The organism is Pedobacter sp. AK017, assembly GCF_014200825.1.
GTDB lineage: Bacteria > Bacteroidota > Bacteroidia > Sphingobacteriales > Sphingobacteriaceae > Pedobacter > Pedobacter heparinus.
In genome coordinates, this window is sequence record NZ_JACHCW010000001.1 from 419,956 (window position 1) to 477,626 (window position 57,671).

The following is a 57,671-nucleotide window of genomic DNA, read 5'->3' on the forward strand; positions in this document are numbered from 1 at the left end:
TACCCTCTGTTACAGTTCCTTTTAACACCACATACATATTGCTAAAGTCAACAGATCCGATCACTGCTGAGATCAATGGCATGACCAAATCGTTGACAACACTGTCGATTATCTTACCAAATGCACCACCAATGATTACACCGACAGCGAGATCCATTACACTGCCTTTAATGGCAAACTCTTTAAATTCTTTTACAAATCCCATATCATAGTTATTTTTAGTTTACTCTAATTTATAAAAATCATACCAATTTTTAAGCATTTATAAATTATTTTCCAGTTAAGTAATCCGGTGCAACTAATAAGTCCTGCACTCCTCAAAAAAGGGCGTATGTGTTCCTTCCACAGCTGCAGCCGCATATAAATAAAGCGCGGCCGACCAGGTTTGCCAGTCCTGGCCCATTGGCTGCCCATCCTGAGCCTTATACCATTCGTTAAAACCATATTGCAGCTCTTTATTTACTGAAATTTTAATTAGATCAGTAAGTACATAAAGTTTCTCTATCGCCAGTTTATGCCTGCCTGCTGCAACAAGAGCTGCAATATGAAGTGCGGATATGAAGGGCCAGATCCCACCGTTGTGATAATTTCCAGGCATATTAAAATCGGCATAGCGGTCTATCCAGTCCGGATGTCCGGGATAAATAAAAGGGAAAAAATTAGGAGCAAGGTCGACGGCCAGTTCTCCATTCCGCTTCATCTCCTTACACTCCTCTTCTATCCATGAAACCATTTTCTGCGCCCTGGTTAGGGGAGCCAGTCCGGACAAGATGGCAATACTGTTTCCCAGCAGATCAAACCGTTCACTGCTGTATACTTTATAAGACCATAATGCAAAGTACGGTTTATTTTTTACCATTAAACCCTCATGAACATGACGGTGTATTACCTTAGCTGTAATGGTAAAATGTCGCATTTCATTCCTGAGCATATCTGCCCGCCGGTGTTGTCCAAGCATCCGTAAATAAGCATATACTGTTGCATTTACAAATAAACCATAACCCAAAACCCATTGTTCATCGCGCCAGTCACTTGTAGGCTCCTGGGCCACCAGCACATCATCGGATGGACTTTGGTACTCCATCCAGGTCAGGGCTTTCTGTACCGCTTCTTCCAGGAAATAATCCTCGTTAAGCAGCCTCCTGTAAATGCCTACCGCAAGTAAAAATAAAGGAGTGGTATCACTGGCACCCCTGTTTTCAGCATCATGTACAAGAGAAGGGATATGACCTCTTATCGATTGATTTTTAGCAAGTACCATCATCGTTTTACGGATCACTTTTATCAACTCTTCATTTCCACTAACTGCAATACCAATTGCGGCAAGCATCAGATCTCTGGTATAAGGCTCGGGATACCCCCAGCCAGCCGTTCGCGGGAGTCCGTAAAAAGAACCATGAGCATTATGTATCAACACTTCCAGGGCAGCCGTTTTTGCTTTTTCTATCTCCTGCCAGTTTCGCTCTTCCATATCAGTTTTTTTAATAGATATCTAATTTTTCATTAATTAAGCTTACAAATTTTTGTGCAACCAATCTATAATCAAAATTATCCACTACCCTTTTTCTCCCCGCAGCACCCATTTCTTTTCTTAAGGCCGGATGGTTCATTAACGTTAGCAACCCTTGTCTGACATCTTCTATATCTGCTCTGTAATCTACTGTTCTGGGTACATCGAAAATGACTCTCGTATGTGCTGCAAATCCGGATTCAGGCCCCAGATTGACCTCATTCAGGACTATCTTTTCTGCTATACCCGCTAAAAAAGCAGTTTCACCATGAACCAGCGTATCGAGCATTCCCATTGCATTGATACCAATTACAGGCTTACCACAGGCACCGGCTTCAACCTGCAGCATTCCAAACCCTTCCAGCCTGGAAGGTGCGGCATAAATATCAGATGCCCCTAAAAGATAAGGGACAAATGTTCTTGAAATGATACTGGTAGCAAATAGGACACGATCAGCAATACCCAGCTGCTCTGCCAGCAAACGGTCTTCCTTATTTTGCCAGTCGGTACGGGGCTGAGGCCATACTTTACAGATGTATTTCCATTTAGGGTTATCCTGTTTTATTTCTGCAAGCGCCTCCATCACTTCCCGTCCGCCTTTAGAAGCGGCGTCACCACCAACTGTAAGTATCATCAATTCATCGGAACTGACACCCAGTGCTTCCCTTACTGCGATAACTTTTGGATTGTCTTTTTCGAACGGAACAAAAGTATCTGTGTCGCAGCCAACTGGCAATACATGAATATTGTCTGCTTTAATGCCATCTCTTACATACATTTCCTTTACCCAGTTAGAGGTTACCAGAATTAAAGGAAGCGCATTCAGTTCATACTGATAATTGGCGATATACCCGTCAGCCACCAGCCAGGGTACAGCTTTCATTCCATGTTGCATGGGATGCTGTATCAACATTGGTGTATGCCCCCAGTAACCAATTCCTACCACCACATCGGGCTTAAACCAACGGTAATACCATTCCTTTTCCTGCATAGACATGGGGTTAACCCCATGAACATCTACTCCGATCTCTTTTAGCCCTCTGTAGAGGAGGTCGCCCTGAGTAGCCAGTCCCCCCGGAGAAGGTGGATAATCATACAATACCAGCACCTTCATAAAATATTCTTTCTGTTTAACGCTTCCATTGCAGTAGCTCTGGTAAAAAACTGCCAAAATGCTTCTGCTTTGGGGGTCGTTTCCGCCTCCCAGCTTTGCGGACCAAACCCATATAAATCTTTAATGATATTATACTTGAGCTGCCATATTTCATCAGACAGTTCGATATAAACGTCAGCTGTTTTAACAGGTCTTGGAAAATACATCCCGTCCCCGTCCTCATAAGCAAAATTCCATAGTTCCTCACAACGGATCAACCTTCTGTTCCATAATTTAATTACAGCTTTTCCAATTTCTTCGTGCCGCAGATGCCTGGTATATTCACCATAAGGCGAATGTGTAATCAGCAGATCAAAGGCCAGTGAGGGTAAAAGAGACAACAACTTAAATTCTATATCTGCCTCCAGCAATGGAGTTTGTTCAGGCCCGTCATCCAGATCTCCCATTATTCCTTTTGCATGAAATACATCTAATGCTTTTTTAAATTTCGGCGCTCTGTTTTCATCATCCCTTCTGCACAAACATATTACAAAACACCTCCATTCGGGATGGCTTAACAACAAGCCCCCGGCCCATAATGTCTCATCATCAGGATGCGCTACAATAATGACTACCGTTTTATTTTTAACCTGGCTCATTATCTTGTAAAACAGTAAAATGATTTGCAACACACATCTTCACTTTTCTCATGTTTTGTTTTTTAATAAGTTGAGCACAAACAATGTTAAGACAACAAATTCATAGTCAAAACATTACTCACATCATTTAAACATCAGCAAAGCCTTTATGTTTCATAATCGTGTACTATTGTTTATTTGCAGAAATATGAGCCAGGAGCTGACTCAAAGAAATAAAAAACGGGATAGCTGCTGCTGATCCCGTTATCCTTTGTTTATAAAACTTTTTTAAATTATTTCTGTCCTTCCTTTGCCTTCAGATCATTGTATTCTACAATCAGGGAGCGCACAAAATCGAAACTAAATTTATCTGCTTTCTCGTAGCGTTCGGCCACATGTGGATTGTCTTTTATCATATTTAAAAAGTTATCCTTTCTATTCTTTCTGCTACCCCATATCCCGTTTGATTTTATATCTGCCACAGCACCACCATCTTTCTGTGCATACCATCTTTTCTTGGGGCTACTTCCGCCTACAAAGCCCATACCACCACCTGCCATCGGTGCACTGTACATTGTACTACCTGCCTGGTAATACTCATATAATTTTATCTTGCCATCTTCCAGCACCTGCAAAAATGAAGGGCTGCCCCCTTCTTCCCTGACAATTGATCTGTACACACCATGTCCGGCCTGGTAAACTTCCTTCAGCTGCTCTGCATTAAATTTTTGTACTTTCTTTTCTCCTGCAGGGATAAACTTCACTTTATCTACATTATGGCTCTTTATCTCACCCATAATTTTAGCATTGTCATTGTTAATGATATAATCAGTCTGTGCATATAAATCACTGCCCAAACCTATTGTACTGATATACAAAAAGAGAAATATAAAGTGTTTTTTATAGTTATTCATATTGATATATTTAGATTGTTTGTTTAACGATGTGAAGTATTAAAATTTAAGTCCTATGCCGAATGAAAAACTGAGCATTCTTGTATTTAAATTGTTACCGCTTAAACTGTTATTTTCCGTAAAAACTGGAAACAGGGTATAGCTGGCACGAAGATCGGCATAGGCTCCAACAAACGAGGGTACTCCACCGAATTGAATACCTGCAAGCATGCTGGTATTAAAAGTACGTACACCGTCCAGGTTTCCAGATTTATCGGCCTGTCCTTCCCATGGCCCTGCATTTGGCTTAGGGTAATCCAATTTAACAGCTTTATTTACGGCAATAGCAGGTGCCAGGCCCACATAGCCGGTCAGCCAGTTATCAGATGCAACCGGTAATACATTATACCCCGCTGTTAAAGGCAGTTCTAAATAATCCACTTTATATTTGAAATAATTATAAGCCTGTTCTGCCCCGTTTTGACCAATCATGATCACACTGTTGTTCTTTTGACGGTAAGCCATCCCCCTCGCGTTGTATAAAACTTCTGCACCAACTGAAAAACGTTCACCTACCATATAATCCACTGTAATCCCTGCAAAAGCCGCCGCACGCAAAAACCGCCGAAAAGAAGGATCATTCCCTGAACTCGCAGGATCAAAAAGATCAACGTCTTTTGTAAAAAATGAGGCATTTAGACCTCCTTTTAAGCCAAAAATTACAGGCTTTACAAAGGAACTCTGCGCCAGCAGGGGCAAAACAGGCAACAATAGGGCCAGGCAGGTAAAAAGCGTTTTTCTCATCTAGATATGGGAGGCTATTTGGCCTCTAAAATACATACAAAATAAATTTACTTCCAAATTAATTCCACCGTAAAATCCTGAATAAATTAAAGATCAGGTAATCATCATGGCCTATTAGTTTGCATTAACTATGGCTGTTTATCAGTACAATCGTTGATTTATCTTTTTGTAATTACTTTTATCTGTCTGAAATGTGTATTTTTGGAACGGGTATATTAAATTCCTGCTCATCATTTTATGCTAAAACAACACCTTCAACAAAAATTACTTCAAAAATTATCACCACAGCAAATTCAGTTTATTAAACTGCTGCAAGTACCAACCGTTGCATTAGATACCCGCATAAAAGAAGAACTGGAAGAAAACCCGGCACTGGAAGATCCGAGTTTAATGATTGCCGAGGAGCCTAAAAGTGAATACGACGACCTGAACGATGCACCTGATGATTTTGATGGCGGTAACAAAGAAGAAAGCACAGATGAGTTTAATGTTGATGATTATTTACAGGATGATGATGTAAATGATTACAGCACGTCATATAATAACAATGACGATGATGAGGAAAAAAAGGAAACACCTATAGCGATTGAAAGTACTTTTTTCGAAAGTTTACAGGAGCAGTTAGACCTGGTCCCCCTTTCTGACCAGGACTTCATCATTGGTAAGCAGATCATAGGAAGCCTGGATGACGACGGATATTTAAGAAGACCCGTGACCTCGATGATCGATGACCTTGCTTTTTCTCAAAACGTAATGGTAGAAGAAGAAGATGTACTGGAGATGTTAAAAGTGATCCAGCATTTTGACCCGCCGGGCATTGCTGCAAGGGATTTACAGGAATGCCTGACACTCCAATTAAAACGAAAAGATACCAATAACCCAATAATTCAGAAGGCAATTTTAATTGTTGAAAATTACCTCGACGAGTTTACCAGGAAACACTACGATAAACTCGAAAAATCTTTGAACCTGAACAGTGAGGACTTAAAAGAGATTATTGCCGAGATACTGAGACTAAATCCTAAACCAGGAGATTCCAATCAGGTTACTACCAAACAATTACAGATCATCCCTGATTTTCATGTTTCTAACAATGATGGGGTATTGATCCTTACGCTGAACTCGAAAAATGCACCTGAACTACGGGTGAGCCGTTCTTATATCGATATGTTTGATCATTACGATAAGGCCGCCCAGAAAGATAAAAAATTAAAGGAAGCGGTACAGTTTGTGAAGCAAAAACTGGATTCAGCAAAATGGTTTATTGATGCCATTAAACAAAGACAGCAGACCCTGCTTAAAACCATGAACGCCATTATGCAGTATCAGTATGAGTACCTGCTTACCGGTGATGAACGCAAAATGCGACCCATGATATTGAAGGATATTGCCGATAAGATCGATATGGACATCTCCACAGTTTCGCGCGTAGCCAATTCTAAATATGTACAAACCGAATTTGGTACATTCCTGTTAAAATCTTTTTTCTCGGAAGCCATCCAGACCGAAAGCGGCGAAGAGGTTTCCAATAAAGAAGTAAAGAAGATACTGGAAGATTGCATTGGAAATGAAGATAAACGCAAACCCCTGGCAGATGAAAAACTAACTGAGATTCTGAAAGAAAGAGGTTACAATATTGCCAGACGAACAGTAGCCAAATACAGGGAACAAATGAACATCCCTGTAGCCAGGTTAAGAAAAGAACTGTAAAATTTAACTACCACAGCCTGGTCGTACTAAAAACTTCGTAAACATTGTTTAACTGTAAGCCCAGCACAATTTCGTGACTCCCGTTACTCACCTGGTTTAAGCCTGAAGTTGTAAAATCGTAGGCATAGGTAAGGTTGATAAGCTTACTGATGTTAATGCCAGCCAGTGCAGAGAAGGAATCGTTTTTGCGATAACTCCCCCCTACCCAAAAACGGTCCTTAAACGCCATTTTCAGGTTCACGTCTATAGATGCTGGCGCAGGACTTACCTGTTTAAGCATGACTGATGGTGTTGCCGAAATTTCGTCATCCACATAAAGACGATAACCGGCAGTGACAAAAAAATGAGGTACTTCTTTTCCTCTGGTATAATTGGGATCGCTGGTGAAGGAAAGTTTTTGAAGCAATAACTGCTGAACAGATGCCCCGGCAAAAAAGCGCCCCCCATACAACCACAGGCCAAGCCCCAGATCGGGTTTAAGTTGACTTGTAATGCCATTGGAAACGGCCGGATCTATACGGCTCTGGTCTTCAAATTTCAAAGAATTGATATCCAGCGCTATCCGGCTTACCCCTGCTGCTACACCTACCGAAAGGTTTAAGGCTTGGTTTAACCGCAGATGATATGCATAGGTTAGGTTAGCATCCAGTCGTGATAATGGTCCAACCTCGTCATAAACAGCGGTAACCCCCATTCCATGATGTGCAGGGGATGCTGTATAATTTTGCATATAGTTCCTGCTCATGGGGTCGTCGCCTTTATCGGGGAGTGAAAGTGCGTTTCTCCACAGGTAATCACTGCCCAGATTCCAGTGAGCGGTAACAAATGAGGTTTGGGGTGCATTTTCTATACCGGCCCATTGCTTCCTGTAACCAACTTTTACATCCGCATAGTTCTCTATACCACCAATTGCTGGATTCAACAGATAGTTGTTAAATATGTATTGGGTGTATTGAGGCTTTTGCTGCGCCTTACATAAAACCCCATATATCAGCAATACCAATACAAGATAAATTGAACGCTTCATTCTTATCTGATGAGTGTTAATGAACCTGTAATTATCTTTCTCCCATTTTTTGGATTGATCATATAGTAGTATGTTCCAACAGGCAATTGTCTCCCTTTATAATTGCCATCAAAAGGTATTGAATATCCCTGACTAAAAAAAACTTTTTCACCATACCTGTTAAAAATATCAACAATAACATCAGGATAAGTTTCTATGTATTTCAAATTCCATACATCATTTATTCCATCACCGTTTGGACTAAAAGCGTTTGCCGGCTCTATGGCATTGACCAGGTGCACCTTTACAGTAGCGCTGATGCTGCAGCCGTAACCAGAGCCAACCGTTAAAGTATAGGTTTTATCTTCCTCTATTTTTACAATGGGATTTAAAATATTATCCCTATCGAGTCCCGTAGCCGGGCTCCATTTATAAATCAATTGGTAACCGCTGGCCACAGCATCTATTTTTAGCTGTCCACCCGCAAGGATGTAAAGGTCGGCAGGCAGGTTTAACTGTGGTAAGGGATGAACCGTAATGCTTTGTGTCACGTTTTCTTCGCATCCGGCAGCAGATAAAAAGTGATAAACTATAGTATGTGTACCTATTCCTGCCAGTTTGGGATCGAAATAACCATCAGCACTGATGATACCTGGGCCCGAATAACGCTGTTGCCCCTGCAACCCAAGGGTTTCCCTGGCATTTGTGAGCTGAAACACATCGGAATTCAAACATACAGGAGTTATCGGATCAAAAACGAGGGCCGGAGCAGCATTCAGGATCACGTTTTGGCTAATAGGTTCCTGGCATTTAATACCCGAATAAGCGATCAAACTAACCACGATGTTTTTAGGATTGGCATCAATAGCAGCAGGTGGATCCAGAGCATAAATTGCTACAGGGTCCGGATCATCGACCACCAGCTTCTCTATACCATCAATATACCATACCAGTTTGATAATTTTACCTTCATCAATGGTTGAAGAGTTTTTAACCATAATTTTATTGTTACTGCAAAGCTGATCTTTGTTGAGTACTTCAAATACAGGCGTAATTTGCGAGCCGTTCACCGTAAAAGGTTTAGATCGGGTATAGGAACATCCGTTGACATTTGTTGCCGTTAGGGTTACCACATAATTGCCTGCACGGGTGTATTTATGATTTCCATCCATTTGCGTTGAACCGTTGTCGGGTACTGCTCCAAAGGCATCACCAAAATTCCAGGCATAGGTAAAACCATTCGTGCTTTTGTCTTCATTTTCAGTTCTGTTAAGGAACACGGCCATTTCATCCCCTACACATACTTTAGGCAGGGTAAAGTCCACTATAGGCAGACTGTTGATGGTGATTTTTTCTTTATGAGGAAGACTCTGGCAGCCGTTTTCGGTTTTAGTAATAAGGCTTACCACAAATATACCCGCGCTTGCATAAGTATGTTTGGGATGCTGATCTGTTGAAACGGAGCCGTCACCAAAATCCCATAACCAAGAAACCATTGGCCCCGCATCGGAGCTGGAAGCATCCTGAAAATTGATTTCATTATTGATACAGCCCTTAGCCGGGGCATTAAAGGCGGCATTAATTTTAGGGCGGATATGTACACTGAACGTTTTAACATCAGACATACAACCTTCGTCCAAACCCGCAGACAATTTTACATCAAAGGAACCTGATAAGGCATAGATGTGTTGGGGGTTCTGTTCAGCAGAAGTTGCTCCATCACCAAAATCCCATAGCCATTTATTTAAAGGCCTGCCTGTTAAATTTGATGTACTGTGATCAGTAAATTGAATTTCTGTATCGGCACAGTTGTCGGCAGCTACTTCAAAATCAGGCGTAGGCAGCGGATAAACATCAAAAGGATAAATAAATTCTGCACCTTCACTTAGACACCCGGTCCCATCATTAAGCAATTCAATTTTTATAGTAACCTGATGTGGTTTTAACTCAGTAAAAGATATGCCCCTGGCATAAATATATTCATAGGACAATGTACCGTCTGATGCCGGAATTATTCGCGGATCCAAGGGGCCTTGTTCCTCTGCTCCATCATCCAGTTTCCAGGTGATCCTGGAAACGAGGTAAGGCAGGATGATCTTAAAGTCAGATTCCTGTCCTATACATGCGTTCTGTGCATCCTTATGGGTAATTTTGTTGGTTACCAGGAAATAGGTATTGGCTGCCAGATTTGTACCTGCAGAATAGGCGTAGGATTCATGGGCGCCAAACCCATATGCAACGGCATTAAAACCTTCATTGGCAGTAAGATAGGAACTGATATCAGTAATTTCAATCTGTGTATAAGCATATGCCGGATTTGATGGTATAGCTGTCCAAACCGTATTTACAGGCTGGCCGTTGATACGAAAGGTTGAGGCAGCTGATGCTTTAATGCATACATTGATGTACCTGTTCACTATATTTTCTTTATCGGAAGAAAACAAGGTGGTAGACTTTACATTAAATTCGACAGGATTAAGGAGTACCATTTCGGGATCACCGATCAGTTCATCACCATTAACGGAAGAACAAGCCTGTGTAAGCGAATACTGAGCCACACTTATATTTTTATCGGCCGATATAAATGAGGCATTGACCAGCTCAGGGCTGGTATAAAATTGTCCTTTGTTTAGGGTAATGGATTGTCCTTCAAACTGAAAATGAGTATTATCCTGCTGTGCAAGTATCCGGACAATGTACCGCCGGTCAATAAATGGGACGACACCGTAATTTTTGCCCCAGCTGCCAATGGGATACAATTGCTGGAACAACGGATCCCGGGAGCCGTTACATCCTATGGTTAAAGATGTACTGCCTGAATAAGCTGCAAAACGCTTGTTGCAGTTATCCGGTGAAGCGGGATCTATTTCTACATAAACACCGGTCAGGTCTTCCTGAGTATTGGGCAAGTATTCGTATACGTCGCCTGCATTTACAAAGTTTACTTTAAATGTTGTGCCATCTTTTTTATGCACAATAAGCGTGGTATTGGGATCTGCAGCCACCAGCACCAGGAAATTTTTACTGACCTCGTTGTTATTTAAATCCTGTGTATAGTTCATGGAATAATATTCCCTGCCAAGCGCTTCATTCGGAAGGATAAGTGAAGCAGCAGATCGCGCGCCGGCATAGATGTGTTCGAATACAGCAACTTTTTCATGGCCTGGTGTAACCACAACATGAATCCCCTTATTAACCAGAACCCCATTAGCTTCATTTTGAGCAACATAGGCACTTACTCTGGGGATATCAACCGGAACTGCTGTATTTATAGGAATGGGTATAGTACCTGTACTAAAAGTTCCGCAGGTAACCGTTACTTCAGATGCAACCTTAGCTGTAATATAAATGCGAACATTTGCGAGGTTAGAATTGCCACCCTGACCTCTGGAAGGATCATGCGTAGGAAACACAGCCCAGAAATCTTTGCCTTCATTTGAAATATTCTGGGCCTCCGCATTAATAAATGGGAAACACGAGAGCGCCCATAGCATAAAAACCCATTTGTACATACCTTTAGATATCCCTTTAGGATATCTAAGATAAAAGATTTTGCCTTAATAAAAACTCAAGTTGTTGATTTGCCAATAATAATTTTGCAGTTAAATCTCTATTTTCTTTTCTAAGCATATAGATTTCATAAGCTTTTTCAATATTGATCTTCAAATCTGCTTCCATCCATGGTTTTTGAATGTAACGATATACCTGTCCTTTATTGATGGCATCTATTACTGCATCAATATCGGTATAACCTGTAAGGATCATTCGGATCGGGTCAGGATGTTTCTCTAATATGGAAGCCAGAAACTCTACACCTGTTGTTTTGGGCATTCTCTGGTCAGTAATGATGATATGAATTTCTTCCTTATCTAAAATTATCCGGCCCTCATCGGCAGACTCGGCAGTAAAAACATTATATAACCTCCTGTAAGTGGCTTTAAAAGCACTTAAATTATGAGGTTCATCATCAACATATAGGATATTCACATTCATTTGTTTGGAAATAAAAGTTAAAAATACTTTTTTATTATTACTCTTAAAAGCCTATTTTTAGTTCTTTCAATATTTTACCTATTTTTTTTATTTTTATAGCATACATACATTAAAGAAATGCAGTCTCAAGCTTATTCAAATTTAGATTTTGAAGCACGAATAAACAAAACGAAACAATTAAATACACTTTACAACCCTGTAATATTTAATACCAAAAACAGTACCGAAAAGCAGAAACTGGCAGATCTTTTAAATAAAAACATTCACATTCAGATATTTGACAGCATTGAGGCACAGATAGAAGAACTGATCAAATGTTTAAACCCAGGTATACAGCCGATAGAACTAAAGTCACTGGCAAAAAAACATCTTGGTAATACTCCTTTAGCCGATTATGGCCTTTGGGTATATTACCCCTGGTCGGAAAAACTGGTCCATCTGTTAGATGAAGAGGAATTTGTAATTGTCAGAACAAACAGAAATAAACATAAAATAACTGCCGAAGAGCAACTGATACTTTCAAAAAAGAAAATCGGCGTAATGGGATTGTCGGTAGGTCAATCAGTGTCCTTAACACTGGCCATCGAAAGGGGGTTCGGTGAATTGCGTATCGCCGATTTTGACGAACTGGATCTTTCCAACTTAAACAGGATCAGAACCGGAGTACATAATATACACCTTCAGAAAACAGTTATTGTGGCCCGGGAGATTGCAGAGATGGACCCTTATTTAAAGGTCATCTGTTTTCATGAAGGGATTACCGAACAAAATATAGATGCCTTTTTAACAGAAAACGGCAAGCTCGACCTTTTAATTGATGAATGCGATAGCTTTGATGTAAAAATCAGTGCCAGAGAAAAGGCCAAGACCCTGCAGATTCCGGTTTTAATGGAGGGAAGTGACAGGTGTACCATTGATATTGAGCGCTTTGACCTGGAACCGGACAGACCTGTCTTACACGGATATGTGTCCAACATGGACATGAGCGTTTTTAAGACTTTGAAAAGTTTAGATGAAAAACTACCTTACATTGCACCTGTTACCGGTGTAGAAACGTTATCACCCCGAATGAAAGCCTCAGCGATAGAGATCATGACCACCATCTCTACCTGGCCGCAACTGGCAAGTGCAGTTACTTATGGAGGTGGAATTACAGCTGATCTTTCCCGGAAAATATTATTGGGCAGCTTAAAGGTATCTGGCCGTTTTTTTATTGATATCGACGAACTGATCACGGATGAAAAACCTTTACAACATACTAAAGGGGAAGAACGGACGAAACAGCTGAGCATTGAAGAAATTGAAAATTACCTTTCTGTACGGCAGTTTAATAAGGACGGCGAAAGGGAACTGCTTTCGCAGGAACTGATCAGGAAGCTGATTACTGCAGCAGGCAAGGCTCCTTCGGGTGGTAACAACCAGCCATGGCACTGGCATTACGAACAAGGCAACCTGCACCTGTTTATGAATAAAAATGTTTCAGGGGCCTATCTGGATCCGGATTATATATCTTCTTACACTTCGTTAGGTGCATCAATTGAAAACTTACTATTGGAAGCTGCCGTAAATGGACTGGGTGTTACCTGGAAATTTACACCTGAACACTTTCCTGAGCACATTGCCCTGTTTAATTTTAAAGGAAAACATGAAGCAAATGAAGTGGAAAAAAGTCTTGCGGCCCGGATTGGCGACAGACATACAAACAGAAAAACAGGTTTAACACAAGAGATAAGTACTGCCGATCTTGAGCAGCTTAAATTCATTACAGAGACCGAAAACATTCGCTTACAATGGCTTACAGGAGCGGAAGACAGAACCGTACTGGGTGATATTTCAGGAGAAGCCGATTTGCTGAGAATGTTCATTCCCGCTGCGCATGAAGACTTTATAAAAAAGGAGATGCGCTGGAACAAAGAAGAAATCATTGAGACTGAAGATGGCATTGGTATTAATACGCTGGACCTGAGTAACAATGATCAGATCGGTTTAAGGCTAATGAAAGATGAAAAAGCCGTTCAGTTCTTAAAAAAAATAAAAGGTGGGCTTGCCTTTAAAAAACTTGCCCTTAAACAATTCCAATCATCCCCCGCAATTGGCTTAATTACTTTATCTGAAAGCAATCCACTGAACTATTTAAAAGGTGGCATGGCAGTTGAAAAAATGTGGCTTGCAGCTACAGCGTTAGGCTATCAAATTCACCCCGTAAACGTTCCGTTAATCTTCTTTTACAAGAATAATTTTCAGGAATTAAATGACCTGCCTGAAGAAAGCAGAAAGCAAATTTTCATTTTACATCAAAAATTCAAGCATTTGTTTAAAATAACTGATAATATTGCAGAAATATTCTTGTTTAGAATATTTAAAGCAGAATCATCGCCACAACGTACAATTAGAAAACCTTTAAATAAAACTTTATCCATTGGAACAGCATAAACCGCAGATCAATAAGCTTTATTTTAAAGCTTTCAGGGCCGTAGACGATCGGGCGGCCTGTATGAAATTTATTGAAGGGCATACACACGTATTAGAGATATTTGGAATTACCAAAATTACCTCTGCAAAAATTGACTGGGTGCTTAACCCTGATGTTTATGCGGTATTGGTAACTGCAGAAGAAAATGGCAAAGCATTGGCCGGTTCGCGCATCCACCGGGCAAATGGAATTAATCCGCTTCCTATTGAAGAGGCAGTGGGTTATATGGACAATAGAATCCATGCAATGGTTAGTGAGCGGACACCAAATGGGACGGGTGAACTTTGTGGTGTATGGAATTCCTGGGAAATTGCCGGACTTGGGGTGGGAAGTTTATTTTTGAGCCAGGTAAGTGTAGCACTTTCCAGTCTGATCGGTTTAACTACACTTTTTGGTTTGACCGCACCCGCTACTCATCGAAATGCGGTAAGAGGTGGCTTCCGCGTAATTACAGAAATAGGAATAAATGGCAGGTTTTACTATCCTAAAGAAGATTTGACCGCCACAGCTGTAATTACCGATGAACTGGAAAATTTGCCTTTGGCCATTGATGAGGTCCGTAACAACATTTTTTCTTTTAAGGCCAATCCAAAACAAATATTCCAGATTCCCAATAAAGCAAATGATGGTTTTATAGATGTTCACATCGATATCGCATTATGAGCAGACAACATATCAGAAATCTTTTTTTAACGGGCATAATGTTGCTCTTTACCGTTTATGTCAATGCTTCAACACGAGCTGGTAAAGAAAACATTATGAATCCCGATATTCAGACACAGGATTCATTAATTAATATTCTGCACTTTTCAAAACTGTATATCAGTAAGTCCGATACCATCGGGATCCGCTCGGTGATCGCAAAAGAAGCTGAGTTTAAAAAACCTGTAACCAATATCATTAATATAGGCAATTACCCAAATGCGGTCTGGATAAAAGCGGTTGTTCCGCCATCTATTGATATCAAGGATTATACAGATATACTGATAGACCAACCCAGGTTAAAACAGGCAGAGGTTTATTTTGTAAAGGACAATGAGGTTTTAAAAAAGTTTCAATATAACAATTATACCCTGGTTGCTTCAGTTAAGACATCGGGAAACCTTAAAACTTTTAAAATACCAAAAGATATTGCTGCTTTAAATCCGGTTATTTACATCAAACTGTATTCAGATGATGTAGTGATCTCACCGGTTTTTATCAGTAAGAGCAGCAACGTACTCGAATTATTTTCGGTAAGGGATGTGTTTTTTGGGATTTATACAGGCATTATGCTGATCATGTTTGCCTATAACCTCTTCCTGTATTTTAGCGTAAAAGATGTAAGCTACCTGAATTATATATTTTGTATATTGTTTACCTGGCTAACCCAAACTACCATACAGGGCTATTTTGATAAGTATTTTTATGTAGACAGCCTTTGGTTTAACAGTATATCCGTTATACTCTTTTCTAATCTGGGGCTGATTGCTTCCATATTGTTTACCAAATCATTTTTAAACACCAAGAAAAATACAGCAAGGCTTCATAAGGTGTTGAATATTTTGCTGGTATTGACTGTAATCAGCACTATATTGCTTTTTATAGGTTATAAAAAAGTATCATTTATTGGCATGCAGGTCTCTATTTTCGGGGGTTCTATTGTTACTTTTATCAGTGCACTAAATGCTTATTATAAAAGAAACTTTAAGCCTGCCGGTTATTACCTGGCCTCCTGGTCATTTCTTTTTATTGGTATGATGATCTTTATTTTAAAGGACTACGAGATCATAAAGTATTCAATTTTTTCTACCTATTCTGTTCAGTTTGCATCAGTACTGGAAGTACTGTTACTATCATTTGCTCTTGCAGACCGGATCAATTTCTTTAAAAATCAAAATGAGCTTGCGCAGAAACAAGCACTGTTGGTACTTAAAGAGAATGAGCGTTTGGTAAGAGAGCAAAATATTGAGTTGGAAAATAAAGTAAACGAGCGTACCATTGAGTTGCAAAATACCAATTCGAGCTTAAATGTGGCACTTACCAATCTGAAGGATGCACAATCACAGTTGGTAGACGCAGAAAAGATGGCTGCTTTGGGTCAGCTCACCGCAGGTATTGCGCATGAGATCAATAATCCTATCAATTTTGTAACCTCTAATATTAAACCCTTGCAACTCGACATTGATGACCTGAAAGAAATCATCACAAAGTATGAGCAAATCGATTATTCCGGTGCGGATGTGATGGAACAAGTACAGGAAATTGAAGCTTTTAAAAAACAGATAGACCTTGATTTCATTAATAACGAGATTGAATCTCTGCTGACCGGCATTACAGACGGGGCCAAAAGAACGGCTGAAATTATCAGAAGTTTGAGAAATTTTAGTCGTTTGGACGAGGATGACCTGAAGCCTATTGACATTAATGAAGGACTGCATTCGACACTTGTACTGGTCAGAAACTCACTCCCGGATAATGTTAAGGTGATCAAAGATTTTGGAAACCTGCCTAAAATTGAATGTCTTCCGGGCAAAATCAACCAGGTGTTTATGAACCTGATATCAAATGCTATACAGGCCATTAAGTCGAACGGTAAAAACAGGGAAGAAGAACTGCTTACCATTCATACCTGGTACGATGATAACAACGTTAAAATAAGCATTAAGGATACAGGTACAGGGATGACTGACGAGGTTAAACATAAAATATTTGAACCTTTTTTTACCACAAAAGAAGTTGGAGAAGGAACAGGTTTAGGTTTGTCAATTGTTTTTAGTATTATTGAGAAACATAAAGGTCATATCGATGTTCTCTCCGAAGTAGATCAAGGTACAGAATTCATCATTACATTACCTGTAAATACACAATAACCAAGCCCGTACTATGAGTGCACCCAATGTAAGAGTTCTATATATTGATGATGAGGAAAACAACTTGCAGGCTTTTAAAGCAAGTTTTAGGCGGCAGTATGAAATATATACAGCCATATCTGCTGCTGAAGGTTTAAAGATACTGGAAAATATTTCGGTGCAGGTGATCCTGGCCGATCAGAAAATGCCGGGCACTACAGGTGTGGAATTTTTTAAGAGCATTACAGATTCCTATCCAGATCCGATAAGAATATTGTTGACGGGTTATACGGATATTGAAGCGCTTGCAGATGCAATTAACCATGGTGATATATATAGATATATTACCAAACCCTGGAACGACCTGGAACTGCACAATTCCATAAAAAATGCGTATGATGCCTATAAGTCTAAAATTGACCTGCGGAACAAAGTGGCCGAGCTGGAAAAGACAAATGACGAATTAAACAGGTTCATCTACAGTATTTCCCATGAATTAAGAGCACCATTGGTATCGGCAATGGGTATAGTAAACCTGGTAAAGATGGAAGGCCTTTATGAGTCGAGTGGTGAATACTGGAGTTTGATAGAAACCTGTTCGAACAAACTTGATTATTATATCCAGAAAACCCTTCAGTACTATAAAAATAATAAAACGGTTTCTGAACATAGCCTGATTGACTTTCATAAATTGATCCCCGGCCTTATCGATCTGTATTCTTACGCTGATAAAGAAACTACTTTTAATACCGTAATAGATCAGAAAGTACCTTTTTACGGGGATGCATTCAGGATAGAAGTGATATTGGGTAACCTGATTTCGAATGCCATAAAATATCAGAAAGAAACGGAGTTAAATAAAAAGGTAAACATACATATAGCAGTAAGAAAAGATCAGGTTGAAATGTCTATTAATGACAACGGAATGGGCATTCTGAATGAGCACCTGGAAAAGATATTCACCCAGTTCTTCAAAAGTAAAGTTAACCATGGTAGCGGATTAGGCTTGTTTATTGTTAAAGAAGCATTAAACAAGATTAATGGGAAAATAGCCGTAAGCTCTGATCCAGCTGAGGGTACTACCTTTAAAATAACCATCCCCAATGTTAAATAACCATAGAACTGTACTATTAATTGATGACAATGATGTTGACCTGAAGATCAATGCAAAGCTCATTAAGATTTCGAACTTATTTGACGAAATTGTGTTATGTCAGTCGGCCGAAGAAGGCTTAACTTACCTGAACAGACACCTGAATGAGGATCAAAAATTACCCGATTTTATTTTGCTGGACATTCAGATGCCAGATCTGGACGGCTTTGATTTTTTGGAGTATTATAAGAAATTACCTAAAAAGCTTACGGAAAAATGTCTCATTGCCATGCTTTCTTCTACGCTTGATTTTGGGGATATCAAAAAGGCTGAAGCCAGCCAGCATGTAGTGAAACTATTGAAAAAGCCATTACATCCTGCCGAACTGGAAGAACTTTTAAAAAAATATTTTGCCTGATTTAAAGCAATATTTAAGCAGGCTGACGGGTTACTTTAACTTCCAGGCTCAGCGGCAGGTGAACCATAAATGTACTTCCCGCGTCTTTCTGGCTTTCGAAGCTTATTTTACCTCCCTGCAATTCCGTAAATTCTTTACATAGCATCAAACCAAGTCCTACCCCTCTCTCATTTCCGGTTCCGAATGTTGGTTTGAGTGCCGGAGAAAAAATGGCGGATTGTTGTTCTGCAGGGATGCCTGCCCCATTATCTTTCACACTTATGACACATTCATTTTGATGCATATGTGCAGAAACAATAATATCTCCTCCCGGAAAGGTAAATTTAATCGCATTGCTGATCAGGTTCCTGATCACCAGCTGCAGCATGTCGCGGTCTCCAAGTACACAGACCTCGTCTGTAATCTGGTTTCTGAGTTCTATTCCCTTCTCTTTTGCAATACCTTCCATTACCTTCAGCGTACTGTACAGGCTTTGTTTTAAGACTAAAGGCTTTAAACTGATCTGAACAGCTTCCATTTGCCCTTTTGTCCAGGAAAGCACATTAGCTAATATGTAAGCTGTATCTTTGGTTCTGCTTAACAATTGCTTTTCCATATTTAAACGTTCGGCTTCTTCCAGCTTATATTCTGTAAGCAGCTCAAGATAGCCTTGTATAGAAGCCAGGGGCTCTTTAAGATCATGTGCCAGGATGGATAACAATTTATTCTTGGTATGATTACTGGCCTCAAGCGCTATGGTCTTTTGCGCTGTTATTTCCCTTTCGCCATAATACGAATTGCGAATGAAAGATGTGATCAGCAAAATTGTGGCTACGCACAATAAATAAGTAAAGCCTATATCGGTAAATTTAGCTGCTTCATCCGGGTAGGTATTTCTAACCAGTTCGGGATTTCTGAACTCAAAAAACAACAGAGAAAGCACAATCACTATATTTAATGGTAGCCATATCCAGAAATGTTTTTTTGGTACAATGGAAACAGTGATCAGAAATGATAAGGCAAAGACCACTGTACTTGGCCCGTTAACACCTGAGTTATAATAATAATTTACCATAAGCAGCAGGTTATTGATTATCGAAAGTACAACAATACCTGCACTTGTTTTATTCCTGAAGCGGGAAAAATAATAAATGGTCAGTACGGCCAAAAATATGACAACCATAAGTAACGCAAGGCGGAACAGTTGCATCGACGCATTAAAAGGTATACATACCGCCAGTCCCATCAATGCAACCAGACAAACAGAATGAAATATCCGGCCTTCTAAAGTAAAAGAAGTTTTTTTGCCGATAAGATAGTCCCGCAATTGAATCATATAAATTGGCAGCTTTCTGTCAAAAAATAAACAGGTTATGTGAGCACTGGAGGATGTATGCCAGACACCAGCAGGCAGTCACGGAGTCCTAAGATACCTATTTATTTAACAAACACCCGAAAATTTTGCATATTGCTCATTAACGGTATGCCTGTTGAAATAAAGATTTATAACTATTATATGGTGAAGAACAATGCAACAGCTGCAGCCCCCATAATAAAAAAAGTTGTCCATAGCAAAGTCTTTGACAACCAGCCGCTTTTATATTCACCCATAATTTTATCACTTGCCGCAATCTTAACGATCAGAAATAGCAGGGGAACCGCAGCTATACCGTTTATTACCGCAGTATAAACCAATGCTTTTACCGGATCTATGCCAATAAAGTTGATGATTAGTCCTATCAGTGTTGAGATGGTAATCACACCATAAAAACCATATGCTTTTTTAAGTTTAAGGTTTAAGCTGGCATTCCAGTCAAAGGCCTCTGCAACTGCGTATGCAGCAGAACCAGAAAGCACCGGGACGGCAAGTAATCCGAGACCGATAATGCCTACAGAGAAAATCAATTTAGCAAGATAACCCGCATTAGGGAAAGAATGTACCAGAGGTTCAAGTGCTTTTGCGGCATCAGCTGCATTTTTTACATCAGTTATACCACTGTTATGCAAAACTGTTGCCCCAACCAACAGTATGCACCAGGTAGTAAATTCAGAAATAACCATCCCAATGTTATTATCCTTACGCATTGCATGTATATGGGGCCATCCAATTCTAGGTTTTCCGTCTCTAACCAGACCTTTGGCTTTTTCTTCCTCAACCTCCTGCGACGCCTGCCAGAAAAACATATAGGGAGTAATGGTTGTACCGAATACCCCAGTAATGATAAACAAAAAGTCGAATGTAAATTCGAAATGAGGTATAACTGTTGCCCTTAATACAGTTGGCCAGGGCTGATCTATAATAAACACAGTAATGGGATAGGCAAGTAAAGCAAGTGCAAGCCATTTTAATATCCTCGAATATATGCTGTAATTGGTAAAAATTTCAAGTATTAAGATTATTGCAGTGAAAAGCAGGGTAAGCACAACAAAATTAACCGGAATTAACAATTGGGCTGCAGCAGCCATAGCGCCAATATCTGCACCAATATTAATGGTATTGGCTGTCACCACCAGTCCTACAACAGAATAAAGTACTTTAGTATCGTAATGCTCTTTTACCACTGCAGCAATACCTTTTCCGGTTACCAGACCTATTCTTGCACAAGCCTCCTGTACAGCTGTCATAAAAGGCAGCATATATAATGCAGTCCATAATTGTCCATAGCCAAACTGTGCCCCGGTCTGGGAATAGGTTGCAATGCCTGAAGGATCGTCATCAGCAGCACCAGTAGTTAAACCAGGGCCTAAAAGGCTAAGGAATTTTTTAATCTTTCTTATCCTGAATTTTGCATTATTTTTTAAAGACATATACACGGATTGTATGGATTAACATAGGTATCTACAATATAGCATTCTATAATAGAAAGATGAAGTAAATCTCCTTCAATTTTACCTAAGGAATTATAAATTTATAGCATTTTTTCCAAAGTATGAATGAGCATTATCAACTACATTTGCATCTATAATCTCAAGAAATTATGACTAACACCCCCGCACAGAACAAACTTAAACACGAACAGATCCAATACCTGGAATTTCTCTCTAAAGACATTCAACTGATCAAAAGATTTTATACCATATGTTTCGATTGGACTTTTACAGACTATGGACCTGATTACACAGCTTTTGAAGGTGATTATATTGATGGCGGCTTTACTTCAGGTATCCCTGTAAAAGGAAGCATATTAGTTATCCTTTATTCAAAGGACATTGAAACAACCAGAGAAAAAGTCATTAAGGCTGGTGGTATAGTGCAGGATATTTTCAGTTTTCCAGGTGGCAGACGCTTTCATTTTACCGATCCTGATGGTAATGAACTGGCAGTCTGGTCTGAATAAAACACCTGTGTTTCGAAATTATGAATAGAATAATGCTTATGATCGTGATCAACCTGATTGAATACAAATCAAATACACGAAAAAAGCCGTTCTTCTCTTCGGAAAAACGGCTTTTTAAGCAGTGGGCTCAGGTGTGCGCTAGATTAGCTGATTCTTCTTTTACTTTTCATAATGCTATACTCGCATAATCCACTTTGAATATATTCAATTTTATATTCTGATAAAAGTTGAGTAAGTATTTGTCTGGTAGCATCTTCATCTAGACCAAGTTTTTCTCCAAGCTCTATTTCATTACAACGTCCATTACTTTCCACTAAAGCATTAAAATATTTATCTTTATTTCTCATAAATTTATTTTTTTTTTGCTGCTATCATCATATGCGGACTAAATGGTAAAAGATAGCTGTCATTTTCAGTGATCTGGATAAGTTCCATTAAGGTCTTTCTCTTTTTCATATCCAAAAGGTTCAGAAAGTAATCTTTATCCAGCCAGGCCATCCCCTCTACCGCGTAGGTATTTATATACGTCAAATCCTCCTTCACAAATTCATCTTTTAATTCATTTGGTTTATGATAATACGCTTCTGCTAGAAGCCAGGGAAAATCATTTGGAGGATTATGAATGCCTGTTGTGAGTTCTTCTTTGCACATATTAAAGAAAGTACCTTTATGAATTAGTCCTTGTAAAAGCCCAACTAAAGTTGATGCAGTATAATTTATAGAAAACCCTAAAATGATACCGTCTTTTTTTACAACGCGTTTGGCTTCACGAATCGCTTTTTCCCTGTCTTCTTTTTTTTGAAGATGATAAAGTGGCCCGTGTAGAATTATCATATCTGCAAAATTATCTGGGAAGTCTAAATTTCTGGCTTCTCCTAAATAAACAGAATATTTGTTTTTTAATTTACTAGCTCTATCCTTAGCTATTTGAATATGTTTAAAGATTGGCTCAATTAAGTATATCTCATGCCCCTTTTTTGCAAGCCATTCTGAATATTTACCTGTACCTCCACCAACATCAATTATTTTAGTGAATGTTGGTGGAACATATTTTTCTATGAGTGATTTGATTCTTTCAAATTCAAACACTCCCATACCTTTGTTCAGTCTGGTTTCTTCAGACGCTTTATTATAAAAGAGTTCTATATCTCTACTTATTAACTGTTTACTATACATCTTAAATATTTTTAAACTTTATCAAATTGCAGAAGATATTTATCATTCTGCAACGTGATAAAACAATTGATTTGATCAATCAATCTCTTTGTTATTAAAAATTGTTGGGTAAAAAATGATGCACATATTATCCATTACATTTAGAATCAAGCGGTTCCAATGCATTAAATCTTCAATTTAAGGAGGATGTCCTTACGAAAGATTGATAATATGTCAGATTTAGTATAACAGATCACAAAGGTAAAAATTAAGAATGATTATTTTCCCTATAAACGAAAAAAGCCGTTCTTCTCTTCGGAAAAACGGCTTTTTAAGCAGTGGGCCCAGCTGGGCTCGAACCAGCGACCAAAAGATTATGAGTCTTCTACTCTAACCAACTGAGCTATAGGCCCCGAAAAATCTTTTAGATTTTGCGAGTGCAATGTTACATATTTGTATTCAATTATGGAAACAGTTTTAGCACAAAAAATAAAAAATATTATTTTCGATTACGGCAATGTGATCTTCGAAATAGACTTTAAAAAGGCACAAGAAGCTCTATTACAACTTGGTATTGCCAATAATACGGAATTCTTTTCACATAAAAGCCACCACCAGCTTTTCAATAATTTTGAAACCGCAGCCATCTCTCCTGCACAGTTCAGAGAAGGGATACGTGAAGCAGCAGGTAATAAAAACCTGACAGATCAGGAAATTGACAATGCTTGGAACAGTTTGCTGATCGGTGTACCCCCCGGAATTCATGAGGTACTGCTTAAAGTAAAACAAAAATACCGTACCTTTTTACTGAGCAATAACAATGAAACACATTACAATTACATTGTAGAATATTTAAAAAAGGAATTTGGGATGGACGACAACAGCGCACTGTTTGAAAAAGCCTATTACTCACAGCAAATGTTCTTGCGCAAACCCAATATAGAGATATTTGAACAGGTCATTCATGAGAATGGACTTGACCCTGCCGAAACCTTGTTTATTGATGATAGCCCACAGCACATTGAGGGGGCCAAATTAGCCGGTCTGCATACTTTACTGATGACCAGGCACCCTAAAGAACTGGAACAGGTTTTAATAGCATATCACATCCTATAACCATTCATTATTTTCATTTAAATAAGCAATAGTTTTTAACTATAATGCTATAGAAAAAAGCAGTTTGATTCTCACCATGATCTGTCGTATCTTTAATTATAAGTATAAAATTCAGATCTATGGAAAACAATCCAAACGACATCAGTAAATGCCCTTTTCATAATGGAAGTATGAAGCACAATGTAGGTGGGGGTGGCACCCGAAACAAGGACTGGTGGCCTAATCAGTTAAAACTGAACATACTGCGTCAACATTCCTCCTTATCCAATCCAATGGATAAGGATTTTAATTATGCTGAAGCCTTTAAAAGCCTCGACTTTGCAGCACTGAAGAAAGACCTTCATGCACTCATGACCGACTCGCAGGACTGGTGGCCGGCAGACTTTGGTCACTATGGTGGATTGTTTATACGTATGGCGTGGCACAGTGCAGGAACTTATCGTGTGGGCGACGGACGTGGTGGTGCCGGTGTAGGCTTACAGCGTTTTGCACCACTGAATAGCTGGCCTGATAACGTAAGTTTGGATAAGGCCCGCAGATTGCTTTGGCCAGTTAAGCAAAAATACGGCCGCAATATTTCATGGGCCGACCTGATGATCCTTACCGGTAACGTAGCATTGGAATCAATGGGTTTTAAAACCTTTGGCTTTGCCGGTGGACGTGAAGATGTGTGGGAGGCGGATGAATCCGTTTATTGGGGTGCCGAAACTACCTGGCTGGGTGGCGATCTGCGTTATGCACACGGTTCACCCGGTGTGGAAGGCGATGGTGTATTGGTTACAGATGACAATGCCGATGGCAATATACACTCCAGAAATCTGGAGAAACCACTTGCAGCTGTGCAAATGGGCTTAATATATGTAAATCCGGAAGGACCAGATGGCAACCCTGACCCTATCGCCGCTGCCAAAGACATTCGTGATACATTTGGCCGGATGGCTATGGACGATGAGGAAACTGTTGCATTAATAGCCGGAGGTCATAGTTTTGGCAAAACCCATGGTGCTGCCTCTGCAGACCATGTAGGCAAAGAGCCAGAAGCTGTAGACATTGAAATGCAGGGTTTGGGCTGGCGCAACAGTTATGGCACTGGCAAAGGAGCCGATGCGATTACCAGCGGACTGGAAGTAATATGGACAAAAACACCGACTCAATGGAGCAATAACTTTTTTGAAAACCTGTTTGGATTTGAATGGGAGCTTTCTAAAAGCCCTGCTGGTGCGCAGCAATGGGTAGCCAAAAACGCCGAAGCATTTATCCCCGATGCCTTTGACGGTTCAAAAAAACATCGTCCTACGATGCTGACTACCGACCTTTCTTTAAGATTTGATCCGGCATACGAAAAAATATCACGACGCTTTTTTGAAAACCCCGATGCCTTTGCCGATGCCTTTGCGCGTGCATGGTTTAAATTGACGCATCGTGATATGGGCCCGCGTGAGCGCTACCTTGGTCCGGAAGTACCACAGGAAGAATTGATTTGGCAGGATCCTATCCCGGCAGTAAACCATGTACTGATCAATGAAAATGATATTGCGGCCCTGAAAGCACAGGTATTGGAATCAGGTTTAAGTATAGCTGAACTGGTTTCTACCGCATGGGCCTCCGCTTCTACCTTCCGTGGAACCGATAAACGTGGTGGGGCCAACGGTGCACGCATCCGCCTTGCTCCGCAAAAATACTGGCAGGTTAACAATCCTCCACAATTGCAAAAAGTATTGAATATACTGGAAGGCATTCAAAAAGAATTTAATACTGCACAAACAGCTGGTAAAAAGGTTTCGCTGGCAGATTTAATTGTACTGGCCGGTTGTGCCGGTGTTGAGAAGGCTGCAACCACAGCAGGATATGCCATAACTGTCCCTTTTATACCTGGTCGCATGGATGCCTCACAGGAACAAACTGATGTAGAATCATTCGGATACCTGGAACCTGCTGCCGACGGATTCCGTAACTATCGCAAATCGAAAATCCCGGTATCTACCGAAGAACTACTGATCGATAAGGCCCACTTGCTCACACTTACAATACCTGAGTTAACAGTATTGTTAGGCGGTATGCGTGTATTGGATACCAATTTTGATGCCTCCAAGCATGGTATTTTCACATCAAAACCGGGGCAGCTCAGCAATGATTTTTTTGTAAACCTGCTGGACATGAACACCGTATGGAAAGCAGCCTCTGCAGATAGGGAAGTTTATGAAGGCCGTGACCGCAACACCGGTGAAATAAAATGGACCGGCACCCGTGCAGACCTTGTGTTTGGCTCCAATTCTGAATTGAGGGCGGTTGCTGAAGTGTACGGAAGCTCCGATTCCCGGCAGAAGTTTATAACCGATTTTGTATCCGCATGGAACAAAGTTATGAATCTGGACCGGTTTGACCTGGGCTGATTTAATTAACCCAACGAATGAACAAAAACAGCTTTTGCAGATGCAAAAGCTGTTTTTTATTTATCCCTCCTCTGTTTACTACTTAAGCCTCCTGCGTTGCTTCTCTTTTATAATTAATCCAAGCTCTCTGCTGGTTGCACCTGCTATAGAGGTATTTTCCTGAGCTCTCCTGAAAAGATAAGGCATAACGGCTTTTATTGGCCCATAAGGCACATATTTAGCTACATTATAACCGGCATCTGATAAGTTGAAGCTTAAATTGTCGCTCATACCCAATAACTGTGCAAAATAAACATGAGGATGGTTGTGTGCAATTTTATATTCATCCAGCAATTGGGCCAATACCCTGCAGCTATTTTCATTATGCGTTCCGCACACGAAGGCAATGTCGTTGATGTGTTCCATACAATAATGTAAAGAAGCATCATAATCCCTGTCACACGCAGCTTTATCTACCTGAATAGGTGAAGGAAAGCCCAGTTCTTCTGCCCTTTTTCGTTCTTTTTCCATATAGGCACCCCGTACCATTTTTACGCCCAGTACAAAACCCTGTTCCCTGGCTATCAGGTGGTCTGATTTTAAATCGGCTAGTTTATCGTGGCGGTACAGCTGATAGGTATTGTAAACAATGCAGTTTTTCTGATTAAACAAACGCATCATATCGAAAGCCAGCTCATCAATCGTATCCTGTATCCAGGTTTCTTCAGCATCTATCATTACCGGTACATTTTTATCGAATGCCCTTCTGCATATCTTTTCACAACGCTGTTTCAGCTTTTCAAATTCTGTCTGCTCTGCTGCATTAAGTTCTTTCTTTGCATCCAGTTTTTCCAACAGACCAAACCTGCCAATACCGGTCACTTTAAAAACAGTAATGGGAATCCTTTTATCCCCTGTTGCCCTTTCGATTGTCCGGATGATCTCCTCACAGGTAAAATCAAAAACAATCTCTTCTTCCTCCCCCTCTACTGAATAGTCCAAAATAGTACCTACTTTACCCGATGCCAGCTGTTGTATGGTATGCTCACATTCAGCAATGGTTTCTCCACCACAAAAATGTTTAAACAGGGTAGCCTTGATGATGCCTTTGATGGGCAGGCCAATGTTCAGGAAAAAATTAGTTATGGGCGGCCCTACTTTGGTTAAAAAGTTACTGCTAATGATTTTGAACAACCAATAAGCCGCATTAAGCTCAGTATCCGATTTATTGCGAAAAGCAATTTCCGTATCATCAAAATTTAATGATCTCTTGGGGAGTGTTTCCATTTACGAATGTCAGTTAGTCGTTTTGCTTGCAAAAGTATAAATTCCCTTGCTATTGGTGGTAAAACACTTTATAATTAATTGTAAGTTTGCCTTGCGATGATAAAATTTAAATTAGAAGGTGAGTTTATACCCCTTATTCAGTTATTGAAAGCAACCGCCTTGGTACAAAGCGGCGGAGAAGCACAAACCGTTGTAGAGGATGGTTTGGTAAAATACAATGGAACGGTTGATTACCGCAAAAGGCTAAAGGTGCGGGTTGGCGATGTAATTGATTTTATGGGACAAAAAATAACAGTAATTTAATGAAAAAATTGGAGAGCGCAGGTCATAGCATTTATTTTGAAACAGAACTGGCACCTTTAATGAAGGTAATTGAAGCAGAAAAATACAGTAAAATCTTTGTTTTTGCGGATACACATACGTCAGAACTGTGTTTACCATTGTTCAGGGAAATGATGGACGATTTTAATGGTTTTGACCTGATAGAAACTGATCCTGGGGAAGAAAACAAGAATATTGATTTTTGCATCGGCATCTGGAAGACCTTACTTGATTTTGGTGCCGACCGTAAATGCCTAATGGTTAACCTGGGTGGTGGCGTAATTACCGATATGGGGGGCTTTGTGGCCTCAACCTATAAAAGAGGGATAGACTTTATCAATATCCCTACTACCCTATTGTCGCAGGTAGATGCTTCTGTTGGCGGTAAAACCGGGATTGATGTAGATAATGTGAAGAACATGGTGGGTACTTTTACCCTACCGCAGTCGGTTTTTATTGAAACTAAATTTTTAAAAACCCTGCCACAACGGGAGCTGCTTTCCGGCTTTGCCGAAATGATCAAACATGGTTTAATTGTAGACCGTACCTATTATAATGATTTGAAGAGTAGCGATTACCTCCAGATTTCGGCTCAGGCCATTTACCGTTCTGTAGAGATCAAGAATGAAGTAGTTACGGAAGATCCACATGAAAAAGGACTAAGAAAGATCCTGAATTACGGACATACCATCGGACATGCAGTTGAAACCTATTCCCTGATCAACGATGCCCAGCCACTTACACATGGCGAGGCCATTGCTGTGGGTATGATCTGTGAGGCTTTCCTTTCTTCAAACAACAATACCTTATCAGCTGATGATTTAAAAGACATTACTGATTATATCAGTACGCTTTATCCGGCTTACAGGATTAAAGAAGACAGTTTTAAGCAATTGCTGGAGTTTATGCAAAGTGACAAGAAAAACGAGAACGGACAGATCATGTTCTCTTTGCTCAGTACGATTGGCAAATGCGATTACAATTGCAGGGTATCGGAAAAAGACATTCTGGAAAGCTTTGCTTACTTTAACCGCATTTATAGTTAACAGCTCAACTGAAATTTTAAACCTCAGCCTATAGCTTTTTAACAACAAAAAAATATTTTTTTTATTTAGCTATTGACAAATTAAATTTTGTTAGTACATTTGGCAAAACAAAATAAAGACAGGGTACGGAAACAAGCCCGGTTACAACAAAAAAGAAAATGAAGAATAATATCACTACATATTGGTTTGGTTACTTTTACTACTTTAGTAAGAGCCGGGACTAATATGCACTGATATCAGCAAGATAAATGTATAAGAAAAGTCCCGGCCCAACGCCGGGACTTTTTTTTGTTTTTAACGAAACCAGAACCATAAAAAGGGAAAAAACAAATTCATGAAGAAAGTAACAAGAGTAGCAATTCAGGGTATTAAAGCATCTTTCCACGAAGAGGCGGCCTTCAAGTTTTTTGGAACAGACATCCAGACCATAGAATGCAATTCTTTTAAGCAAACATGTGAAAGTTTGGAAAAAAAAGAATGTGATTATGTGATCATGGCCATAGAAAACTCTATAGCAGGTAGTCTTTTACCAAATTACACCTTAATACGCGAATATAATTTTGCTGTTGTAGGTGAGGTATACCTGGCTATCCAGTTACATTTAATGGCTTTACCAGGTGTTAAATTTGAAGATGTGAAATTTGCCACTTCACACCCTATTGCCATCCGTCAGTGTGTAGATTTCTTTTATGATTATCCCCACATCCAGGTAATTGAGGGCAATGATACTGCTGCCTGTGCAAAACGTATTAAAGACGAGCAGCTAAAAGATACTGTTGCTATTGCCAATACCCTTGCAGCCGAATTGTATGGCCTGAATATTATTGAAAGAAGGATTGAGTCCAATAAAAAGAATTTTACCCGTTTCCTGATCCTTAAGCTGGACAAGACCGAAGAGTTGAAAGAAGTTAACAAAGCTTCTATATGTTTCCAGGTAGGCAATCATGTAGGGGCTTTATCCAAAGTTCTGAATATTTTTGCTGAACAACAGGTTAACCTCACAAAAATCCAGAGCATGCCTGTCTTAGGGAAACGTAACGATTATTACTTCTATGTTGACATGGAATGGACCAGCATGGAAAATTACGACAAAGCCGTCCGGCAAGCCTTAAAATACACTGTAAACTTTAATATTATGGGCGAATACCAGAAAAATGATAAAGTATAAATCTGGAGAGCAGCCTTCGTAAAATAACTATATAAAAATTTTAAACCCCAACAAAATGAAACTACAATTGAACATCCAGCCATTAAATACATGGCTTAACATCAACAATGAACCGCTCATCATTTCAGGGCCCTGCAGTGCAGAAACTGAAGAACAACTGTTAACCACCGCACACTTACTTGCAGCAACAGGAAAGGTATCTGTATTAAGGGCCGGTATCTGGAAACCACGCACCCGTCCGGGAGAATTTGAAGGTATAGGCAGCATTGGTCTGGAATGGCTGAAAAGAGCAAAAGCAGAAACCGGCCTGCCTACTGCCGTAGAAGTTGCAAATGCTAAACACGTGGAAGAGGCCCTGGCTGCAGGAGTAGATATTTTATGGATCGGCGCACGTTCTACTGTTAACCCCTTTACTGTTCAGGAAATTGCTGATGCTTTAAAAGGAGTGGATATCCCTGTGTTGGTAAAAAACCCGGTAAACCCTGACCTGCAATTGTGGATTGGTGCTTTAGAGCGCATCAACGGTGCTGGTATTACTAAATTAGGTGCCATTCACCGCGGCTTCTCTTCCTTCGAAAAGAGTTCTTTCCGTAACGAACCTATGTGGGAGCTTGCCATTCAATTGAAAACTTTATGTCCAGAACTGCCGATCATCAACGATCCAAGCCATATCTGCGGTAACCGTGAACTGATCCCTTACATCTCTCAAAAAGCATTGGACCTGGATATGCAAGGCTTAATGATTGAGTCGCATGTAGATCCTTCAGTGGCATGGACAGATGCAAAACAACAGGTTACCCCCGCTGCTTTAGCTGAACTGGCTGACCGTTTAACTGTTCGTGAACCAGAATCTAAAAATGAAGCGATTACAGATCAACTGGCCGAATTCCGTAAACAAATTGACAAAATTGACGACCTGTTGTTACAGAAACTGGGTGAGCGTATGGCCATAGTAGGCAAAATCGGTGAATACAAACGCGATAACCAGGTAACCATTTTACAGGTTAACCGTTGGGATGCCATTATTAAAAAAGGTGCCTCATTTGCAAAAGCCTTAAAACTGGATTTAAACTTTACAGAAAAATTCCTGGAACTCGTTCATGGAGAATCTATCCGCAAACAAACTGAGATCATGAATGCTGGTAAAGCAGAAAAAGGCATTGCAGCAGAAGCACATACAGAAGTTAAATCTTAACAATGAGTAAAAACGCAATTGTTTCTTTTAAAGGGATTAAAGATATAAATGCTGAAATAGCCTTAACCGGCTCAAAAAGCGAAAGCAACAGGGCACTAATCATCAGTGCCCTGTCTGAAGGACTGGTTAAAGTTGACAATTTATCGGATGCGGTTGACACCGTAACCCTGAATAACATCCTTAAGGCCATCGGAAAAGAAAATGACCCGGATACTTTTTTTTCTGTAGATGTAGGACATGCGGGCACAGCAATGCGTTTTCTAACTGCCTATTTATCCATTACCAGGGGCATGTTTTACCTGACCGGCTCAGGCAGAATGAAAGAGCGTCCGATAAAATTATTGGTTGAAGCTTTACAAAAACTAGGTGCAGGCATCAAATATTCAGGACAAGATGGTTTTCCTCCGCTGGAAATCAATAAAGATTTTAGGCAGGCCAGCCGGATAGTCAAAATTCAGGGAAACATCAGCAGCCAGTACTTATCCGCGCTTTTAATGATCGCCCCTTCTCTTCCATTGGGTTTATCTTTAGAAATTGAAGGTGAATTAACTTCGCGCCCCTACCTGGAAATGACCTTAAGTATGCTACAGGATGCAGGAATTGAACACCGATGGGACAACAATACCATTCATATTGATCAACAGCCTTTTAAAGCTGCCGAATTGATTGTAGAACCTGACTGGAGTGCGGCCTCTTACTGGTACAGCATTGCAGCCCTGGCCGATCATGCGGAAATAACCTTACCCAACTTAAAGCAAAAAAGTTTACAGGGTGACAGTAAGATCAGGGACATTATGGTTGCATTTGGCGTGCGTACTTCCAGTATTCCTAATGGCATTGCCCTAAAATCCGGTACTTCTGTAGCAATAACCGAAGTATTGAACCTGAAGGACTGCCCCGACCTAGCCCAGACCATTATTGTATGCGCTGCCGCAAAAGGATTGAACCTTTCGTTTACAGGACTGGAAACACTTAAGATAAAAGAAACCAACAGGATATTGGCGCTGCAACAGGAACTGATCAAAATAGGAGTAGTTTTAAAGGAAGAGAATGAAGTATATACTTTAAATTGCGATCAGCTAAGTTTTCCTGAAAAAGTAACTTTTGCTACTTATGACGATCACCGTATGGCTATGGCTTTTGCACCCTTAAGTTTCTTTATCAAAGAAATAGAGATGGAAGATTATCAGGTTGTGGAAAAGTCATATCCTGATTACTGGAAAGACCTGGAGAAAGCGGGATTTGAAATCCAGGAAATTTAATCTTAAACCTAAAATCATAAACTGTAAATCAACATGGCAGGCAATACATTTGGTCAATTATTTCGCATTACCACTTTTGGTGAATCTCATGGTGTAGCCATTGGTGTTATTTTAGATGGTTGTCCGGCTCAATTACCTATCGACCTGGATTTTATCCAGTCAGAATTGGATAAACGCAGACCCGGACAGTCAAAAATTACAACACAACGTAAAGAAAGTGATACCGTACAGGTGCTTTCCGGAACGTTTGAAGGTAAAAGCACAGGAACCCCCATAGCTATGCTGATCCCTAATGAGGACCAGCGGAGCAAAGATTATAGTCACAATACCGATGTTTACCGTCCCTCACATGCAGATTATACTTATGATGCCAAATATGGCATTCGCGATCATAGAGGCGGAGGACGCTCATCTGCAAGGGAAACCGCTGCCCGTGTAGCAGCTGGAGCAATTGCCAAACTATTGTTAAAACAGTATGGGGTTGAGGTCTTTGCACATGTATCTGCAGTGGGCCAAATCCAGGCGCCTAATCTTGCCCAGGATGATATAGCAGCGTTACTGTCCATCAGGGAGGATAATATTGCCCGCTGCGCAGATCCGGCTACAGCCCATCAGATGATTGAATTTATTGACAGTGTAAGAAAAGATGGCGATACCGTTGGCGGCAAAGTGAGCTGCATCATAAAAAACTGCCCTGTAGGACTGGGAGAACCTGTATTTGATAAGCTGCATGCCGACCTGGGTAAAGCAATGCTCAGCATCAATGCTGTTCATGGCTTTGAATATGGCTCTGGTTTTAGTGGAAGTGAAATGAGGGGTTCGGAACACAATGATATTTTTCTGGCCAATGAGGGTCAGCCCAAAACACTCACCAATTTTTCCGGTGGCATTCAGGGTGGTATTTCCAATGGTATGGAAATCAATTTTACAGTAGCCTTTAAACCGGTTGCCACCATTATGCACAATCAGCAAACCATTAATGCTGCAGGTGAGGCAGCTGAAATTAAAGGAAAAGGCAGACATGACCCATGTGTGGTACCAAGGGCAGTAGTTATTGTAGAGGCAATGGCTGCACTGGTACTGGCAGATCATCTGCTCAGAAACAAAACAAGCAGGCTATAACCTGCTTGTTTTGTTTCCTTATATTACGCTCTAGTATATAGCCGGATATTTACCCGGGTTGCTCTCGTTCATCATAGCATAAACAACCTCTATTACATCATCAACAGAAGGTTTACTGAAATAATCCCCGTCAGAACCATAAGGAGGGCGATGCGCTTTGGCACTCAATGTTCGCGGTTGTCCATCCAGGTGATAATAACCATTCTGCACTTCCAGTATCTGTTGCAGTAAAAATGCAGTTCCGCCTCCAGGTACATCCTCATCCACAACCAGTAACTTATTTGTTCTTGCCAAAGACTGTGCACAGAGCTGATCGGTATCAAAAGGCAATAAGGTCTGGGGATCAACAATTTCAATAGAAATACCCAATTGGGCAAGTTCTTCTGCCGCTTCCTCCACAATTCTTAAAGTAGAACCATAAGAAACAACAGTTAAATCACTGCCTTCCCTGATCACTTCGGCCTTACCCAAAGGCACGGTATATTCACCAACATTTTCAGGTAACTTTTCTTTCAGGCGGTAACCGTTCAGGCATTCTATGAGCAGTGCAGGTTCATCAGATCTGAAAAGGGTATTATACATTCCCGCTGCCTGGGTCATGTTGCGGGGCACACAGATATGCAGCCCCCTTAAAGAACCCAGGATCATCCCTATTGGAGAACCGGAATGCCATACACCCTCCAGCCGGTGCCCACGCGTTCTAATGATCACCGGTGCTTTTTGTCCGGCTTTGGTACGGTACGACAAACTTGCGAGGTCATCACTCAGAATATTTAAAGCATATAGCAGGTAATCCAGGTACTGGATTTCGGCAATCGGGCGTAAGCCACGCAATGCCAGGCCTATGCCCTGTCCTATTATGGTCATTTCCCTGATTCCGGTATCGGTAATCCTCAGTTCTCCATATTTTGCCTGTAAGCCGGCAAAGCCCTGGTTCACATCCCCAATTGCGCCTAAATCTTCTCCAAAAGCAACCAAACGCTGGTCACGTGCAAAATTGGCGTCAAAACAAGCATTCAGCAGCTCACGGCCATCAACCATTTTGCTGAGTTCGTTGTATGCTGGTTTCAATTCATTGACCAGCATAGGGCTTTCAGCACCATCTGTAAATAATTTTGAATGGTAACGGTCTTCATTCAGTCCGGCCTGATCGTTATACCAATCCAGCAATTCATTTCTGGCAGAAGAAGGCTGGCTTATGGATAACCGTAAAGCCTTTCTTGCCGAAGAAATAACCTCCCTTCTTTGCGCATCAGGTGTACTGGCCAGAACACTGGCAATTTTGATCAATGCAGGATCACCATTGGCAACATTGTTTATGGCAGCAACAACCAGGTCTTTTTCTGCTTTTATAGAAGCTAAAAATTCATTCCAGGCTTCTTTTTGGGTTTCACGAACAAATTTCTTGGCGGTATTTTCCAGTTCAAGGATTTCTTCTTCAGAGATAATTGCCGATTCCAGCATCCATTTGCGCATCTGAAGGATACAATCGTACTCTTTTTCCCATTCTAAACGGTCTTTATCTTTGTAACGTTCATGAGAACCTGAAGTAGAGTGGCCCTGCGGCTGGGTAACTTCGGTAACATGGATCAGCACCGGCACGTGTTCGCTCCTGCAAACATCAATGGCACGCTGATAGGTTTCGCACAATGCCGGATAATCCCAGCCCCTTACTTTATATATTTCATAGCCTTCAGCTTTTTCATCACGCTGAAAGCCCTTTAAAATTTCAGAGATATCTTCTTTTGTAGTCTGGTATTTTGCAGGTACTGAAATGCCATAAGCATCATCCCAAACAGACATCGCCATGGGTATCTGTAAAACACCTGCTGCATTAATGGCTTCAAAAAATACACCTTCGGATGTAGAAGCATTGCCAATGGTACCAAAGGCCACCTCATTGCCGTTGACCGAAAAGTTCTTTAAATATTCCAGTTCAGGATTTTGTCTGTATAATTTCGAGGCATATGCCAGACCAACTAACCTGGCCATTTGTCCACCTGTTGGTGCAATATCCGAGGAGGAATTTTTTATATCCGTTAAATCTTTCCAGCTACCGTCTTCATTTAAAGAGCGGGTTGCAAAATGGCAGTTCATTTGCCGGCCTGCCGATGCAGGATCTGCCTCCACACTGGGATTGGCATATAACTGGGCAAAGAATTCTTTAATGGTACAGATGCCCGCTGCAAAAGCAAAAGTCTGGTCCCTGTAATAACCTGAGCGCCAGTCGCCATTCTTAAAAGCCTTCGCCATTGCAATTTGCGGAAGCTCTTTACCATCGCCAAAAATTCCAAACTTTGCCTTACCTGTCAACACTTCCTTTCGGCCTAATAAACTAGCCTGTCTACTCTCTACAGCTATTTTATAATCATTTATAACAATAGTTTTGAAGTCATCAAAACTTAACTCCGAAGCGTCGATAGGGTTTGTGGTAAGTTTACTATTTGGCATCATAAGCAATTCAATTATGCGGCAAAGATACATAAAATCTAAAGTATGACTTAACAGTGTATCGTAATTAATATAATGGAATACTTTTTGTTTTATGAATGAAAACATTAAATTTGTTTTAAAACAACATTAAAATGAAAAAGCTAATTCTGTTATTTACGTTAATCTTAGGTATAAGTGTTGCTGCTAACGCTCAATCAAAACCTGCCGAATTCAAGTTTGACAAGGAGAGTCATGACTTTGGAAAAATTCCGCTTAACAAGCCTGCAACAATAGAATTTAAATTCACTAATATCGGTGATCAGCCCCTTATTATTACCAAGGTAGAAACTACCTGTGGATGTACAGTTCCTGAGTATACACAAACTCCGGTTAAAAAAGGTGATTCAGGTGTAATTAAAGTTACTTATAACCCAACTGGTGCTGCACTTCCTTTTAGCAAAAGTATTACCATTACTTCAAATGCAAAAACTACCACTAAAGTTTTATACATTAAAGGAGAAACTGTGGCAGCGGCCAGCAAATAGCATTTCAAAAAGATATTTTGATTAAAACCTCGTTAATCAACGAGGTTTTTTAATTTTGTACCTTCTCAAAAAAAACTAACTTATTAATCCACCCCTGGGGGTGGCAATTGTAGACTGAATTTTAATTTTGCACAATGCCAGACATTTCGGAAAAAGGGCTGCTCATGCCCGCTTCACCAATAAGAAAACTAACCCCTTATGCGGATCAGGCAAAAAAAACAGGTAAAAAAGTATACCACCTGAATATTGGCCAGCCAGACATTGCAACGCCTGAAGGGATGCTGAATGCCATTAAAAATATAGATTTCAATGTTTGGGCCTATACGCCCTCGGAGGGAACATTAACTTACCGTACCAAACTCGCAGAATATTACAATAAGCTAGGGTATAACATTACACCAGAGGATATCCTGGTTACAGTTGGTGGTTCTGAGGCCATTACCATTGCCATGCAGACCTGTGTTAACGAAGGTGATGAAATCATTATTCCCGAACCTTTTTATGCAAATTACAATGGTTTTGCCTGTATGAGCAATGTTGTGGTAAAACCTATATTGTCACATATCGAAAATGGTTTTGCCCTTCCTCCTATTGCCGATTTTGAAAAACTCATTACTGCAAAAACCAAGGCCATTATCATTTGCAACCCAAACAATCCTACCGGTTATTTATATTCAAAAGAAGAATTAGAAGCTTTAAAAGCATTGTGCTTAAAATATGACCTCTTCCTGCTCTCCGATGAAGCCTACCGGGAGTTTTGCTACGACGGCAGGGAATTTATCTCTCCGGCACACTTAAATGGGTTGGAACAGCATGTGGTGATATTGGATACCGTTTCCAAACGTTATAGCGCCTGTGGAGCCAGATTGGGCTGTTTAATTACTAAAAACAAAGCCGTTATCCAGGCGGGGCTAAAGTTTGCACAGGCCAGGTTAAGTCCGGGTATGGTAGAACAAATTGCCGGAACCGCTGCTGTAGACACCCCCGACAGTTACTTCGAGGCGGTAAATAAAGAATATACTTTACGCAGGGATACACTTGTAAAAAGATTGAATGCGATGGATGGCGTATTTTGCCCGAATCCAGGTGGTGCATTTTATGTAGTTGCCAAATTGCCGATTGACGATGCCGATCAGTTCTGCCAATGGATGCTGGAAAGTTTTAATCACCAGGGCGAAACTGTCATGATGGCACCTGCTACAGGTTTTTATTCGACAGCGGGTTCAGGAAAAAACGAAGTCAGAATGGCTTATGTACTTAATACCGAAGACCTTAATAGGGCTATGGACTGCCTTGACATTGCTTTAAAGCAATATCCTGGTCGTAAAATGGCATAATTTTCGTATCTTTGTATGCTGATGGACAAGGAAAAGTTTAATCCCTGAGCATCAGCATACTTAATGGGATGGGGCCGTTTTGGATTTGACAGGGTGAAGCTAAGTATGTTAGCATGCAGTGCGTTGTACGGAGAGCACTTAAAAGAGAACGTTCACACTATAATTGGCGAAAATAACTACGCCTTAGCTGCCTAATTTAGAATTAGCCTAGCTTTTGTCCCTCTAACTGCTGCGATGTTAGGTTAGAATATGGGGCATCGAAATAACAACGCTGGCAATTGTAAGGTACGATACAGTTGCGAGATAAAGTACCTAAGGTGAACGGTTAGGTCGGTTTCCAGCCCGCCAGATCCCTACAATTAATTGGAAAATAAGCATGTAGAAGGCATAATTTATCGCACAACTGGACAAGGGTTCGAACCCCTTCGGCTCCACATGACGGGGAAACGGTAAGTTTCCCCGTTTTCATTGGCGGATCAACAAGCCATTCATTTCTACTTCAAATATAGATCTGCGAAATTGATGTATTGCTCCCAATCGTATTTAGTAATATCATGCTTACCTGTTCTTTTATGGTAACCCAATACTCCCGCCCTAACCGGGGTATCGGCAGCAGGAGGGGTACGATCTTTAAAAGTTTCAAAACCATACAATTTATAAATGTCACCTGCATAAAAGAGTGCTGTATATTCTCCTACCGGATCTGCCCATAAATCTTTTGATGCGCTTGCTACATAGAGTGGTCTAGGTGCAATCAAGGCCATTAATTCATGGAAATCTATCGGTAACGACGCTTCCTTATCATTATATTTTTTAAAATTATCAGCAAACCAATGAGGGAAGGAAGTATTGATTCTTTTAATTGTCTCACCAAATTTCCGCCTGGTAATTGCGGCTCCACCTTCGCCTGAATTGTTAGAAATTACCATCGCAAACCGCTTGTCCTGTGCCCCGGCCCAAAGTGCCGCTTTACCCAATCTGGAATGACCAATTACCGCCACTTTTTTGGCATTAACTGAGGGATCTTTTTCCAAATAATCCAGTGCTCTGCTCAAACCCCAGGCCCAAATTCCGATTGCCCCCCATTGCGAACTATCCGGTTTGAGTTCTTTTTGAGGATCGTACCATTTATTAAAATCATCAGGTAACGAATAAATGTCTTTTCTATCCAACTGCAAATCTCCATAATAAGCTGTTGCTACGCCATATCCGCTAGATAAAATGAGTTCAACATTCCAGCGTCCCTCTGATCTTGCCCTACTTTTTTCATTGGCTATACCCGCTGAACTAAAACCAGGATCACCCGCAAATCTTGTCCAGTATTTCGTGATGGTTATTCCGGTGTCTGTATTCATTTCCTGGTTGCCGGAAAAATTGAGCCCTAAAAACACCGGAACTGGCCCCTTGATCTGATTAGGGGTATATATAATGAGGTTCAACTGCCTCGCACCTTTACTTTTTGAAAGCAAGATCTGTACTTCTTTTCGTGTTGCAATGCCATTTAGTGCATTTTTGTTTACGCTGACTATCCGATAAGGGAGCGCTGCCGAACTAGCCATTGTTTTGCCATATACTTCTTCGGCGAAAGTTTTTAAAAGCTCAGGGCGCCTGCTATTCTCCCATTCCTTTGTTGTTTTAACCTGCTTACCATTGTTGAGTCTCAGCAATGCCGGAAGTGTATAGTTTTCTACTTTGCTTTCATCCTGAAGATAATCTTTTTTTGTTTGCCCCAAACAAAAAGATAGCTGAAAATAGCAAAGGGATATTATAATTGTATTTTTCATTGACTATAAATTATAAAATTGTTTTTAATGTCTTCGCCACTGTTTCAGCCAGCCGCATAAAACCAAGGTCAGTAAGATGGGTCCCATCAACAGACGATTCATGGTCGTCCCCGTTCAAAGTTTCAGTGGATAAATAATATAACTGTTTCTCTCCATCTTTAAGCAGCTTTTTATAAGCAGTCTTAAATTCCACATTCTGTTGTTTTACCTTCGCCTGCGACTCCAAATCCCAGAAAGTCCTTTCACGGGTAATGCTTTCAATCATAACAATGGGCGTATTGGGTCTCAATGTGCGTAGTTTTTTTACAAATGGATAAGTTCTTTCTTTTATTTCCTGAGGGCTAGGATTCGGCACACAATCCAGCACATACACATCCGCCGGAATCCTGGCCACTGCCTCGGCCAGTTCAATTTCTATTTTACCACTACCATTAAAGCCTAAATTAATAGTCTCCACCCCTAATCTTCTCGATAAAATTGAAGTATAGGTCATACCCGGACGAGAAGCAGCTGTGCCCTGTGTGATGCTCGATCCATAAATAACTACCCGCTTTTTGGGTACGAAACGCGCATCGGCAGGCTTGATGGTAGCCAAAGGATCAATACCAATTTCCACCTGGGTGGGCTCCGATCCTATGGGCAAGTATAGCCTGTAATGGGTCATCTTTCCGGCCATTGCTTTTACAATCACATCGGTATTAACTTCCGACCTGGGGATTCCGATTCCTACGTATTGCCAATAGGTACCATTCCAGCCATATAGGTCCAGCCCACACGATGACACAGCGGTCATGGTAGGTATCGTCCTGTATTTGGCAATTTTCCACTTTACAGCAATGCTTTTCGAATCGGTCTGAAACATAATATTTATGCCCGACGACCAGTGCGCCAGGGCTTGCACTGTTGCAGGCAGGGGCACCCGGCCAGTACTATCCACCCGCTGATAATCACTGGTATTTAAAGGCCATTGCCCGTTTTTTGTGAGTGTTTGTGCATCGGTATATATATAGGCTGCTTTTGCTGCCTTTTTCTGTGCGGAAACCGAGCTGACCGCAGCTAAGCTGAACAGGATGAGTATCGGGTATATCTGGATTTTCATAAAGCTATGGGTATAAATAGTGTTCACCCCAGGTGATCATCAGCGTGGGTTTTTTAAATTTTTTAATAAGTCTGAAATGTAACCAGTACGGCCCGCGGTGATCAATGGTATGGCCCAGTTCATTCTGGTGACTGCTGATCACGAGCCTTGGACGGATACTTTCATCCACTGTCTGCTGAAAGTTATCTATAAAGGAATTCACTAGCAAAACGTCTATCTTTTGCAGCTCATGCACTTTTCGTAACCAGGGCAAGTCCCGCTTAGCGTGCTGGTCCCCGGTATGCATAATCGTATATCCCTCCGGCATGGTTACCGCGTAAAGGTTATTTAAGATCTCTCCCTGATGTCCCGGGTAAACGTTCACAGCCAACATCCGGCCATTTTTTAATTTTAGTTTCGTACGCAGCAAAGTAGTGTCTCTAAGCACTTTGATATACGGCGATTCCCCCTCCCATAAACCAGGTGGGGTATAAACAGCTTTCTGCTGTGCTGCAAACAGCCTGGCCACCCTAAGATCGGCATGGTCGGGATGTTGGTGACTCACAAATAATACATCGCAATGATCTGCAATTTCCTTCATTTGCATAGCGTTTACTAAGACTCCTTCCGGAATTTTGGCCAACGCCCTGATATTCCGCAGTACCAGGTCAAACCCGATGGTCACAGTAGCCGTTCTGATCACAAAACCATGGTTGTACAACTTAATGATTTGAATTCCTTTTTTAGGAGCTGGCTTCCGAAGTGCCGTCAATGCCAGTTCATACCGGTCTTTTATAAAACTCCTGAGCGCATTGGTCGAATCCAGCCTCGTATCATGCAGTATTCCATCAATTGCATACAACGCCAGCCTCCTTTCCGATGAAGCTTTATTTATACTGGGGGGATATTTTTTCAATACTTGTTGGATCACTGCGCTCAATGAATCGGTCTGTTCTTCCAGCATTCCCGGAATATTACCAAAATAATTCTTCGGCACAGATTGTGAAAACCCCATTAATCCCCAAAAAAGCATCAATAGTACAAATCCTGCAATTCGGCTTATCTTCATATTTATTTTTTACAACCTATGTAGGGATACTCGCGTCTTGGTGGTAGAGATTTCGTAAAAATTTAATAATTATAAATTAACATACTCCGGTTAACTTTGAGCCATACAGCAACCATACTTTACCACAAATAGAATTACTTCAGGATAATGGCAATATTAAATGTAATAAATTACTTTGTGTGTTTCAGGGAATTAAGTAAATTCGGGTACGGGCACAATAGAACCATTTAATGAATTTATATAGAAATCTTTCAGATCATGAACTGGTTGAACTGTTAAAATCAGCTGATGACGCTGCTTATGAAGAAATATACAAACGGTATTGGGCGCTATTGTTTCGCCATGCCTGCAAAATACTCCATAATGAAGATGAAGCTAAAGATGTTGTACAGGATCTGTTTACGGCACTTTGGACCAAAAGACGGGAAATAAACCTCAACAGCTCACTTTCCTCCTATCTCTATTCGGCAATAAGATATAAAATATTCGATCTCATCGATAAACATAAAGTACGCAGTCGATACCTGGCTTCACTGGAAAGTTTTATCCAGGAAGGGCAATATTCGTCTGAAGATGCTATCCGGGAAAAACAACTCGCGGTCTTGATTGAAAAGGAAATTGCAGGCCTACCCGAAAAAATGAGAGAAGTCTTTGAACTGAGCCGCAAAAGCAATCTCTCTCATAAAGAAATCGCTAAAAAAATGGGCATCTCCGATCAGACTGTTAAAAAACAGATCTATAACGCCATCAAAATTCTTCGCCCAAAGTTCGGCTTGTTCCTCATCATCCTTCGTTTTTTTAGCGCCAATTAAAAAAATATTTTTTTCTTCTACCACCTATGACGTAGCTAACCTATTTATAGATATAGCAACAGTACAAATACAGTAAATCTATAGATGGAAAATAAAAATGCAGATCAGCTCCTTAAAAAATACCTCGAGGGAACCTGTACACCCGATGAGAAAGCGATCATAGAGAGCTGGTATGAAAAAGAAACTCAGAACAGAATAGCTCTCCCCGGTAATGATACAGACTTGGCAAGCCTGGAAGATGAAATATGGACTGAACTGCAAAAAAGAACTAAAAAACAATCCAGACCTGTATGGTACCCTTACGCTGCTGCTGCTGTGATCGCCCTGATCTTTTCCGTCCTGCATTTTGTTGATTTCGGCAGCCTCAAGTCGTCCGAAACTATCTTCAGCCAAAACAAGATCGCTCCGGGTGCTAATAAAGCCTTACTAGTGCTCGCCGATGGTTCCGAAATCGATCTTAGCGATGCCAAATCCGGGCTACTCAGCAAACAGGCCGGTGTACGCATCAAAAAAGCAGCCGATGGTCAGCTCGTTTATGAGCTCCTCCCTACTGCATCCGAAGTTTCACCCGGGTCCTACAATACATTGGTTACCCCTAAAGGCGGGCAATTTCAGGTAAACCTGCCAGATGGCACCAGGGTCTGGTTAAACGCATCCTCATCCATAAAGTTCCCTACCATATTCAATCGTAATGAGCGCCTTGTTGAAGTTACCGGAGAAGCTTATTTTGAAGTGTCTAAAAACAGACAGCTTCCTTTTAAAGTACAAACTGCCAGTCAGCTTATAGAAGTACTGGGCACACATTTCAATGTCAACGCTTATGCAGATGAAGAAAGTACAAAAACTACCCTGCTGGAGGGTTCTGTAAAAGTAAGCCAGGCGAGCGGCAGCTCCGGAATCATTCTCAAGCCTGGCGAACAATCTATCTTACGCAAAGGCACATTCAGCACCACTTCCGTTCAGCAGGAAGAGGCCATAGCCTGGAAAAATGGTTATTTTCAGTTTAGCGGTGAAGACATCGGCATGATCATGCGTAAAATAGCACGCTGGTATAATGTAGAGATCGTTTATCATAAAGATTTTGTCAATCAAAGATTTTCAGGTACTATATCCAGGTTTGAGGAAGTCTCCAAAGTACTCCGGATGCTCGAACTTACGGGTTCCGTTCATTTTAAGACCGAAGGAAGGAGGATTGTCGTGATGCCATAAGCTTTACTTTATATCACCTTTCCCATAAAAAAGCCGGGAGTGCTTGCAACCACCCACCGGCAAAAGTTTGGGAATAGTTTCCATTGATGTGTTACAACAAATTTAACCAACCAAACCATCCAAATATATGAAATTTTACAAGCTATTGAAGCATACTGCAGCGTATGCTTCACTTGCAGGTCTGTCGGGTAGTGGCTCTTCTCCCGTTAAGCTCAATCAAGCAAACAAAACCAAATGGGTTATGAGAATTAAATTAACATGTTTTTTACTGTTACTGGGATTGATTCAGGTAAGTGCAGCAAGCTTTGCACAGAAAGTAAGCTTATCACTAAAAAATGTCACATTAGCCAATGTCCTATCCAATATAAAACAACAAACGGGCTATAACTTTCTATACAATTTGGATATGCTCAGCAAGCTGCCGCACATAGATATAGAAGTGCAGAACCAACAGTTAACTGCAGTACTTGAAAAATGCTTTGCCAATCAGCCCCTCACCTTTGTGATTGAAGAAAACACCGTGATCATAAAACCAAAAACAGCAGACGGCCGGATTTTGGCCGTTGAAATTAAAGGGCGGGTAACAGATCCCAATGGTCAGCCGCTCCCCGGGGTAAGCGTAAAGCTAAAAGGAAGCAACATAGGGATAACAACAGGAAGTACGGGACATTACCTTATCAAAGTTCCCGATGCCAATGGTACCCTCCTGTTCTCCTATGTGGGATTTGTTCCCCTCGAGCTTAACATTAACGGAAAAACAGAACTGAACGTCATATTAAAGGAGGAACAGACCAGACTGGACGAGGTTTTGGTGGTAGGTTATGGTGAAGTCAGCCGCAAAGACCTGACAGGCTCAGTAGGTTCGGTCAACATGGCGGACATACAAAAAGCACCGGTACGTTCATTTGATGAGGCCCTTGCTGGTCGGGTAGCAGGTGTACAGGTAACCTCTGTTGACGGTCAGCCCGGTTCAAACATCAACATCGTCATCAGGGGCGCAAACTCCATTACCGGTACCAATGCCCCTCTATATGTTATTGATGGCTTTCCTCTTGAAGATTCCGATAACAACGCCATCAATCCCGACGATATCGAATCTATTGAAGTATTAAAAGATGCTTCCGCTACTGCCATCTATGGTGCACGGGGTGCCAATGGTGTCATCATTATTACTACTAAAACTGGTAAAGAAGGGACATCCTCCATCACCTATAACGGTTACTATGGGCAGCAGGAGGTATTGGAGCGAATGGAGCTTTTCGACTCCTACGAATTTGTAAAATACCAGTCGGAACGCTATCCAGGTACGGTTGCAGACTTATATTTTAACAGTTCAAGACCAAATCTCGAGTCTTACAGATCGGTACCGGCAGCAGACTGGCAAAGTAAATTGTTCAGGGTAGCCCCTATGCAGAACCACAGTTTAGCAGTATTGGGGGGTACCGGTAAAACAAAGTACTCCATCTCTGGTAACATCCTTAATCAGGATGGTGTGATGGTCAGTTCCGGCTACAATCGCTACCAGGGGCGTTTCCGCCTAGATCAAAAAGTAAACGATAAGTTAACCGTAAGTGGCAATGTTAACTACAGTGCCCTGAAAAAATTCGGGGGTTCACCAGTTCCCGAAAGTGGTAGTTTCCAGTCCAGCGCACTCATGTACAGCGTTTGGGGCTATCGTCCTGTAGTGGGTAATCCCAACATCGATATTGAGGAGGAAAGTATCGATCAGGACATTGACCTGGTTAATGATAAACGTTTCAACCCCCTTCAGAATTATCAGAATCAGCTTCGGGAGCAGTACACCAATATCTTAAATGCAAATGCCTATGCCGAATACAAATGGAATGCCTTTAAATTAAAGGTCTCTGGTGGTGTAACACGCTCAGCAAGGCGTTCCGATTCATTTGACAATTCACTTACCGGCTCAGGAAGTCCTTTAACACCTCAGGGAATTGCCAATGGTGTAAATGGCGGGGTATCTTATCTGGAAACCAACAACTATCTGAATGAAAATACCCTAAGCTATAGCAAAACGTTTGCAAAGCGCCATAAAGTGTCGGCAGTTGCCGGATTTACCATTCAGGGCAGAAGCTCAAATGGCTTCGGTGCCTATGCAACACTGGTACCCAATGAACTGCTTGGTGTATCCGGACTGGATGAAGGATCTCCAAAAAGTATCTCCTCCAATTCTACCTCCAATACACTGGCCTCTTTCCTTGGAAGGATAAACTATAGCTACAGATCCAGATACCTGGCAACCCTTTCTTTCCGGGCTGATGGCTCCTCTAAATTTGCTCCAGGCAATAAATGGGGATATTTTCCTTCAGGGGCCCTCTCCTGGCGCATCAGTGAAGAGGAATTCATGAAGTCTCTTAAATTCATTTCCGATGCCAAATTGAGGGCAAGTATAGGCGCAACCGGAAACAACAGAGTATCTGATTTCGCCTACATGTCTACCTTAAATCTGCCCAATTCGGCCATTTATGCATTTAACAATGCATCGGTTAAAGGTTTAATTCCAACTGCATTGGGAAACATCAACCTGATCTGGGAAACCACCGTACAGAGCGACCTTGGGCTCGATCTGAGCCTGTTCAAAAACAGGGCGATACTCACGGTCGACCTGTATCGGAAAACGACCAAAGACCTATTGCTCAATGCCAATTTACCACCCTCACTCGGATTTGCCAGGTCTTATAAAAATGTAGGAAGGGTGCGTAACGATGGATTGGAAGTCAGCCTTGAAACCACCAACATTTCAAACAGCAAATTTACCTGGTCCAGTCAGTTCAACATCTCCTTCAACCGCAATAAAGTCCTCGAACTCACTGAAAATCAGGAAGCCCTGGTTAGTATGATCAACTGGGAAACCAGCTATAAATCCCTTCCCCCGTACATAGCCAAAATCGGCCAGCCCATTGGCATGTTTTACGGACTGATCTGGGAGGGCAACTATCAATACGCAGATTTCGTTCAACTCCCCTCCGGTAAATATATCCTTAAATCAGAGATTCCCACCAACGGAAATCCCCGCGAAGACATTCAGCCAGGCGACATCAAATACAAAGACCTGAATGGCGACGGCGTTGCCGATTTGTCCGACTATACCATTATCGGAAACCCCAACCCCGATTTCAATTTCGGCTTTTCCAATAACTTTGCCTATAAAGGCTTCGATCTTGGTGTTTTTCTGCAGGGAGCCTATGGCGTCGATATCATGAATACCAACAGGCTGGTGTTTGAAGGATTTGGCCGGGCTTCACAGAACATGTTCGCAACCTATATCAACCGCTGGACACCCGAAAACCAAAACAACACCTATTACAGGACCCTTGGATACGGACCTGCAGCTTATTCCAGCAGGGTTGTTGAAGATGGATCATATCTGCGCCTGAAAACGGTATCGCTCGGCTATAAATTCCCTTCAAAACTACTAAACAAGTATAGCATCAAAGGATTAAGGCTGTATTGCTCCGCTCAGAATATCTATACCTGGACCAAATATCAGGGCTATGATCCAGAAGTTTCCGCTTACGATTCGGCACTTACACCGGGCTTCGACTGGTCGGTATACCCCCGCGCAAGAACATTAACATTCGGTCTTAACCTTACTTTATAAACTCACGTGATGAAAACAAAATATTTACTATCGCTCATCGCTATCCTTGTAGTCATGGCTTCCTGCAAGCGTTACCTGGATGTAAAACCTACAGATTTTACTACACCTGAAACCTATTACAATACGGAAAAAGAACTGGATCAGGCGCTCACCGGCGTTTACAGTGCTTTGAATAATAGAGGTACCTTTAGCCGTAACCTGGTCTATGAATTTGCCCATGGTTCAGACGAAGGTTTTTATAAACGTTCCGCTGAAGCAGTAAACCCAAGGGTGTATAACCATGATGCCTCAAATGCACTTGTTGCCGAAACCTGGTCTGCCTTGTATGCCGGTATCAACAATGCCAACCTCCTTCTTGCCAATATCGATCACCCCCAAATGGACGAAAAAGTCCGTGGCCGCATTCGTGGGGAAGCCCTGTTTTTACGCGCTTTCCTTTATTTTCAACTTGTGCACCTCTGGGGTGATGTACCTTTGATCTTAACGCCTACCCTTTCAGGCGAAAATGTCAATAATCCCCGCACGCCACAAAAAGTAATATATGACCAGATTTTATCAGATATGACCACCGCAGAAGGACTGGTAGGGAACATAAAAGACTTTGGTTTCCCAGGGAGGGTAAGCAAAACAGCAGTTCAGGGGATTCTGGCTAGGGTGTGCCTGAAAATGGCCGGTGAACCATTAAAAGAGGTATCCAAATTTACGGAAGCGAAAGAATGGGCTGATAAGGTCATCAAATCAGGCACACATAAATTAGCTTCGGGTTATGCACAAATCTTCATTAACCATACACAAGACCTCTATGACATTGACGAAAACATCTGGGAAGTTGAGTTTACCGGCAACGGATTAACAGACCCCACAAAAACAGGCGGCTGGTTCGCTAAAAAATTCTCGGTCAGGAACACCAGTTCAGAACTCTATGGTTATGGGGAAATTGGTGCAACTGCTACACTATACCTGAAATATGACGACATCCATGACGTTCGTAAAAACCGCAACATTGCCACTTATTATTTCAGGACCAATGGAAGCACTATGCTGTCCGATACACTACAATATGCCCCAACAGCAATATATGCCAGGGAAACCGGTAAATGGCGTATCCAGGACGAGATCAGTACACAGCGTAGCCCTGACTTTGGTCCGACAAACTTCCCCTTGTTACGCTATTCAGATGTGCTCTTAATGTTCGTAGAAGCAGAAAATGAAGTAAATGGCCCTACACAGGTTGCATTTGACGCCATCAACCTGGTAAGAGCAAGAGCTAAAGCCAGAAACTTCATTTCTGCAGATGCCCCCTCCAAAGAAGCCCTCAGGCGCATCATTCAAGATGAACGCAGCAGAGAACTGTGCTATGAAGGTCTGCGTAAATTCGACCTCATCAGATGGGGTATCTTCATGGACGTGATGAAAGACGTTGAGGCCGACATACTCAGCAATGCGCCAAGTAACATGCAATACAGTGCCTATGGTTATACTAACGTAAAGGTTCGGAATCTCCTCCTTCCGATACCATCAATAGAGCTGAGTTTAAACAACAGTATGAGACAAAACCCAGGATTTTAATAAAAACCTTATCCAATGAAACACAATCAGTTAAAAGGAAAATTAGTACTTCTTTTGGTCTTATTTACAATAAGCTGCAAAAAGAATGAGGTACCGCAACCAAGCTTTGATGTAAAGGTTCCAAAAAGCACATATAGAGTTGGCGAACCTGTACCATTTACATTTGATGGGAATCCGGATTTTATCTCTTTTTACTCCGGGCAATTTGGCAATGACTATGCCTTTAGCAATGGTAGAATTATGGATATCAAAACCTTCAGTATGTCATTCCAGACACGGCTACAGGCTGGCGGACAAAATAAACAACTTTCCGTCCTCATCTCTTCAAACTATAACGGAGAAAAAAACATTTCAGCCGTCAACTCGGCTAGCTGGACTGACCTGACCAGTTCATTTTCATTCTCTCTAACCACTCTGGATTACTTCAGTTCCGGAGAATTAAACCTATCGTCTATCGTTACCGATAAAACTAAACCCCTTTATGTAGCATTTCGCTATATTACCTTACCCCAAACCACGGCCAACGGAGTTTATAGAAACACTGTCGTACGCAACTTTTTGTTCAATACAAAAACGGATGCAGGCACCAGTGTAGCCATGGACCAGTTATCAGCCGGATGGTCCTTATTAGAAGAGGGTCCGATTCTGGAATCGGGTAGAAATTCAGTAAATGCCAGCAGCGGGCTGATCACCCTTCGGGGTAACATCACTGCAGCAGGAAAACTCGTGCAGACAGAAATATGGGCTATCAGTAAACCGGTTAATTTGAACGCTATCGATCTGGGCCCCGACAGAGGTACGGCGATTAAAGGAATATCTGACCCGGTTCCGTCTGTTTATAATTTTACCTATACAACTCCGGGAACTTATAAAGTTGTGTTTTCTGCGGCCAATTCAAGATTATACGGAGAGAAATCTATTACTAAAGAAGCAAACATCACCATAACACCATGAGCACAAAAAATCCGATCAGACAGTTGTTATTCACATTATTTTGCCTGCTTGGCCTCAGTGCCGGCGCACAATCTTTTTTACCGGCCGGAAGTATTGTTTATCCTTTCCGTGCCTCGCCCCTCATTGCACAAACCGGCAACCAGTTTCACATCCTGTACAACAATAGTGGCGAACGAAATATTGATTCCATTGTACTCAAAGGTCCTTACAGCCGGGTCAAAGTTAAAATTGACTCCGTATTAAAAGGCCGCTTTGAATACGACTCGTATACCCATATGTATACCAATAATAAGATCTGGGTCAGTATCCCGGCCAACAGCCCGGAAGACATGTATGATCTTTTGGTTTACTCGGCAGGAGAAATCAATATTTCCAGACGTTCTGTTAAACTGGTTAAAACCTTCCCCTCAAAGCACAGCTTTATCCATATATCCGATACACACGTCTCGCGGAACTGGGTCGGATCTGCCCAAAATGGTTATGCCGAGGAACTTCAGCTGCTGGACAAATTTATCACTGTTGCCAACATCATCGCACCCGATTTTGTGATTGTTACCGGTGATCTTATCCACGATTACACCCGGTTCAACAAAGATCTCAGAGGCTGGGGTGGCGATACCGTGAAGAGCTATGTTAAACTGCCTACCGTTGAAGAAAAGTTCAGAAACTATTTTGAAGGTGCCAAAGGATACAGAGGGGTGCAGCACATCAATGCACCGGTATTCTCTGTTCCCGGCAACCATGATTTTTATGGCATGAAAGAAACCGATTATCCGGCAAAAGCCGCACAATGGAATACCCTATGTGGCATGCGCGTATTTGGAATGGCCTTTGCCGGCACACGCTTTCTTTTTATGGACGATTACCTGGGTGACCCAGTTGTGGACATACCAGACAAAAAGCCCCTGTCGGGCCTCCAGGGTAAGCAGCTTTTGAAATTTCTGGAAACTCATGGAAAAGGTGAACTCCGGATCATCGCACAACACAAGCAAAACCGTGCTGATACAGCTTTTCTAAACCAGCAAAAAGTAAAACTTATCGTTAACGGCCATATCCATACGCCACACGTAGACACATTAGGTAAAACCCCAACTATCAGAATGCGTCCTGGTGTAGTTTGCCGCAGCGGGGAGGCACATCGCTGGGAACTCATACTAGGTCTTTTCCGGATTATCCGAATCGATGGTGATTCCTTTACTTTTACTGAACCCTTGCGGTTCTGTTCCAACCCTATCGAAGCTTACGATAAGATCAAGCTGAACCTAACCCTCAATTATAAGGGTGACAATACTGGTAAAAGCACGTACAACGAAGCTTTAATAGCCAATAAACTGCCAGAGAACCTCCCAGGCTGCCGGGTTCGTTTTGTGATGAAGAAAGGAAACTATACAGTTACAGGGGGCAGAATACGTCAAACTTTTAACAGTGGTAAATTGTCAATAGTTGATGTGGATACAGATGTAAATGCAACAACCAGCAAAAAAGTGAGCATTAAACCAAAAAAATAGTTTAACTCCACCAATTGATTCCTACAAAGAATATATCTTATTGGAATTTTTAGGCAGCAGTTTAACGTGCTGTAAATAATCGGCGATGCGTTGATGCTCATCCAATGGGTACGCAACGCCTAGTTGTTCAGTAACGTTATTGGCAATTTTTTGAAACAGTTCCATGGTCATGAATAATGAGTTCCAGGTCTCTTTAACATCTGTAGTTTGATAAGTTTGGATCAGTTCGGCATAAAATTCCGGTTCAAGATATTCCTTGTAAAACTTCCCGGATTTACCGGGATTTACCAAAAACTGATGGCGAAATGCAATATCCCAATCCATCATCTGCATTAATGCAGTTTGAATTACATGGTAGTATAAATAATTAACATATGGAAGCTGTTCCCGCCAGATGCCCTTTGCAAGTCCTGCACAGGTATACAAAAACTCGTTGCAGCAATCGTTAAATGCCCTTACCGATGGTCTGCTGATCAGATAACTTTTATCACTGGCTGCATCAAGTGCGTTTAAGCTGGCCATATCATCCTTATCCAATAATACCTTGCAAAGGCTGTCCGTAAGAAAATGCTGCAGGTTTTCAACCGGAACTAATATCAAGTCTATCCGGTTTCCATCAGTAAATTGCATTAAATAGGAAAATGCGCCCTCTAACTCAGGTGCCGGCGGATACAGTTCCATATCTTCAGGCATTTGAAGGATCATCCGTTCACCAAAAACATCGATCCAGGTATGATCCCGGAGAAAGGGATCAAGACTTTTAACCACATAAATTATGTCATAATCCTGAAAGATGTCCGTTGCGACATTAGGATTTGCCCGGGAACCGTTCAGTAACACGGCCCGAACCTCCGGATGGTCTGTTGCAACATCCAAAATTAATTTCATCATTTTCTGTTCACTTCTGCTGATCATAACACATTAGGCATTAAACTACACACGGTTAAAGATAGCTTTTTAAAATAATTGAGGCCTAATACAGAACTGGTAATCACTTTTAGGTTCTTCCCCACTTTTGGTGGTAGTTATTGATTTCTAGAACATTCGGGGCGTAACAAAATAAGCAGCAACAAGCGCTATTATTCCTATTAAAAGCAGTTTAAGATACATCTTTCGGTCAATTGGTGTTTTGCTCAGAAAACAAGCGATCAACATCCAGATCATCCACACGGTAATACAGGCAAAAAGCACCAAACCATAAATAAGGCCAGACAGATCATAGGCTCCGCCACCAGTCTGTCCGCCAGATTGACCATCATGCAGTACCAAAGTCAAGATGCCAAAAGGAACAATAAGAAAAGCTAATCTTAAAATTAATTTTTTATTTGTTTTGATTATGGACATAGGTATTATTGGTTACAGATGTGGTGATATTTAGTAGCCTAAATTTATAAAAAAACTAAACACCAAACTTAACTTTAGCAAACATTTGAAAATCAATGAGGCATAATTATTGCATATCGACTAAAAAACTTTCACTATGCCTATTTTTAAAAACGCTATTTTAGCTTTCTCACTTATTTTTCTAGTATCCAGTTGCAGTGAATCCAATAAAAAAATCAGCGCAGAAATAGAGGAAGTAAATCCTAAGCTTACCAGCTCGAACTTTGTAAAAACCCTTCTTAGTTCGGTAAAACATTCTTCTAATGAGCCCTTTTTTTACTTATTTGTAAGCCACGAAGCCTGTTATTTCGAGTTATTGGTTAATGGCTTACCAGTATATCATAATTATAACCTGGGACAAACTGTTACGCCCATTGATATTTATTCTGCAATAAACAAAAGTGGTAAGCAAACCATTACCTATAAATTATACCCGCAAACGGAAAGCCAGCAGGGAGAAGGCGTTAAAACATTAGTAGATTTTACCAATATAAAAATAGAAGTGTTTAAGCGCAACAAGGCTGATAACGGAAAAAATGCCTTTGTAAGCGAGAAACCAGTACTAACCCATACCAGCTTAACCGAAGCTGATGGTAAAACCTTTATAGGGAAGGGAAAAGATTACTATGAATATAGTTTTACTTTTGATGCTACTGTGCCCTATGAAAATACAGGCTGGGAAAACAGTACTGATTTAAGTAAAATGGATCAGAAAGAACTACTGACCAAAACAGAAAATGCCTACAAGCAGGTTTGGCAAATGCAAAATGATGAAAAAGTTGATGATTTTTTTGCCCTCCTATTTAATAGAGAAAAAGAAAATGCACAATGTGAGTACAGTACTAAAAATGATTTAGAGGAATCTTTAGAAAACTACAAAATACCCCTATCAGCAAAAAACTACAAGATGCAGAAACTAGAGAATTATAAGATGGTTTTATATGGTGGGGGGCGATTGGTCCGTTTGGAGCAAACTTCTGTTGATAAAAGGTTAAGAAGTGAATCGGCACTATGGGCAAAATACAAAGATGAGGATGGTAATGTGATCGCAAATTTCATCAGTCTTTACCTACATATTCCCAAAGGCAAAACAAATTTTGAAATTATAAGATAGGAATAGCGATAGGCTGGACAGGGTATGTTATTTATTTAGTGTTTTTTTAATAAAATCAACCCTTTCTGCAGGAGCCAAGCATGGTACTTCAATTAGATCATAATTTAAACATTCATAAGTATCTTTTATTACATTATAGGTTTCTTTAGCTACCTGAAAATCTTGTTTTCGCTCGTTATCCATTTTGTATATTTCTTCCCAGGGAGGGAGTATAAAAACTATTTTATTGTATCTGTATTTATTTACAATGAAATTTAAATTCTCATCATAATCAAAGTTCATCAGGCATTCATAAGCATAGGTGTCTGGAATACCACGGTCAAAAAAATAAAGATCATTGGCATCCAGTAGTTTGACATAATCCCGAACAGAATGCGAAAGCATTAATTTAGAATATTCTTTTGCATTTTTCCAAGGTAGGGCCTGGCCATTATTTTTTAATTGATCTTTGATAATTTCTCGGGCTACTTCAGGAATGCAGTTCATTTGCTTCTGTTGCAACTCATTTATTAAAGTTGTTTTTCCAACTCCTGGGCCGCCGGTTATGATGTGAAAATTGTTTTTTATAATCATATACTATGGTACCGATTTTGTTTTCGCTTCTATTCACAAAGATATGAAGTTTTTTTAGGGTGCTCCTTTAGATCTTAATGATAAAGGCAATTACTTTACCAAAATAATTGAGGAGCTAATACGGAATTTGACGGAGGCACACACTATTCCCATCAAGAAAACCGAGTACTGATTTATCACCAATCGGCTATCGTAAGAGGTTTGCCGGGTAGCACTTCTTAGCTGTTCAGCGCTATGGAATGATTATAGTTCCGTATGACCCTGCAAAAAAGTCCCGATAGGCAGTTGCGATATCAGCAAACCTGTTCATTACAAACGGACCTTCCATTACGATAGGCTCCCCGTACGGCTGGCCTCCGAAAATAAGAATATCCGCTACATTAATCTGATCATTTTCAAAGACGATTTCTTTGGTGCCTTCCTCCATCAACAGAATTTTGCTGTTGCCAATCATATTGCCATTGATAACTACTTCTGCAGCAGGGACAAATACGGCCACTTCATCATCATCCTTCGGTGAAAATGAGAACCTGGAATGGGGATTCAAGCGGACATGATAAATGAATTCTCTGTTAAACGTGGGAACCGGCGATGCCCACAGGCCGAATTCGCCAAGTAAGATCCTGATGGCACCACCATGATCCGGCAGTTGGGCCTCAGGTACGTCCGCTGCTTGCAGGGCCATATATTCTGGTTTCTCTTGCTTGGCTCCGCCTGGCAGGTTGATCCAGAATTGGAGCGAATGGAAAACAGGACTATCCTTTTTCCTTGTAAAAGGCTTCTCGTCGTGGATGATCCCATTTCCCGCCTTCATCCATTGCAGGCCACCCGCTCCTACGGTAGCATGGTTTCCGCGGCTGTCATAATGCGAAAGGCTTCCGCTCAGCACATAACTGAAAGTAGCAATGCCCCTGTGCGGGTGAGCATAATTTCCAGTGGGAACTGGTGAATTATCGTGTCCGAGATCTACTGGATAAATATGGTCAAGAAAAACGATGGCACCTACCGAATGTAGACTGATGGAAGGTATCAGGCGGTTTGCCAAAAGTTCGCCAACCTTAGAATTCATGCCCCTGTATAATAAGGCTATATTTTTTTTCATTGTGAAATCATATAAGTATATAAGGCACAAATCTCCTCCAAAACAATCGGGATCTAAATATTCCATATCATCAAAACCAATTGACATAGGTCAATCAACTTTAGTGACCTGCGTCAAGGGGGTTAGTATTTGTTTCCGTCTAACTTTGGTTTATAGAAACACTTAAACCATATCATTATGAAAAAATCAATTGGAATAATTGGAGCAGGCAATATAGGAAAAGCTGTTGCCGGACATTTTGCAAAAGCAGGCTTTCCTGTACTGATCAGCAACAGCCAAGATCCGGAATCATTGACTGGAGCCATAACCTTGTTAGGACAAGGCGTAAAAGCGGTAACGTCAGCAGAGGCCGCAAAAGCGGACATCGTGATCCTTGCCCTGCCATGGTCAGGAGTGCCTAGTCTTTCTGGCCTTATTGATTGGAACGGACGTGTAGTAGTTGATGCCACAAATCATTTTATTACCCATGCGCCAGACTTCCAGGTAGCCGACCTTGGCGCTCTTGCCTCCAGCGAAGTCGTTCAGCAATACTTGTTGGGCGCCCGCATTGTAAAAGCTTTCAACACCATCTTCTTTAAAATTCTTGAACAAGATCCCCATGTAGGAAACGGCAATAGGGTATTGTTTGTATCTGGTGATGACCAAAAGGCCAAAGAGGTCGTTTCTCAGGCCATAACAGAGATCGGCTTTGCACCGGTAGACCTTGGTTCTCTGGCTGTAGGCAGCAAATTTCAGCAGGCCAAGGGTGCGCTTGCCACTTTAAATTTTATAAAAATCGGTTAAAATGAAAGGGTTAGAAAGTGCTACTACCTTTAAAAACAAAGAAACATGAAAACATTTAAAAAAATCACTGTTGCAGCAATTGCTTTTGCAGGTATATTGGTCGCTGCCTGTTCACAGGATAAAAAACAGGGTTCTGATACAAAGGAACAGACCGACAATAAACAAAAGGCCAGAAAATGGTATGATGCATTCAACGCAAAAGATACAGTACTGCTGCAAAGCCTCCTCGATGAGGAATGGCAAGATCTGCCAACTGATCCAAAACATCCAGTAGGAAAGAAAGAAACAGGCGAATTGCTAACACACCTGACTACGGTATTTTCCGATTTCAACTGTGAAATAAAAGATATTCTGCAAGACGGAAATAAAGTTATTGTCCGCTCGGTCCTCAGGGGAAAACAAGCATCCGATTTTATGGGTTTCCCTTCAAAGGCCAGGTCAATCAGCATCCAGGCAATCGATATCCACGAATTCCGGAACGGAAAAATAGTACGCACCTGGCACACTGAGGATTGGCTTTCAGGATTGGGCCAGCTCGGCCATTTGCCCGAGGCGAAGCCTTAAAATAGAGATTGGTTTCTTATACTGTTAAACCGGATTTATTTTGAAAGCATCTGCTTTCTGATCCTACTCAGGGTCTCTGGGCTAAGCCCAAGGTAAGAGGCCAGCATGTTCTGGGGAAACCGTCTGATAAACTCTGGATAGGTCTTCATGAGCTGCTGGAATTTTTCCTCTGCCGTAAAACTGATGTTTGCTTGTATCCGGTTTTGATTGGCAATGTAATGGTTTTCATCCAATACATGGGCCATCTTTAAAAAATGCAGCGACTGCTCCTTCAGGTAGGTAATCTTTTCTTTTGTGGTAGCCAGTACCTCACAATCCTCAAGGGCATCGATATTATAGATCGAAGCAGTGAGCATGCTAAAACTCTCGCGATCGCTCATCCACCAGTTCTCTAGCCCGAACCGCACGATGT

Annotated in this window: 49 protein-coding genes, 1 tRNA gene and 1 other RNA gene (2 of these 51 only partly in view); 27 read left to right on the forward strand and 24 right to left on the reverse strand. The window is 41.1% G+C overall.

Features of this window, described 5'->3' with window-relative positions; all coding sequences use genetic code 11:
* The 6 genes from mscL to HDC92_RS01935 all read right to left on the reverse strand — a co-directional run.
* Window positions 1–205 carry the beginning of a large conductance mechanosensitive channel protein MscL gene (gene mscL, locus HDC92_RS01910; protein WP_015807366.1) on the reverse strand. Its footprint begins 227 nt before the window's first position, so only the first 205 of its 432 coding nucleotides appear in the window; its start codon is at window positions 203–205; its stop codon lies off the left edge, out of view.
* Between the two features lie 93 nt (window positions 206–298).
* Window positions 299–1,471 (reverse strand): glycoside hydrolase 100 family protein, encoded by a 1,173-nt coding sequence (locus HDC92_RS01915; protein WP_183871963.1) that lies wholly within the window; start codon window positions 1,469–1,471, stop codon window positions 299–301.
* A 10-nt stretch (window positions 1,472–1,481) separates the two neighbouring features.
* Window positions 1,482–2,624 carry a glycosyltransferase family 4 protein gene (locus tag HDC92_RS01920; protein WP_015807364.1) on the reverse strand — a complete coding sequence of 381 codons (1,143 nt, stop codon included), beginning with the start codon at window positions 2,622–2,624 and terminating at the stop codon, window positions 1,482–1,484.
* A complete protein-coding gene (locus HDC92_RS01925; protein WP_015807363.1) occupies window positions 2,621–3,262 on the reverse strand; it encodes a PIG-L deacetylase family protein in 642 nt (213 codons plus the stop codon). Before HDC92_RS01925 ends, HDC92_RS01920 begins: the two co-directional genes overlap by 4 nt.
* 272 nt (window positions 3,263–3,534) lie before the next feature.
* Entirely contained in the window at window positions 3,535–4,155 is a 621-nt protein-coding gene (locus tag HDC92_RS01930) for a hypothetical protein (RefSeq protein ID WP_015807362.1), read from the reverse strand.
* 39 nt (window positions 4,156–4,194) lie between these two features.
* Window positions 4,195–4,938, reverse strand: a complete 744-nt coding sequence (locus tag HDC92_RS01935; protein ID WP_183871965.1) for a porin family protein — start codon at window positions 4,936–4,938, stop codon at window positions 4,195–4,197.
* A gap of 237 nt (window positions 4,939–5,175) precedes the next feature.
* Between HDC92_RS01935 and rpoN the strand changes: the two genes are divergently transcribed.
* A complete protein-coding gene (rpoN, locus tag HDC92_RS01940) occupies window positions 5,176–6,648 on the forward strand; it encodes an RNA polymerase factor sigma-54 (RefSeq protein ID WP_015807360.1) in 1,473 nt (490 codons plus the stop codon).
* Between the two features lie 7 nt (window positions 6,649–6,655).
* Here rpoN and HDC92_RS01945 read toward each other — a convergent pair whose 3' ends face one another.
* From HDC92_RS01945 to HDC92_RS01955, 3 genes are read right to left on the reverse strand one after another with little or no spacing between them, the layout of a single operon-like run.
* A complete protein-coding gene (locus HDC92_RS01945) occupies window positions 6,656–7,675 on the reverse strand; it encodes a type IX secretion system membrane protein PorP/SprF (RefSeq protein WP_183871967.1) in 1,020 nt (339 codons plus the stop codon).
* A gap of 2 nt (window positions 7,676–7,677) precedes the next feature.
* Complete coding sequence (locus HDC92_RS01950; protein ID WP_183871969.1) at window positions 7,678–11,148, reverse strand: PKD domain-containing protein; 3,471 nt, start codon at window positions 11,146–11,148, stop codon at window positions 7,678–7,680.
* A gap of 43 nt (window positions 11,149–11,191) precedes the next feature.
* Window positions 11,192–11,647: a response regulator gene (locus HDC92_RS01955; protein ID WP_015807357.1), complete on the reverse strand. Its 456-nt coding sequence runs from the start codon at window positions 11,645–11,647 to the stop codon at window positions 11,192–11,194.
* Between the two features lie 117 nt (window positions 11,648–11,764).
* Here HDC92_RS01955 and HDC92_RS01960 point away from each other — a divergent pair, with 117 nt between their 5' ends.
* The 5 genes from HDC92_RS01960 to HDC92_RS01980 are packed head-to-tail and all read left to right on the forward strand — an operon-like array spanning window position 11,765 to window position 18,462.
* Entirely contained in the window at window positions 11,765–14,080 is a 2,316-nt protein-coding gene (locus HDC92_RS01960; RefSeq protein WP_183871971.1) for an Rv1355c family protein, read from the forward strand.
* Complete coding sequence (locus HDC92_RS01965; RefSeq protein WP_049772228.1) at window positions 14,067–14,783, forward strand: hypothetical protein; 717 nt, start codon at window positions 14,067–14,069, stop codon at window positions 14,781–14,783. Before HDC92_RS01960 ends, HDC92_RS01965 begins: the two co-directional genes overlap by 14 nt.
* Window positions 14,780–16,972: a 7TM diverse intracellular signaling domain-containing protein gene (locus HDC92_RS01970; protein ID WP_183871973.1), complete on the forward strand. Its 2,193-nt coding sequence runs from the start codon at window positions 14,780–14,782 to the stop codon at window positions 16,970–16,972. The genes HDC92_RS01965 and HDC92_RS01970 overlap by 4 nt, the downstream gene beginning before the upstream one ends.
* A 13-nt stretch (window positions 16,973–16,985) precedes the next feature.
* Entirely contained in the window at window positions 16,986–18,065 is a 1,080-nt protein-coding gene (locus tag HDC92_RS01975; RefSeq protein WP_015807353.1) for a hybrid sensor histidine kinase/response regulator, read from the forward strand.
* The gene (locus HDC92_RS01980) at window positions 18,055–18,462 is read left to right on the forward strand and encodes a response regulator (protein WP_015807352.1); all 408 of its coding nucleotides are present in this window, start codon (window positions 18,055–18,057) and stop codon (window positions 18,460–18,462) included. The genes HDC92_RS01975 and HDC92_RS01980 overlap by 11 nt, the downstream gene beginning before the upstream one ends.
* A 13-nt stretch (window positions 18,463–18,475) precedes the next feature.
* Here the strand turns inward: HDC92_RS01980 and HDC92_RS01985 are convergent, their stop codons facing one another.
* Together HDC92_RS01985 and HDC92_RS01990 are read right to left on the reverse strand one after the other, a co-directional pair.
* Window positions 18,476–19,777: a sensor histidine kinase gene (locus tag HDC92_RS01985; protein WP_183871975.1), complete on the reverse strand. Its 1,302-nt coding sequence runs from the start codon at window positions 19,775–19,777 to the stop codon at window positions 18,476–18,478.
* Between the two features lie 176 nt (window positions 19,778–19,953).
* Window positions 19,954–21,249, reverse strand: coding sequence for an NRAMP family divalent metal transporter (locus tag HDC92_RS01990; RefSeq protein WP_183871977.1), 1,296 nt, complete (start codon window positions 21,247–21,249; stop codon window positions 19,954–19,956).
* 170 nt (window positions 21,250–21,419) lie between these two features.
* On the opposite strand from HDC92_RS01990, the gene HDC92_RS01995 reads away from it, so the two are divergent.
* Complete coding sequence (locus HDC92_RS01995; RefSeq protein ID WP_015807350.1) at window positions 21,420–21,779, forward strand: VOC family protein; 360 nt, start codon at window positions 21,420–21,422, stop codon at window positions 21,777–21,779.
* 143 nt (window positions 21,780–21,922) lie between these two features.
* Here HDC92_RS01995 and HDC92_RS02000 read toward each other — a convergent pair whose 3' ends face one another.
* The 3 genes from HDC92_RS02000 to HDC92_RS02010 form a co-directional block, all read right to left on the reverse strand.
* Window positions 21,923–22,126, reverse strand: a complete 204-nt coding sequence (locus HDC92_RS02000; RefSeq protein WP_015807349.1) for a hypothetical protein — start codon at window positions 22,124–22,126, stop codon at window positions 21,923–21,925.
* A gap of 4 nt (window positions 22,127–22,130) precedes the next feature.
* Window positions 22,131–22,955: a class I SAM-dependent methyltransferase gene (locus tag HDC92_RS02005; protein WP_183871978.1), complete on the reverse strand. Its 825-nt coding sequence runs from the start codon at window positions 22,953–22,955 to the stop codon at window positions 22,131–22,133.
* 318 nt (window positions 22,956–23,273) lie between these two features.
* A tRNA-Ile gene (locus tag HDC92_RS02010) sits at window positions 23,274–23,347 on the reverse strand.
* Between the two features lie 52 nt (window positions 23,348–23,399).
* Here HDC92_RS02010 and HDC92_RS02015 point away from each other — a divergent pair.
* Together HDC92_RS02015 and katG are read left to right on the forward strand one after the other, a co-directional pair.
* On the forward strand, window positions 23,400–24,050 hold the full coding sequence (locus tag HDC92_RS02015; protein WP_183871979.1) for an HAD family hydrolase: 651 nt from the start codon (window positions 23,400–23,402) through the stop codon (window positions 24,048–24,050).
* A 119-nt stretch (window positions 24,051–24,169) separates the two neighbouring features.
* Window positions 24,170–26,443 carry a catalase/peroxidase HPI gene (katG, locus tag HDC92_RS02020; protein WP_183871980.1) on the forward strand — a complete coding sequence of 758 codons (2,274 nt, stop codon included), beginning with the start codon at window positions 24,170–24,172 and terminating at the stop codon, window positions 26,441–26,443.
* 78 nt (window positions 26,444–26,521) lie between these two features.
* Here the strand turns inward: katG and HDC92_RS02025 are convergent, their stop codons facing one another.
* Window positions 26,522–27,709: a proline dehydrogenase family protein gene (locus HDC92_RS02025; RefSeq protein WP_183871981.1), complete on the reverse strand. Its 1,188-nt coding sequence runs from the start codon at window positions 27,707–27,709 to the stop codon at window positions 26,522–26,524.
* A 96-nt stretch (window positions 27,710–27,805) separates the two neighbouring features.
* On the opposite strand from HDC92_RS02025, the gene HDC92_RS02030 reads away from it, so the two are divergent.
* The 6 genes from HDC92_RS02030 to aroC all read left to right on the forward strand — a co-directional run bounded on the left by HDC92_RS02030 (window position 27,806) and on the right by aroC (window position 33,823).
* A complete protein-coding gene (locus tag HDC92_RS02030) occupies window positions 27,806–28,012 on the forward strand; it encodes an RNA-binding S4 domain-containing protein (RefSeq protein WP_015807344.1) in 207 nt (68 codons plus the stop codon).
* Entirely contained in the window at window positions 28,012–29,076 is a 1,065-nt protein-coding gene (aroB, locus tag HDC92_RS02035; protein WP_183871982.1) for a 3-dehydroquinate synthase, read from the forward strand. The genes HDC92_RS02030 and aroB overlap by 1 nt, the downstream gene beginning before the upstream one ends.
* A gap of 334 nt (window positions 29,077–29,410) precedes the next feature.
* Complete coding sequence (locus HDC92_RS02040; protein WP_015807342.1) at window positions 29,411–30,244, forward strand: prephenate dehydratase; 834 nt, start codon at window positions 29,411–29,413, stop codon at window positions 30,242–30,244.
* A gap of 55 nt (window positions 30,245–30,299) precedes the next feature.
* A complete protein-coding gene (locus HDC92_RS02045) occupies window positions 30,300–31,439 on the forward strand; it encodes a chorismate mutase (RefSeq protein ID WP_015807341.1) in 1,140 nt (379 codons plus the stop codon).
* Between the two features lie 2 nt (window positions 31,440–31,441).
* Complete coding sequence (gene aroA / locus HDC92_RS02050; RefSeq protein WP_015807340.1) at window positions 31,442–32,701, forward strand: 3-phosphoshikimate 1-carboxyvinyltransferase; 1,260 nt, start codon at window positions 31,442–31,444, stop codon at window positions 32,699–32,701.
* 33 nt (window positions 32,702–32,734) lie between these two features.
* Window positions 32,735–33,823: a chorismate synthase gene (gene aroC, locus HDC92_RS02055; RefSeq protein ID WP_015807339.1), complete on the forward strand. Its 1,089-nt coding sequence runs from the start codon at window positions 32,735–32,737 to the stop codon at window positions 33,821–33,823.
* 30 nt (window positions 33,824–33,853) lie between these two features.
* On the opposite strand, the gene HDC92_RS02060 is transcribed toward aroC, so the two are convergent.
* A complete protein-coding gene (locus HDC92_RS02060) occupies window positions 33,854–36,277 on the reverse strand; it encodes a thiamine pyrophosphate-dependent enzyme (protein ID WP_183871983.1) in 2,424 nt (807 codons plus the stop codon).
* A 131-nt stretch (window positions 36,278–36,408) separates the two neighbouring features.
* On the opposite strand from HDC92_RS02060, the gene HDC92_RS02065 reads away from it, so the two are divergent.
* The 3 genes from HDC92_RS02065 (at window position 36,409) to ssrA (ending at window position 38,575) form a co-directional block, all read left to right on the forward strand.
* Complete coding sequence (locus HDC92_RS02065; protein ID WP_015807337.1) at window positions 36,409–36,801, forward strand: DUF1573 domain-containing protein; 393 nt, start codon at window positions 36,409–36,411, stop codon at window positions 36,799–36,801.
* 134 nt (window positions 36,802–36,935) lie between these two features.
* Entirely contained in the window at window positions 36,936–38,138 is a 1,203-nt protein-coding gene (locus tag HDC92_RS02070; protein WP_183871984.1) for a pyridoxal phosphate-dependent aminotransferase, read from the forward strand.
* 70 nt (window positions 38,139–38,208) lie between these two features.
* Window positions 38,209–38,575: a transfer-messenger RNA gene (ssrA, locus tag HDC92_RS02075) on the forward strand.
* Between the two features lie 57 nt (window positions 38,576–38,632).
* Here the strand turns inward: ssrA and HDC92_RS02080 are convergent.
* The 3 genes from HDC92_RS02080 to HDC92_RS02090 are packed head-to-tail and all read right to left on the reverse strand — an operon-like array spanning window position 38,633 to window position 42,069.
* Complete coding sequence (locus tag HDC92_RS02080) at window positions 38,633–39,922, reverse strand: acetylxylan esterase (protein ID WP_183871986.1); 1,290 nt, start codon at window positions 39,920–39,922, stop codon at window positions 38,633–38,635.
* A 10-nt stretch (window positions 39,923–39,932) separates the two neighbouring features.
* Window positions 39,933–41,021, reverse strand: a complete 1,089-nt coding sequence (locus HDC92_RS02085; RefSeq protein ID WP_183871988.1) for an SGNH/GDSL hydrolase family protein — start codon at window positions 41,019–41,021, stop codon at window positions 39,933–39,935.
* Between the two features lie 4 nt (window positions 41,022–41,025).
* Window positions 41,026–42,069: an MBL fold metallo-hydrolase gene (locus HDC92_RS02090; RefSeq protein ID WP_183871990.1), complete on the reverse strand. Its 1,044-nt coding sequence runs from the start codon at window positions 42,067–42,069 to the stop codon at window positions 41,026–41,028.
* Between the two features lie 230 nt (window positions 42,070–42,299).
* Between HDC92_RS02090 and HDC92_RS02095 the strand changes: the two genes are divergently transcribed.
* The 6 genes from HDC92_RS02095 (at window position 42,300) to HDC92_RS02120 (ending at window position 51,740) form a co-directional block, all read left to right on the forward strand.
* Window positions 42,300–42,881, forward strand: coding sequence for an RNA polymerase sigma factor (locus tag HDC92_RS02095; protein WP_015807331.1), 582 nt, complete (start codon window positions 42,300–42,302; stop codon window positions 42,879–42,881).
* Window positions 42,882–42,965: 84 nt separating this feature from the next.
* Window positions 42,966–44,090 (forward strand): FecR family protein, encoded by a 1,125-nt coding sequence (locus HDC92_RS02100; protein ID WP_183871992.1) that lies wholly within the window; start codon window positions 42,966–42,968, stop codon window positions 44,088–44,090.
* 127 nt (window positions 44,091–44,217) lie between these two features.
* Window positions 44,218–47,709 (forward strand): TonB-dependent receptor, encoded by a 3,492-nt coding sequence (locus HDC92_RS02105; RefSeq protein ID WP_183871994.1) that lies wholly within the window; start codon window positions 44,218–44,220, stop codon window positions 47,707–47,709.
* 9 nt (window positions 47,710–47,718) lie between these two features.
* Window positions 47,719–49,278, forward strand: a complete 1,560-nt coding sequence (locus HDC92_RS02110) for a RagB/SusD family nutrient uptake outer membrane protein (protein WP_183871996.1) — start codon at window positions 47,719–47,721, stop codon at window positions 49,276–49,278.
* 15 nt (window positions 49,279–49,293) lie between these two features.
* A complete protein-coding gene (locus tag HDC92_RS02115; RefSeq protein WP_183871998.1) occupies window positions 49,294–50,232 on the forward strand; it encodes a DUF5017 domain-containing protein in 939 nt (312 codons plus the stop codon).
* A complete protein-coding gene (locus HDC92_RS02120) occupies window positions 50,229–51,740 on the forward strand; it encodes a metallophosphoesterase family protein (protein ID WP_015807326.1) in 1,512 nt (503 codons plus the stop codon). The genes HDC92_RS02115 and HDC92_RS02120 overlap by 4 nt, the downstream gene beginning before the upstream one ends.
* A gap of 21 nt (window positions 51,741–51,761) precedes the next feature.
* Here the strand turns inward: HDC92_RS02120 and HDC92_RS02125 are convergent, their stop codons facing one another.
* A complete protein-coding gene (locus HDC92_RS02125; protein WP_015807325.1) occupies window positions 51,762–52,655 on the reverse strand; it encodes an aminoglycoside 6-adenylyltransferase in 894 nt (297 codons plus the stop codon).
* 120 nt (window positions 52,656–52,775) lie between these two features.
* Window positions 52,776–53,084, reverse strand: a complete 309-nt coding sequence (locus tag HDC92_RS02130) for a hypothetical protein (RefSeq protein WP_015807324.1) — start codon at window positions 53,082–53,084, stop codon at window positions 52,776–52,778.
* A gap of 136 nt (window positions 53,085–53,220) precedes the next feature.
* Here HDC92_RS02130 and HDC92_RS02135 point away from each other — a divergent pair, with 136 nt between their 5' ends.
* Window positions 53,221–54,237, forward strand: a complete 1,017-nt coding sequence (locus tag HDC92_RS02135) for a hypothetical protein (RefSeq protein ID WP_183872000.1) — start codon at window positions 53,221–53,223, stop codon at window positions 54,235–54,237.
* 27 nt (window positions 54,238–54,264) lie between these two features.
* Here HDC92_RS02135 and HDC92_RS02140 read toward each other — a convergent pair whose 3' ends face one another.
* Entirely contained in the window at window positions 54,265–54,810 is a 546-nt protein-coding gene (locus HDC92_RS02140; protein WP_015807322.1) for an AAA family ATPase, read from the reverse strand.
* 232 nt (window positions 54,811–55,042) lie between these two features.
* Complete coding sequence (locus tag HDC92_RS02145; RefSeq protein WP_183872003.1) at window positions 55,043–55,912, reverse strand: pirin family protein; 870 nt, start codon at window positions 55,910–55,912, stop codon at window positions 55,043–55,045.
* A gap of 177 nt (window positions 55,913–56,089) precedes the next feature.
* On the opposite strand from HDC92_RS02145, the gene HDC92_RS02150 reads away from it, so the two are divergent.
* Both HDC92_RS02150 and HDC92_RS02155 read left to right on the forward strand, forming a co-directional pair.
* A complete protein-coding gene (locus tag HDC92_RS02150) occupies window positions 56,090–56,695 on the forward strand; it encodes an NADPH-dependent F420 reductase (RefSeq protein WP_183872005.1) in 606 nt (201 codons plus the stop codon).
* A gap of 45 nt (window positions 56,696–56,740) precedes the next feature.
* A complete protein-coding gene (locus HDC92_RS02155) occupies window positions 56,741–57,259 on the forward strand; it encodes an ester cyclase (RefSeq protein ID WP_183872007.1) in 519 nt (172 codons plus the stop codon).
* A gap of 35 nt (window positions 57,260–57,294) precedes the next feature.
* Here the strand turns inward: HDC92_RS02155 and HDC92_RS02160 are convergent, their stop codons facing one another.
* Window positions 57,295–57,671, reverse strand: the 3' portion of a protein-coding gene (locus HDC92_RS02160; RefSeq protein ID WP_183872009.1) for a Crp/Fnr family transcriptional regulator. It continues 208 nt past the right edge of the window; 377 of the gene's 585 nt are visible here — the last part of the coding sequence; the start codon falls outside the window, past its right edge; its stop codon occupies window positions 57,295–57,297.

Bases quoted from the DNA above. Each gene is read 5' to 3' on its own strand.
- HDC92_RS01990 (WP_183871977.1), bottom strand. From the start codon at position 21,249: ATGTCTTTAAAAAATAATGCAAAATTCAGGATAAGAAAGATTAAAAAA.
- HDC92_RS02080 (WP_183871986.1), bottom strand. From the start codon at position 39,922: ATGAAAAATACAATTATAATATCCCTTTGCTATTTTCAGCTATCTTTT.
- HDC92_RS01985 (WP_183871975.1), bottom strand. From the start codon at position 19,777: ATGATTCAATTGCGGGACTATCTTATCGGCAAAAAAACTTCTTTTACT.
- HDC92_RS02100 (WP_183871992.1), top strand. From the start codon at position 42,966: ATGGAAAATAAAAATGCAGATCAGCTCCTTAAAAAATACCTCGAGGGA.
- HDC92_RS01960 (WP_183871971.1), top strand. From the start codon at position 11,765: ATGCAGTCTCAAGCTTATTCAAATTTAGATTTTGAAGCACGAATAAAC.
- HDC92_RS02065 (WP_015807337.1), top strand. From the start codon at position 36,409: ATGAAAAAGCTAATTCTGTTATTTACGTTAATCTTAGGTATAAGTGTT.
- HDC92_RS02155 (WP_183872007.1), top strand. From the start codon at position 56,741: ATGAAAACATTTAAAAAAATCACTGTTGCAGCAATTGCTTTTGCAGGT.
- HDC92_RS01980 (WP_015807352.1), top strand. From the start codon at position 18,055: ATGTTAAATAACCATAGAACTGTACTATTAATTGATGACAATGATGTT.
- HDC92_RS02140 (WP_015807322.1), bottom strand. From the start codon at position 54,810: ATGATTATAAAAAACAATTTTCACATCATAACCGGCGGCCCAGGAGTT.
- HDC92_RS01955 (WP_015807357.1), bottom strand. From the start codon at position 11,647: ATGAATGTGAATATCCTATATGTTGATGATGAACCTCATAATTTAAGT.
- HDC92_RS02090 (WP_183871990.1), bottom strand. From the start codon at position 42,069: ATGAAGATAAGCCGAATTGCAGGATTTGTACTATTGATGCTTTTTTGG.
- HDC92_RS02040 (WP_015807342.1), top strand. From the start codon at position 29,411: ATGAAGAAAGTAACAAGAGTAGCAATTCAGGGTATTAAAGCATCTTTC.
- HDC92_RS01975 (WP_015807353.1), top strand. From the start codon at position 16,986: ATGAGTGCACCCAATGTAAGAGTTCTATATATTGATGATGAGGAAAAC.
- aroC (WP_015807339.1), top strand. From the start codon at position 32,735: ATGGCAGGCAATACATTTGGTCAATTATTTCGCATTACCACTTTTGGT.
- HDC92_RS02085 (WP_183871988.1), bottom strand. From the start codon at position 41,021: ATGAAAATCCAGATATACCCGATACTCATCCTGTTCAGCTTAGCTGCG.
- HDC92_RS02135 (WP_183872000.1), top strand. From the start codon at position 53,221: ATGCCTATTTTTAAAAACGCTATTTTAGCTTTCTCACTTATTTTTCTA.
- HDC92_RS02070 (WP_183871984.1), top strand. From the start codon at position 36,936: ATGCCAGACATTTCGGAAAAAGGGCTGCTCATGCCCGCTTCACCAATA.
- HDC92_RS01915 (WP_183871963.1), bottom strand. From the start codon at position 1,471: ATGGAAGAGCGAAACTGGCAGGAGATAGAAAAAGCAAAAACGGCTGCC.
- rpoN (WP_015807360.1), top strand. From the start codon at position 5,176: ATGCTAAAACAACACCTTCAACAAAAATTACTTCAAAAATTATCACCA.
- HDC92_RS01945 (WP_183871967.1), bottom strand. From the start codon at position 7,675: ATGAAGCGTTCAATTTATCTTGTATTGGTATTGCTGATATATGGGGTT.
- HDC92_RS02145 (WP_183872003.1), bottom strand. From the start codon at position 55,912: ATGAAAAAAAATATAGCCTTATTATACAGGGGCATGAATTCTAAGGTT.
- HDC92_RS02025 (WP_183871981.1), bottom strand. From the start codon at position 27,709: ATGGAAACACTCCCCAAGAGATCATTAAATTTTGATGATACGGAAATT.
- katG (WP_183871980.1), top strand. From the start codon at position 24,170: ATGGAAAACAATCCAAACGACATCAGTAAATGCCCTTTTCATAATGGA.
- HDC92_RS02115 (WP_183871998.1), top strand. From the start codon at position 49,294: ATGAAACACAATCAGTTAAAAGGAAAATTAGTACTTCTTTTGGTCTTA.
- HDC92_RS02105 (WP_183871994.1), top strand. From the start codon at position 44,218: ATGAAATTTTACAAGCTATTGAAGCATACTGCAGCGTATGCTTCACTT.
- HDC92_RS01920 (WP_015807364.1), bottom strand. From the start codon at position 2,624: ATGAAGGTGCTGGTATTGTATGATTATCCACCTTCTCCGGGGGGACTG.
- HDC92_RS02125 (WP_015807325.1), bottom strand. From the start codon at position 52,655: ATGATCAGCAGAAGTGAACAGAAAATGATGAAATTAATTTTGGATGTT.
- HDC92_RS02005 (WP_183871978.1), bottom strand. From the start codon at position 22,955: ATGTATAGTAAACAGTTAATAAGTAGAGATATAGAACTCTTTTATAAT.
- HDC92_RS02120 (WP_015807326.1), top strand. From the start codon at position 50,229: ATGAGCACAAAAAATCCGATCAGACAGTTGTTATTCACATTATTTTGC.
- HDC92_RS02060 (WP_183871983.1), bottom strand. From the start codon at position 36,277: ATGATGCCAAATAGTAAACTTACCACAAACCCTATCGACGCTTCGGAG.
- HDC92_RS02150 (WP_183872005.1), top strand. From the start codon at position 56,090: ATGAAAAAATCAATTGGAATAATTGGAGCAGGCAATATAGGAAAAGCT.
- HDC92_RS01995 (WP_015807350.1), top strand. From the start codon at position 21,420: ATGACTAACACCCCCGCACAGAACAAACTTAAACACGAACAGATCCAA.
- HDC92_RS02000 (WP_015807349.1), bottom strand. From the start codon at position 22,126: ATGAGAAATAAAGATAAATATTTTAATGCTTTAGTGGAAAGTAATGGA.
- HDC92_RS01930 (WP_015807362.1), bottom strand. From the start codon at position 4,155: ATGAATAACTATAAAAAACACTTTATATTTCTCTTTTTGTATATCAGT.
- aroA (WP_015807340.1), top strand. From the start codon at position 31,442: ATGAGTAAAAACGCAATTGTTTCTTTTAAAGGGATTAAAGATATAAAT.
- HDC92_RS02110 (WP_183871996.1), top strand. From the start codon at position 47,719: ATGAAAACAAAATATTTACTATCGCTCATCGCTATCCTTGTAGTCATG.
- HDC92_RS01935 (WP_183871965.1), bottom strand. From the start codon at position 4,938: ATGAGAAAAACGCTTTTTACCTGCCTGGCCCTATTGTTGCCTGTTTTG.
- HDC92_RS02130 (WP_015807324.1), bottom strand. From the start codon at position 53,084: ATGTCCATAATCAAAACAAATAAAAAATTAATTTTAAGATTAGCTTTT.
- HDC92_RS02015 (WP_183871979.1), top strand. From the start codon at position 23,400: ATGGAAACAGTTTTAGCACAAAAAATAAAAAATATTATTTTCGATTAC.
- aroB (WP_183871982.1), top strand. From the start codon at position 28,012: ATGAAAAAATTGGAGAGCGCAGGTCATAGCATTTATTTTGAAACAGAA.
- HDC92_RS02095 (WP_015807331.1), top strand. From the start codon at position 42,300: ATGAATTTATATAGAAATCTTTCAGATCATGAACTGGTTGAACTGTTA.
- HDC92_RS01925 (WP_015807363.1), bottom strand. From the start codon at position 3,262: ATGAGCCAGGTTAAAAATAAAACGGTAGTCATTATTGTAGCGCATCCT.
- HDC92_RS02030 (WP_015807344.1), top strand. From the start codon at position 27,806: ATGATAAAATTTAAATTAGAAGGTGAGTTTATACCCCTTATTCAGTTA.
- HDC92_RS02045 (WP_015807341.1), top strand. From the start codon at position 30,300: ATGAAACTACAATTGAACATCCAGCCATTAAATACATGGCTTAACATC.
- HDC92_RS01950 (WP_183871969.1), bottom strand. From the start codon at position 11,148: ATGCTATGGGCGCTCTCGTGTTTCCCATTTATTAATGCGGAGGCCCAG.
- HDC92_RS01970 (WP_183871973.1), top strand. From the start codon at position 14,780: ATGAGCAGACAACATATCAGAAATCTTTTTTTAACGGGCATAATGTTG.